General features: G+C 65.0%; 60 protein-coding genes and 1 pseudogene (1 of these 61 cut by a window edge). 26 read left to right on the top strand and 35 right to left on the bottom strand.

The window, feature by feature from the left end; all coding sequences use genetic code 11:
* Positions 1 to 18 precede the first annotated feature (18 nt).
* Positions 19 to 1,056 carry a Holliday junction branch migration DNA helicase RuvB gene (gene ruvB / locus JI59_RS09740; protein WP_007012912.1) on the bottom strand — a complete coding sequence of 346 codons (1,038 nt, stop codon included), beginning with the start codon at positions 1,054 to 1,056 and terminating at the stop codon, positions 19 to 21.
* Positions 1,057 to 1,126: 70 nt separating this feature from the next.
* The gene (gene ruvA, locus JI59_RS09745) at positions 1,127 to 1,735 is read right to left on the bottom strand and encodes a Holliday junction branch migration protein RuvA (RefSeq protein ID WP_007012911.1); all 609 of its coding nucleotides are present in this window, start codon (positions 1,733 to 1,735) and stop codon (positions 1,127 to 1,129) included.
* A 169-nt stretch (positions 1,736 to 1,904) separates the two neighbouring features.
* Between ruvA and JI59_RS09750 the strand changes: the two genes are divergently transcribed.
* Positions 1,905 to 3,356 (top strand): glycosyltransferase family protein, encoded by a 1,452-nt coding sequence (locus JI59_RS09750; RefSeq protein WP_238532513.1) that lies wholly within the window; start codon positions 1,905 to 1,907, stop codon positions 3,354 to 3,356.
* Positions 3,357 to 3,377: 21 nt separating this feature from the next.
* On the opposite strand, the gene ruvC is transcribed toward JI59_RS09750, so the two are convergent.
* The 5 genes from ruvC to JI59_RS09775 form a co-directional block, all read right to left on the bottom strand.
* Positions 3,378 to 3,854, bottom strand: a complete 477-nt coding sequence (gene ruvC, locus JI59_RS09755) for a crossover junction endodeoxyribonuclease RuvC (protein WP_007012909.1) — start codon at positions 3,852 to 3,854, stop codon at positions 3,378 to 3,380.
* Between the two features lie 61 nt (positions 3,855 to 3,915).
* Positions 3,916 to 4,659 (bottom strand): YebC/PmpR family DNA-binding transcriptional regulator, encoded by a 744-nt coding sequence (locus JI59_RS09760; RefSeq protein WP_007012908.1) that lies wholly within the window; start codon positions 4,657 to 4,659, stop codon positions 3,916 to 3,918.
* A 107-nt stretch (positions 4,660 to 4,766) separates the two neighbouring features.
* Positions 4,767 to 5,084 carry a heavy metal-binding domain-containing protein gene (locus tag JI59_RS09765; RefSeq protein WP_007012907.1) on the bottom strand — a complete coding sequence of 106 codons (318 nt, stop codon included), beginning with the start codon at positions 5,082 to 5,084 and terminating at the stop codon, positions 4,767 to 4,769.
* Between the two features lie 110 nt (positions 5,085 to 5,194).
* Positions 5,195 to 5,431 (bottom strand): DUF2312 domain-containing protein, encoded by a 237-nt coding sequence (locus tag JI59_RS09770; RefSeq protein ID WP_007012906.1) that lies wholly within the window; start codon positions 5,429 to 5,431, stop codon positions 5,195 to 5,197.
* A 148-nt stretch (positions 5,432 to 5,579) separates the two neighbouring features.
* Positions 5,580 to 5,891, bottom strand: a complete 312-nt coding sequence (locus JI59_RS09775; RefSeq protein WP_007012905.1) for a DUF1244 domain-containing protein — start codon at positions 5,889 to 5,891, stop codon at positions 5,580 to 5,582.
* Between the two features lie 77 nt (positions 5,892 to 5,968).
* Here JI59_RS09775 and pyk point away from each other — a divergent pair, with 77 nt between their 5' ends.
* Both pyk and JI59_RS09785 read left to right on the top strand, forming a co-directional pair.
* A complete protein-coding gene (pyk, locus tag JI59_RS09780) occupies positions 5,969 to 7,450 on the top strand; it encodes a pyruvate kinase (protein WP_007012903.1) in 1,482 nt (493 codons plus the stop codon).
* A 13-nt stretch (positions 7,451 to 7,463) separates the two neighbouring features.
* On the top strand, positions 7,464 to 8,093 hold the full coding sequence (locus tag JI59_RS09785) for a LysE family translocator (protein ID WP_007012902.1): 630 nt from the start codon (positions 7,464 to 7,466) through the stop codon (positions 8,091 to 8,093).
* Between the two features lie 38 nt (positions 8,094 to 8,131).
* On the opposite strand, the gene JI59_RS09790 is transcribed toward JI59_RS09785, so the two are convergent.
* On the bottom strand, positions 8,132 to 8,797 hold the full coding sequence (locus JI59_RS09790) for a YggS family pyridoxal phosphate-dependent enzyme (RefSeq protein WP_007012901.1): 666 nt from the start codon (positions 8,795 to 8,797) through the stop codon (positions 8,132 to 8,134).
* Positions 8,798 to 8,846: 49 nt separating this feature from the next.
* Here JI59_RS09790 and JI59_RS09795 point away from each other — a divergent pair, with 49 nt between their 5' ends.
* The 3 genes from JI59_RS09795 (at position 8,847) to JI59_RS09805 (ending at position 13,893) form a co-directional block, all read left to right on the top strand.
* Positions 8,847 to 9,401 (top strand): thiamine phosphate synthase, encoded by a 555-nt coding sequence (locus tag JI59_RS09795; RefSeq protein WP_007012900.1) that lies wholly within the window; start codon positions 8,847 to 8,849, stop codon positions 9,399 to 9,401.
* Positions 9,402 to 9,454: 53 nt separating this feature from the next.
* Positions 9,455 to 11,848, top strand: a complete 2,394-nt coding sequence (locus JI59_RS09800) for an FtsK/SpoIIIE family DNA translocase (RefSeq protein ID WP_038575933.1) — start codon at positions 9,455 to 9,457, stop codon at positions 11,846 to 11,848.
* Positions 11,849 to 12,138: 290 nt separating this feature from the next.
* Positions 12,139 to 13,893 carry a cation:proton antiporter domain-containing protein gene (locus JI59_RS09805; RefSeq protein WP_007012897.1) on the top strand — a complete coding sequence of 585 codons (1,755 nt, stop codon included), beginning with the start codon at positions 12,139 to 12,141 and terminating at the stop codon, positions 13,891 to 13,893.
* Between the two features lie 31 nt (positions 13,894 to 13,924).
* On the opposite strand, the gene JI59_RS09810 is transcribed toward JI59_RS09805, so the two are convergent.
* Positions 13,925 to 14,386: an Lrp/AsnC family transcriptional regulator gene (locus JI59_RS09810; RefSeq protein WP_007012896.1), complete on the bottom strand. Its 462-nt coding sequence runs from the start codon at positions 14,384 to 14,386 to the stop codon at positions 13,925 to 13,927.
* Between the two features lie 138 nt (positions 14,387 to 14,524).
* Here JI59_RS09810 and ald point away from each other — a divergent pair, with 138 nt between their 5' ends.
* Together ald and JI59_RS09820 are read left to right on the top strand one after the other, a co-directional pair.
* Entirely contained in the window at positions 14,525 to 15,640 is a 1,116-nt protein-coding gene (ald, locus tag JI59_RS09815) for an alanine dehydrogenase (protein WP_007012895.1), read from the top strand.
* Between the two features lie 81 nt (positions 15,641 to 15,721).
* Positions 15,722 to 17,401, top strand: a complete 1,680-nt coding sequence (locus JI59_RS09820; RefSeq protein ID WP_238532512.1) for a sensor domain-containing diguanylate cyclase — start codon at positions 15,722 to 15,724, stop codon at positions 17,399 to 17,401.
* Here JI59_RS09820 and JI59_RS09825 read toward each other — a convergent pair.
* Together JI59_RS09825 and JI59_RS09830 are read right to left on the bottom strand one after the other, a co-directional pair.
* Positions 17,388 to 17,786: an acyl-CoA thioesterase gene (locus tag JI59_RS09825; RefSeq protein WP_007012892.1), complete on the bottom strand. Its 399-nt coding sequence runs from the start codon at positions 17,784 to 17,786 to the stop codon at positions 17,388 to 17,390. The genes JI59_RS09820 and JI59_RS09825 overlap by 14 nt on opposite strands.
* Positions 17,783 to 19,861, bottom strand: coding sequence for a S9 family peptidase (locus tag JI59_RS09830; RefSeq protein WP_007012890.1), 2,079 nt, complete (start codon positions 19,859 to 19,861; stop codon positions 17,783 to 17,785). The genes JI59_RS09825 and JI59_RS09830 overlap by 4 nt, the downstream gene beginning before the upstream one ends.
* Positions 19,862 to 19,903: 42 nt before the next feature.
* Between JI59_RS09830 and JI59_RS09835 the strand changes: the two genes are divergently transcribed.
* The 5 genes from JI59_RS09835 (at position 19,904) to JI59_RS09855 (ending at position 25,218) form a co-directional block, all read left to right on the top strand.
* Positions 19,904 to 21,724 carry an aminopeptidase P family protein gene (locus JI59_RS09835; RefSeq protein WP_174888128.1) on the top strand — a complete coding sequence of 607 codons (1,821 nt, stop codon included), beginning with the start codon at positions 19,904 to 19,906 and terminating at the stop codon, positions 21,722 to 21,724.
* Between the two features lie 92 nt (positions 21,725 to 21,816).
* Positions 21,817 to 22,215: a cupin domain-containing protein gene (locus JI59_RS09840; protein WP_007012889.1), complete on the top strand. Its 399-nt coding sequence runs from the start codon at positions 21,817 to 21,819 to the stop codon at positions 22,213 to 22,215.
* A gap of 191 nt (positions 22,216 to 22,406) precedes the next feature.
* Positions 22,407 to 23,036 (top strand): EF-hand domain-containing protein, encoded by a 630-nt coding sequence (locus JI59_RS09845; RefSeq protein WP_007012888.1) that lies wholly within the window; start codon positions 22,407 to 22,409, stop codon positions 23,034 to 23,036.
* 26 nt (positions 23,037 to 23,062) lie between these two features.
* Positions 23,063 to 23,797, top strand: coding sequence for a response regulator (locus JI59_RS09850; protein WP_007012887.1), 735 nt, complete (start codon positions 23,063 to 23,065; stop codon positions 23,795 to 23,797).
* A complete protein-coding gene (locus tag JI59_RS09855) occupies positions 23,794 to 25,218 on the top strand; it encodes an ATP-binding protein (RefSeq protein ID WP_007012886.1) in 1,425 nt (474 codons plus the stop codon). The genes JI59_RS09850 and JI59_RS09855 overlap by 4 nt, the downstream gene beginning before the upstream one ends.
* A gap of 43 nt (positions 25,219 to 25,261) precedes the next feature.
* Here JI59_RS09855 and JI59_RS09860 read toward each other — a convergent pair whose 3' ends face one another.
* Positions 25,262 to 26,860, bottom strand: coding sequence for a helicase HerA-like domain-containing protein (locus tag JI59_RS09860; protein ID WP_007012885.1), 1,599 nt, complete (start codon positions 26,858 to 26,860; stop codon positions 25,262 to 25,264).
* 124 nt (positions 26,861 to 26,984) lie between these two features.
* Here JI59_RS09860 and pabB point away from each other — a divergent pair, with 124 nt between their 5' ends.
* From pabB to arfB, 4 genes are read left to right on the top strand one after another with little or no spacing between them, the layout of a single operon-like run.
* Complete coding sequence (gene pabB / locus JI59_RS09865) at positions 26,985 to 28,805, top strand: aminodeoxychorismate synthase component I (protein ID WP_007012884.1); 1,821 nt, start codon at positions 26,985 to 26,987, stop codon at positions 28,803 to 28,805.
* A complete protein-coding gene (locus JI59_RS09870; RefSeq protein WP_038575937.1) occupies positions 28,805 to 29,971 on the top strand; it encodes a pyridoxal phosphate-dependent aminotransferase in 1,167 nt (388 codons plus the stop codon). The genes pabB and JI59_RS09870 overlap by 1 nt, the downstream gene beginning before the upstream one ends.
* Before the next feature lie 13 nt (positions 29,972 to 29,984).
* Positions 29,985 to 30,683: an RluA family pseudouridine synthase gene (locus tag JI59_RS09875; RefSeq protein ID WP_007012882.1), complete on the top strand. Its 699-nt coding sequence runs from the start codon at positions 29,985 to 29,987 to the stop codon at positions 30,681 to 30,683.
* Positions 30,676 to 31,086 carry an alternative ribosome rescue aminoacyl-tRNA hydrolase ArfB gene (arfB, locus tag JI59_RS09880; protein ID WP_007012881.1) on the top strand — a complete coding sequence of 137 codons (411 nt, stop codon included), beginning with the start codon at positions 30,676 to 30,678 and terminating at the stop codon, positions 31,084 to 31,086. Before JI59_RS09875 ends, arfB begins: the two co-directional genes overlap by 8 nt.
* Before the next feature lie 15 nt (positions 31,087 to 31,101).
* Here the strand turns inward: arfB and JI59_RS09885 are convergent, their stop codons facing one another.
* From JI59_RS09885 to dksA, 5 genes are all read right to left on the bottom strand, one after another.
* On the bottom strand, positions 31,102 to 31,314 hold the full coding sequence (locus tag JI59_RS09885; RefSeq protein ID WP_038575943.1) for a hypothetical protein: 213 nt from the start codon (positions 31,312 to 31,314) through the stop codon (positions 31,102 to 31,104).
* Positions 31,315 to 31,322: 8 nt separating this feature from the next.
* Positions 31,323 to 31,706, bottom strand: coding sequence for a DUF4112 domain-containing protein (locus JI59_RS09890; RefSeq protein ID WP_013834407.1), 384 nt, complete (start codon positions 31,704 to 31,706; stop codon positions 31,323 to 31,325).
* A 74-nt stretch (positions 31,707 to 31,780) separates the two neighbouring features.
* On the bottom strand, positions 31,781 to 33,319 hold the full coding sequence (locus JI59_RS09895; RefSeq protein ID WP_007012878.1) for an ABC transporter substrate-binding protein: 1,539 nt from the start codon (positions 33,317 to 33,319) through the stop codon (positions 31,781 to 31,783).
* Between the two features lie 116 nt (positions 33,320 to 33,435).
* On the bottom strand, positions 33,436 to 33,801 hold the full coding sequence (locus JI59_RS09900; RefSeq protein WP_007012877.1) for a PilZ domain-containing protein: 366 nt from the start codon (positions 33,799 to 33,801) through the stop codon (positions 33,436 to 33,438).
* 148 nt (positions 33,802 to 33,949) lie between these two features.
* Positions 33,950 to 34,408, bottom strand: coding sequence for an RNA polymerase-binding protein DksA (dksA, locus tag JI59_RS09905; protein WP_007012876.1), 459 nt, complete (start codon positions 34,406 to 34,408; stop codon positions 33,950 to 33,952).
* A 296-nt stretch (positions 34,409 to 34,704) separates the two neighbouring features.
* Here dksA and JI59_RS09910 point away from each other — a divergent pair, with 296 nt between their 5' ends.
* On the top strand, positions 34,705 to 35,043 hold the full coding sequence (locus JI59_RS09910) for an SEL1-like repeat protein (RefSeq protein ID WP_007012875.1): 339 nt from the start codon (positions 34,705 to 34,707) through the stop codon (positions 35,041 to 35,043).
* Between the two features lie 34 nt (positions 35,044 to 35,077).
* On the opposite strand, the gene JI59_RS09915 is transcribed toward JI59_RS09910, so the two are convergent.
* The 5 genes from JI59_RS09915 to JI59_RS09935 are packed head-to-tail and all read right to left on the bottom strand — an operon-like array spanning position 35,078 to position 38,339.
* A complete protein-coding gene (locus JI59_RS09915; protein WP_007012874.1) occupies positions 35,078 to 36,214 on the bottom strand; it encodes a GNAT family N-acetyltransferase in 1,137 nt (378 codons plus the stop codon).
* Positions 36,211 to 37,008, bottom strand: a complete 798-nt coding sequence (locus tag JI59_RS09920) for a glycerophosphodiester phosphodiesterase family protein (protein ID WP_007012873.1) — start codon at positions 37,006 to 37,008, stop codon at positions 36,211 to 36,213. The genes JI59_RS09915 and JI59_RS09920 overlap by 4 nt, the downstream gene beginning before the upstream one ends.
* Positions 36,980 to 37,444, bottom strand: coding sequence for a RidA family protein (locus JI59_RS09925; protein ID WP_007012872.1), 465 nt, complete (start codon positions 37,442 to 37,444; stop codon positions 36,980 to 36,982). Before JI59_RS09925 ends, JI59_RS09920 begins: the two co-directional genes overlap by 29 nt.
* Positions 37,441 to 38,115, bottom strand: a complete 675-nt coding sequence (locus JI59_RS09930; protein ID WP_007012871.1) for a hypothetical protein — start codon at positions 38,113 to 38,115, stop codon at positions 37,441 to 37,443. Before JI59_RS09930 ends, JI59_RS09925 begins: the two co-directional genes overlap by 4 nt.
* On the bottom strand, positions 38,112 to 38,339 hold the full coding sequence (locus tag JI59_RS09935; protein WP_007012870.1) for a DUF3572 domain-containing protein: 228 nt from the start codon (positions 38,337 to 38,339) through the stop codon (positions 38,112 to 38,114). The genes JI59_RS09930 and JI59_RS09935 overlap by 4 nt, the downstream gene beginning before the upstream one ends.
* A 113-nt stretch (positions 38,340 to 38,452) precedes the next feature.
* On the opposite strand from JI59_RS09935, the gene JI59_RS09940 reads away from it, so the two are divergent.
* From JI59_RS09940 to spt, 3 genes are all read left to right on the top strand, one after another.
* The gene (locus JI59_RS09940; protein WP_007012869.1) at positions 38,453 to 38,815 is read left to right on the top strand and encodes a response regulator; all 363 of its coding nucleotides are present in this window, start codon (positions 38,453 to 38,455) and stop codon (positions 38,813 to 38,815) included.
* 113 nt (positions 38,816 to 38,928) lie between these two features.
* Positions 38,929 to 39,168, top strand: a complete 240-nt coding sequence (locus tag JI59_RS09945; protein WP_007012868.1) for an acyl carrier protein — start codon at positions 38,929 to 38,931, stop codon at positions 39,166 to 39,168.
* A gap of 23 nt (positions 39,169 to 39,191) precedes the next feature.
* Positions 39,192 to 40,427, top strand: coding sequence for a serine palmitoyltransferase (gene spt, locus JI59_RS09950; RefSeq protein ID WP_007012867.1), 1,236 nt, complete (start codon positions 39,192 to 39,194; stop codon positions 40,425 to 40,427).
* A 60-nt stretch (positions 40,428 to 40,487) separates the two neighbouring features.
* Here the strand turns inward: spt and JI59_RS09955 are convergent, their stop codons facing one another.
* The 3 genes from JI59_RS09955 to JI59_RS09965 all read right to left on the bottom strand — a co-directional run bounded on the left by JI59_RS09955 (position 40,488) and on the right by JI59_RS09965 (position 42,186).
* Positions 40,488 to 41,045, bottom strand: coding sequence for an NADPH-dependent FMN reductase (locus JI59_RS09955; protein WP_038577433.1), 558 nt, complete (start codon positions 41,043 to 41,045; stop codon positions 40,488 to 40,490).
* Between the two features lie 78 nt (positions 41,046 to 41,123).
* Positions 41,124 to 41,399 (bottom strand): usg protein, encoded by a 276-nt coding sequence (locus tag JI59_RS09960; protein WP_007012865.1) that lies wholly within the window; start codon positions 41,397 to 41,399, stop codon positions 41,124 to 41,126.
* A gap of 148 nt (positions 41,400 to 41,547) precedes the next feature.
* Positions 41,548 to 42,186, bottom strand: a complete 639-nt coding sequence (locus JI59_RS09965) for a YqaA family protein (RefSeq protein WP_007012864.1) — start codon at positions 42,184 to 42,186, stop codon at positions 41,548 to 41,550.
* Between the two features lie 186 nt (positions 42,187 to 42,372).
* On the opposite strand from JI59_RS09965, the gene JI59_RS09970 reads away from it, so the two are divergent.
* The 4 genes and pseudogenes from JI59_RS09970 to JI59_RS09980 all read left to right on the top strand — a co-directional run bounded on the left by JI59_RS09970 (position 42,373) and on the right by JI59_RS09980 (position 44,963).
* Positions 42,373 to 42,873 carry a hypothetical protein gene (locus tag JI59_RS09970; RefSeq protein ID WP_007012863.1) on the top strand — a complete coding sequence of 167 codons (501 nt, stop codon included), beginning with the start codon at positions 42,373 to 42,375 and terminating at the stop codon, positions 42,871 to 42,873.
* Positions 42,860 to 43,318: pseudogene (locus tag JI59_RS26180) on the top strand (terminase large subunit domain-containing protein); the annotation flags it as partial. The gene JI59_RS09970 and the pseudogene JI59_RS26180, both read left to right, overlap by 14 nt.
* Positions 43,311 to 43,715 carry a DUF2793 domain-containing protein gene (locus JI59_RS27630; protein ID WP_052117876.1) on the top strand — a complete coding sequence of 135 codons (405 nt, stop codon included), beginning with the start codon at positions 43,311 to 43,313 and terminating at the stop codon, positions 43,713 to 43,715. The pseudogene JI59_RS26180 and the gene JI59_RS27630, both read left to right, overlap by 8 nt.
* Before the next feature lie 192 nt (positions 43,716 to 43,907).
* Entirely contained in the window at positions 43,908 to 44,963 is a 1,056-nt protein-coding gene (locus tag JI59_RS09980) for an OmpA family protein (RefSeq protein WP_038575953.1), read from the top strand.
* A 162-nt stretch (positions 44,964 to 45,125) separates the two neighbouring features.
* Here JI59_RS09980 and queC read toward each other — a convergent pair whose 3' ends face one another.
* The 6 genes from queC to JI59_RS27990 form a co-directional block, all read right to left on the bottom strand.
* Positions 45,126 to 45,821: a 7-cyano-7-deazaguanine synthase QueC gene (gene queC / locus JI59_RS09985; protein ID WP_007012859.1), complete on the bottom strand. Its 696-nt coding sequence runs from the start codon at positions 45,819 to 45,821 to the stop codon at positions 45,126 to 45,128.
* Between the two features lie 39 nt (positions 45,822 to 45,860).
* Entirely contained in the window at positions 45,861 to 46,262 is a 402-nt protein-coding gene (locus JI59_RS09990) for a DUF3617 domain-containing protein (RefSeq protein ID WP_038575955.1), read from the bottom strand.
* A gap of 115 nt (positions 46,263 to 46,377) precedes the next feature.
* Positions 46,378 to 47,289, bottom strand: coding sequence for an Hsp33 family molecular chaperone HslO (hslO, locus tag JI59_RS09995; RefSeq protein ID WP_007012857.1), 912 nt, complete (start codon positions 47,287 to 47,289; stop codon positions 46,378 to 46,380).
* Complete coding sequence (gene argF / locus JI59_RS10000) at positions 47,286 to 48,212, bottom strand: ornithine carbamoyltransferase (RefSeq protein WP_007012856.1); 927 nt, start codon at positions 48,210 to 48,212, stop codon at positions 47,286 to 47,288. Before argF ends, hslO begins: the two co-directional genes overlap by 4 nt.
* Positions 48,212 to 49,402, bottom strand: coding sequence for an aspartate aminotransferase family protein (locus JI59_RS10005; RefSeq protein ID WP_007012855.1), 1,191 nt, complete (start codon positions 49,400 to 49,402; stop codon positions 48,212 to 48,214). The genes argF and JI59_RS10005 overlap by 1 nt, the downstream gene beginning before the upstream one ends.
* 140 nt (positions 49,403 to 49,542) lie before the next feature.
* Positions 49,543 to 50,310 (bottom strand): cold-shock protein, encoded by a 768-nt coding sequence (locus JI59_RS27990; protein ID WP_038577437.1) that lies wholly within the window; start codon positions 50,308 to 50,310, stop codon positions 49,543 to 49,545.
* A 300-nt stretch (positions 50,311 to 50,610) separates the two neighbouring features.
* Here JI59_RS27990 and JI59_RS10015 point away from each other — a divergent pair, with 300 nt between their 5' ends.
* Positions 50,611 to 51,039: a protein tyrosine phosphatase family protein gene (locus tag JI59_RS10015; RefSeq protein ID WP_007012851.1), complete on the top strand. Its 429-nt coding sequence runs from the start codon at positions 50,611 to 50,613 to the stop codon at positions 51,037 to 51,039.
* A 21-nt stretch (positions 51,040 to 51,060) separates the two neighbouring features.
* Here the strand turns inward: JI59_RS10015 and JI59_RS10020 are convergent, their stop codons facing one another.
* From JI59_RS10020 to JI59_RS10035, 4 genes are all read right to left on the bottom strand, one after another.
* A complete protein-coding gene (locus JI59_RS10020; protein ID WP_007012850.1) occupies positions 51,061 to 51,399 on the bottom strand; it encodes a P-II family nitrogen regulator in 339 nt (112 codons plus the stop codon).
* Between the two features lie 223 nt (positions 51,400 to 51,622).
* Positions 51,623 to 52,945 (bottom strand): ammonium transporter, encoded by a 1,323-nt coding sequence (locus JI59_RS10025; protein WP_007012849.1) that lies wholly within the window; start codon positions 52,943 to 52,945, stop codon positions 51,623 to 51,625.
* A gap of 29 nt (positions 52,946 to 52,974) precedes the next feature.
* The gene (locus JI59_RS10030; RefSeq protein ID WP_007012848.1) at positions 52,975 to 53,313 is read right to left on the bottom strand and encodes a P-II family nitrogen regulator; all 339 of its coding nucleotides are present in this window, start codon (positions 53,311 to 53,313) and stop codon (positions 52,975 to 52,977) included.
* A 151-nt stretch (positions 53,314 to 53,464) separates the two neighbouring features.
* Positions 53,465 to 53,978: the 3' portion of an endonuclease/exonuclease/phosphatase family protein gene (locus tag JI59_RS10035; protein ID WP_007012847.1), read on the bottom strand. 191 nt of this gene lie beyond the right edge of the window; only the last 514 of its 705 coding nucleotides appear in the window; the start codon falls outside the window, past its right edge; it ends in the stop codon at positions 53,465 to 53,467.

Below are 53,978 nucleotides of genomic sequence, written 5' to 3' on the forward strand. Positions count from 1 at the left end.
TCCGACGCTTTTTCGAAGCTAGTCAGTCGATTGCTCCGAATCGAAAAGCCCGCCCTGCGGCCCTGCGGGCGGCGTCAATCCCAGATGCTTCCAGCCCAGATCGTTGAGGCAACGCCCGCGCGCTGTGCGCGCGACGAGGCCGAGCTGGATCAGATAGGGCTCGATCACCTCCTCGATCGTGTCGCGCGGCTCCGAGAGGCCCGCGGCCAGCGTCTCGACGCCAACCGGACCGCCCTTGTAGATGTCGGCGATCATGTGGAGGTAGCGCCGGTCCTGCGCATCGAGGCCGATCGAATCGACTTCGAGCCGGGTGAGCGCATCGTCGGCAATGGCGCGGGTAATGACATCGCTTCCCGCGACATGTGCGAAGTCGCGCACCCGGCGCATCAGCCGCCCGGCCACGCGCGGCGTTCCCCGCGAACGGCGGGCGATCTCGGTCGCCCCGCCCTTGTCCATGCCGATGCCCAGCAGTCCCGCGCCGCGCGTGACGACATGTTCAAGCTCGGGCACGGTGTAGAACTGCAGGCGCACGGGGATGCCGAAACGGTCGCGCAAGGGCGTCTGCAGCAGCCCCTGCCGGGTCGTCGCGCCGATCAGGGTGAAAGGCGGCAGGTCGATTCGCACCGAGCGCGCGGAAGGCCCCTCGCCGATGATGAGATCGAGGGCACGGTCCTCCATCGCCGGATAGAGCACTTCCTCTACCACCGGGTTTAGCCGGTGAATCTCGTCGATGAACAGGACGTCCCCCTGTTCCAGATTGGTCAGCAGCGCGGCGAGGTCGCCCGCTTTCGCGATCACCGGGCCGGAGGTGGCACGAAAGCCCACGCCCAGTTCGCGCGCGACGATCTGCGCCAGCGTGGTCTTGCCCAGCCCCGGAGGGCCGAAGAAGAGCACGTGATCCATCGCCTCGCGCCGCGACTTGGCAGACTCGATGAAGATGCGCAGGTTGTCCTTGGCGCCCGCCTGTCCGACGAACTCCTCAAGCGTCTTGGGACGCAGCGCCGCGTCGGCATCCTCGGGCTGACGGGACGAAGTGAGGATGGGGTTATCGGTCATGACCTGGCCGCTTGGGGTGGAATGGACCCTGAAACAAGTTCAGGGTGAGGTGCCGGGGTAATTCCTGAAGTCACCCCGCAGCCCTCTTGAGGGCCACGCGAACGATGGCGTTGAGGTCGGCGTCATCGCCCAGTTCGCCCATCGCATGAGCCACTGCGGCGCTGGCGATGGCGGGCTTGAAGCCGAGGTTCTGCAGCGCGGAGACCGCATCGGCGCTGACCGAACCTGCGGGCGCTGCTGACGTCGCCACACCCGGGGAGCCCGGCGCGGTCGGCATGCCGCCGGCCTTTTCCTTCAGCTCGTTGACGATCCGGCTTGCCAGTTTCGGCCCGACGCCATTGGCCCGAGCGACCATCGCGGCGTCACCGCCGGCGCAAGCGCGCTGCAGTTCCTCGGTGTTGAGGGCCGAGAGGATCGCAAGCGCCACCTTTGAACCGACGCCCTGCACGGCCGTCAGCAGGCGGAACCAGTTGCGCTCTGCCGCGCTGGCAAAGCCGATGAGGCGCTGGTCGGTTTCGGACACCTGCATTTCGGTATGGACGACCACCCTGTCGCCGCGAATGCCAAGATGCTCGAGCGTGCGGGCCGAGCAATGGACGAGGTATCCCACCCCGTTGACGTCGATGATCGCCCAGTCCGGGCCGGTATCGTCGAGCAGACCTGTAAGCTTGGCGATCATGGTTTGTTCCTATGGCACAAGGGCGAGTCGCGCCGCAAGCGCAAAGGCGGAAGAGCCGTGGATCACCCCCGACGCAATGCGGTGACAAGCCCGCCGGCGAGGACTAAGCATGGGTGCGATGGGGCAAGATCGGGCTGACCGGACATCGGGGCAGGAACGGGGGGAACGCGTGTCCCCGGGCTGGAAGCTGCTCGTCGTCCTCACCCTGATCGCAGCGCTGGCCCTGCGGGTGCGGGCGTTCTCGCTTTACGACATCGCCTACTCGGACGAACTGCTCCAGTATCTCGAGCAGGCCAACCGGTTCGTGACCGGTCATGGCGTAGTCCCCTGGGAATGGCGCGTGGGCCTGCGCAATGCGCTGATCCCGCAAGTGCTTGCCCTGCCCGTCTGGCTCGGCCACGCGCTTGGCCCCGGCACCATGCTGCCCGTCGCCATCGCCCGCGCGGCATTCCTGGCACTGAACCTGCTGGTCCTGCCCGCGGCCTATCGTCTTGGCGCCCTCCACTCGCGCGCCGCCGCACTGGTTGCGCTCTTCGCAGCGTCGGTCTGGTGGGAAAGCGTGCTTTTCAGCGAGTTGATGCTGGCCGAAAGTCTGGGCGCCGCGCTCATGCTGCCGGGCGCGGCCTTGCTCCTCGATCGGCGCACCTCGCGGCGCGCGCTCGTGCTGAGCGGGCTGCTGCTGGGCCTCGCCGTGCTGGTGCGCATGCAATACGCGGTTTTTGCCGGCGTTCTGGCGCTGGCCGCCCTGCGCGTGGACCGTGGGCGCTGGGTGCCTGTCATGCTCGGCGGACTGGCCGCGCTACTGGTCGGCGCGGCAAGTGACCTCGCCGCCGGATTGCCGCCGTTCGGCTGGGTCGTGGTCGGCATATCCAAGAACATCGGCGAAGGCATCGCCGCGCGCTTCGGCACTTCACCGCCGCTTGCCTACCTCGGGATGCTCCAGCAGCATCTCTGGCCGGTCTTCGCCCCGGCGCTGGTGGGAGCGGTGCTGGCCGGACGGCGCTATCGACCGCTCATGCTGGCAACACTGGCCAACCTGATCGTGCACAGCCTGATCGGCCACAAGGAATACCGCTTCGTCTGGCTGACGACGCTGACCATCGTCATCCTGTCCGCCATCGCCCTCGTGCGCCTTGCCGACTGGCTGACGAATCGGCGCGGACAGGAACCCGGGAGCTTGCGCAGCGCCGCCATTCTTTGCGGCGCCATCGCCCTGCTGTCCGCCTTTTCCGCCACCATGACCGGCGGAGCGAGTGCCTGGCGCGGCGGCGGCGCGATTCCCCGCCTGGCCGGATTGGCGGCACAGGACCCCAAGGTCTGCGGCATCGCCATCGCCTACGAGTTCAAGAGCCACGTTGTGCCTGCGCTGCTGCCCCGCCGCGTACCGCTGATGCTGGCGCCCGAAGGTGTCCTGTCCGGCAACCGGCCGCTCTCTCCGGGCCTTGCTGCGGCGGCCGACGCGCTGGTTCTCAACGCGGACACGCCGGTGCCGCAGCAATACGAGCGCCGCGCCTGCCTGCCGCTTGCAGGGGACAGTCCTTGCCTATTCGTGCGCCCGGGCACCTGCACCCAAGATACTCGCGACAGCTATCAGCAGGCGATTGCCCGAAACGGCATGTAGGAACCGGCCCGCCGCCAGCGCTCAGCGGTGGCTGCCGAGCATATTGGCGTGGGTGATCGCCACGGCGAGAGCGTCGGAGGCGTCTTCGCCGGCCAGCTTAACGCCGGGCAGCAGCACCTTGAGCATGGCCTGGATCTGCGCCTTCTCAGCCCCGCCAGTGCCGACGAGCGCCTTCTTGACGACCTTGGTCGAATATTCGGCGACGGGCATCCCGGCGCGCGCCAGCGAGAGCATGGCAACGCCGCGCGCCTGACCGAGCTTGAGCGTGGACTGCGGGTTCACGTTGACGAAGACTTCCTCCACCGCGCCCGCATCCGGCCGGTGGTGGAGAATCACATCGGTCAGGGCCGCGTCGAGTTCGACAAGGCGGTCGGCCATCGCCGCCTTGGCATCGGTGCGGATCTGCCCGTTGGCAACGTGGCTGAGCCTGCTGCCCGACTTGGCGACGATGCCCCAGCCAGTGCAGGTCAGGCCCGGATCGAGGCCGATGATGATCATGACGGCGGTGCGCCCGGGACCGGGCTTTCGGGCAGGACGCGATTATCCGCCCGGTGCCGGATCAACCCAGTTGTTCCATGACCTCGTCTGAGATCTCGTAGTTGCCCCAGACGGTCTGGACATCGTCGTCATCGTCCAGCGTGTCGACCAGCTTGAGCAGGGTCGAAGCGGTATCGGCGTCGACGTCGACCTTGATGTTGGGCTTCCACGCCAGCTTGACGCCTTCGGCCTCGCCCAGCGCCTTTTCCAGTTCGCGGGCGACTTCGTGCAGGTCCTCCACCGCAGTCCAGACCGAGTGACTTTCCTCGTCGCTTTCGACGTCCTGCGCACCGGCCTCGATCGCGGCTTCGAGGACCTTGTCCTCATCGCCCACCGAACCGGGGTACTCGATCAGGCCGAGACGTTCGAAGCCGTGGGAAACCGCGCCGCTGGCACCGAGGTTGCCGCCGTTCTTGGAGAAGGCGGTGCGTACGTTGGTGGCCGTGCGGTTGCGATTGTCGGTCAGCGCCTCGACGATGAGGGCGACGCCGCCGGGGCCGTAACCTTCGTAGCGCACTTCCTCGTAGTTCTCGCCATCGTTCTTGCTGGCCTTGTCGATCGCGCGCTGGATGTTGTCCTTGGGCATCGACTGCGCCTTGGCCGCGTTGACGGCGGCGCGAAGGCGCGGATTCATGTCCGGATCGGGCATGCCCATCTTGGCTGCGACGGTGATTTCGCGCGAAAGCTTGGAGAACATCGCCGAGCGCTTTTTGTCCTGCGCCCCCTTGCGATGCATGATGTTCTTAAACTTGGAATGGCCTGCCATGGGTCCGCCCGTTATTTCGTTATGGATCGCCGGAACCGGTTCCCGGCGGGAAAGATCGCGCGCCCTTACAACAGGCGCATGGCCAAGGGCAACCGCCCCCGATGCCCTCAGACGACGACGGCCGTGCCCGAGCAGCTGACCATCAGCATCGATCCGCTTTGCCCGATCACCTCGTAGTCGAGGTCGACGCCGACCACGGCATTGCCGCCCAGCTTCACGGCCTCCGCTTCCATTTCCGCCAGCGCTTCCTTGCGGGCGCGCTGCAGCACCTGCTCGTACTTGCCCGAGCGGCCGCCGACGATGTCGGTGATCGAGGCGAAGAGATCGCGGAAGATGTTCGCGCCGACGATGACCTCGCCGGTGACGATGCCCAGGTAGTGCTGGACGGGACGGCCTTCGACGGCAGGCGTGGTCGTGACGATCATTCGGCTCTCTCCTCGGCCTTGGGCTTGTTGCGCATGCCTAGCGCAAGCCGGGGCCGAGGTCAGCCTCGATCGTCACTTTCCCGCTGCGCGGCAGCTGCCGCGCAGGCCGATCAGTCGATGCCGAGCGCGGCCTTGTAGGTATCGAGAATCATGTCCATCTCGCGGCGGTCGTCGGGCTTCATCTTCCGCAGGCGCACGATCTGGCGCATGATCTTGACGTCGTAACCCACGGCCTTCGCCTCGTTGTAGACGTCGCGGATATCGTCCGAGATGCCCTTCTTTTCCTCTTCGAGGCGCTCGACGCGCTCGATCAGCAGGCGCAGGCGATCGTCGGTGGTTTCGGCCATTGGGTGTCAGCTCCGGAAACTGGGATGGTGAATCGATTGGTCGGGGCTGATAGCCGCAGCCGGAGATTCGGGCAAAGCCGGACCTGTGGAAATTGCAGGCGCCGAGTAAAGCCCGCGCGCGAGCGGCCTGCCGCCCGCGCACCAGCGTTCAGTGCGATCCGCCGTTCTTCTTCAGGCTTTCCTCCATCCGGGCGAGCTGTTCGGGCGTCGCCTCGGTCTGGTACTTGTCCTTCCATTCGGCGAAGGGCATGCCGTGGATCAGCGCACGCGCCTCGGCCTTGTCGCCTGCGAATCCCGCATCGCGGATCCAGTCGGCAAGGCAATTGCGGCAAAAGCCCGCAAGCCCCATCAAATCGATGTTTTGCGCATCGTGACGCTGCTGCAGATGGCGCACCAGACGGCGGAACGCTGCCGCCGCGATTGCGTCGTCAAGGTCTGCGATTTCGTATTCTTGGGTCATATCCCTACCATTCGTCCTTGGTTTGTAACCTGCCCTTTGCCATATGACCGGGCAACTTCGAAAGAGGCAGAAACGACTTGGCCAACCTCCCCAACCGTCGATCCCCGCATCACCGCGGCATCAAACGCGCACGCAAGGTCAAGATCCTGGCGACGCTCGGCCCCGCCAGCCGCGACAAGGAGACCATCGCCAAGCTGCTGAAAGCCGGGGCCGACGCCTTCCGCGTCAACATGAGCCACGGCGATCACGAAACCCACCGCGAGACCATCGCCAACATCCGCGCGGTCGAAAAGGACCTGATGCGCCCGGTCGCGGTCCTGTGCGACCTGCAGGGACCGAAACTGCGCGTCGGCCAGTTCGAGGGCGGCAAGGCCTTCATCCGCCACGGCGCGCACTTCACCCTCGATCGCAATCCCGAACCGGGCAACGACGAACGCGTCTGCCTGCCGCATCCCGAACTGTTCGGCCTGCTCGAAAAGGGCCAGCGCCTGCTGATCGACGACGGCAAGCTGCGCCTTGTCGTCCTGCGCGCCGAACCGGACGCGATCCTGTGCAGCGCCGAAGTCGGCGGGCAGATCTCGGACCGCAAGGGCGTGAACATTCCCGATGCCATCGTCCCGGTCCCGGCACTGACCGAGAAGGACCGGCGCGACCTCGCCTTCGCAGTCAAGGAAGGCGCCGACTGGATCGGCCTCTCCTTCGTCCAGCGCCCCGAAGACGTCGCCGAAGCGCGGCGCCTGATGGGCGGCCACGGCGCGCTGATGGCCAAGATCGAAAAGCCCGCCGCGGTGGAGAGCCTGAACGAGATCATCGAGCTGTCCGACGGCATCATGGTCGCGCGCGGCGATCTGGGCGTCGAACTCAATCCCGAGGAAGTGCCGCCGATCCAGAAGCGCATCATCGAAATCACGCGCGGTCACGGCAAGCCTGTCGTCGTCGCCACGCAGATGCTGGAATCGATGATCACCAGCCCCTCGCCGACCCGCGCGGAAGTTTCCGACGTTGCCAACGCGGTCTACGACGGCGCCGACGCGGTCATGCTCTCGGCAGAGACGGCAGCAGGCCAGTGGCCGGTAGAGGCAGTGACGATCATGGACCGCATCGCATCGCAGGTCGAAGGCGATTCGACCTACAACGCGCGCGTCCATCTTGCGCAGACGCCGCCCGATGCCACGACCGCCGACGCGCTTTCGGCTTCGTGCGCGACCATCGCCGACACGCTGCCGATCGAGGGAATCATCGTCTTCACCGGTTCGGGCGGCTCGGCCCGCCGCGTGGCCCGCGAACGCCCCGCCGCGCCGATGCTGGTGCTCACCCCCTCGCAGAAGACGGCCCGCCGCCTCGCCCTGCTGTGGGGGGCGCACACCGTCTCGACCCGGGACATCGGCAGCTTCGAGGAGATGATCGCCAAGGGCAAGCGCATGGCCCTGCGCCATGGCTTCGGCGCCGGCGGATCGCGCCTCGTCACCCTGGCGGGCGTACCTTTCGGCGTTCCCGGCTCGACCAACCTGCTGCATGTCGTGACCCTGACCGGCAACGAACTCGACACGCCCAAGTAAGCCTGACCCACACATGGCATTGCATACATTGTGGATCTACGCGGTCGCGGTCTTCCTGCTGAGCGCGACCCCGGGACCGAACATGCTCCACGTCCTCTCGCGCAGCGTCGAGCTGGGCATTAAGCGTACCGTGGCGACGATGGCCGGCTGCCTGCTCGGACTCGTCACCCTGCTGGCCGCTTCTGCGGTCGGCCTGGGCGCGCTGCTCCATGCGCTGCCGGGCGCCTTCACCACGCTTCGCGTCGCGGGCGCGGCTTACCTGCTGTTCCTGGCGGTCAAGGCATGGCGCGCGCCGGTTCGCGAGGACGAAACCGAAACCCAGGACCTGCGGCCCGAAGTTTCATGGCAGGCCCTGTTCCGTGGCGGCTACGCGATCTCGATCAGCAATCCCAAGGCGATCGTCTTTGCCGCCGCCTTCCTGCCGCAGTTCATCGACCCGGCCCTTGCGCAAGTGCCGCAGTTCGCGATTCTCGTCGGCGTCTTCGCGGTGATCGAGGCGTTCTGGTATTCGGTCTATGCGGGAAGCGGCCGCGCGCTCTCGCGCCACCTCAACCGCGCCGGCGTGAAGCGCGCGTTCAACCGGCTGACCGGCGGGCTGTTCGCCGGCTTCGGCCTGTCGCTGCTGGCCTTCCGCGCAACCTGAATCTGGTCCTCCCCCGCGAGGGGGAAGGCTTCACCGGTTCAGCCGCGCGCACCGAACAGGGCGCTGCCCACGCGTACGTGCGTTGCGCCGAGCATAACCGCGGTCTCAAAATCGTCGCTCATGCCCATGCTGAGCTGGTCCAGTCCATTCTCGGCGGCGATCTTGGCGAGCAGCGCGAAGAACGGCGCCGCCTCGATACCCAGCGGCGGCACGCACATCAGGCCGACGACCGGGATCTGCGCTTCGCGCGCGGAGGCCAGCAGCGCCGGCACTTCGGCAATCGCGCACCCGCCTTTCTGCTCCTCCTCGCCGATGTTCACCTGCACGAAGCACGGCACCTGCCGGCCCAGCTTGTCCATCGCCTTGCCGAGCGCCGACACCAGCGAGGGACGATCGAGCGAATGGATGCAGTCGAACAGCTGCACGGCGTCTTCCGCCTTGTTCGACTGCAGCTGCCCGACGAGGTGGAGCTGCACCCCTTCGTAGCGTTCGCGCAGCTCGGGCCACTTGGCCTGCGCTTCCTGCACCTTGTTCTCGCCGAAGACGCGCTGGCCTTCCTCGATCAGCGGAACGATCCGCTCGGCCGGGTGGGTCTTGGAAATGGCGATGAGCTCGACGGCCCCGGGCTTGCGGTGCGCAATCGTCGCGGCATGGGCGATCCTGGCCCGGACGGTCTGCAGGGGAGTAAGGTCTGGTTGATCCATGGGCCGCTGCTATAGCGATTGCGTGCCGATCCGCTACCCGCCTCTTTCCGTGAACCTGCCCGACATATGGCTAATCAGCGACGAGCGCATCGACGCGCAGCTACCTCAAGCTCTTTCACGGCTGCCGCGCGGGTCCGGCTTCGTCTTTCGCCATTACCACCTGCCGCCCGCCCACCGCCGCACCCGCTTCGAGGAGCTGGCGCGCATCGCCCGGCGGTACGGGCATGTCGTCGTGCTTTCCGGCACACCGCGCGAAGCCGGGCGATGGCAGGCCCACGGAGCCTACGGTGCGCCGCGAAGGCTTGCGGGCGGCCCCGCCACCTTGCGCCTCGCCACAGTCCATTCGCTGCGCGAACTGGCGCAGGCAAGCCGCACGCGCGCCGATGCCGTGCTGCTTTCGCCGGTCTTCCCGACCCGCTCGCATCCAGGCGCGAGCCACCTCGGGCAGGTGCGTTTTCACCTCATGGCTGCCCGCTCAGGCGTGCCGGTCATTGCCTTGGGCGGAATGAACGCCCATCGGGCACGCTCTGCCCGGATCGGGAAATGGGCCGCGATTCAGGGACTTGCAAAATCGCCCACAAAGTCGTTCCCGATCCATTCTTGACGGCGAGTCCCGCCGAAGCGCATTATCACGACCTGTAATCAGGGGAATTCCGAATGGCCACACGGCCCATGGCGCCCGGACGGCGCATCGCCAAGCCGGACTGGCGCGCAGTCTTGAGGCGCAGCCTGCGCCGCGCATCCGAACTGAGCGGTGCGGTGGTCCTGTTCGCGGCCATGGCGTTCCTCGCGCTGGCGCTGCTGAGCTATCACCAGACCGACCCATCCGCCTCGACCGCCGCGGGCGGCGACGTGCAGAACTGGATGGGGGCCGCCGGCGCATGGGTGGCCGAGCGCGCGCTGTTCTTCTTCGGGCCGGTTTCGGCGCTGTTCGTGCCCCTGCTCTATGTCTTCGCCCGCAAGCTGTGGCTGCTGGTCGAGGAAGACGACAACGAAATCGAGCATTCCAACCAGCGCTGGTGGCGGCCCGTGGGGATGCTCGCCTTCGCCATGATCCTGGTGGCAACGGTGCTCTCGCTGTGGATCGACGAGCCGGGCGGCACCCTGCCCGCATCCTGGGGCGGGATCACCGGCCTGCTCGGAGCCAAGGCGATCACGGCCATTGCCGGATTCGCGCCCGATGCCGTGGACGGATGGATCAAGCTGGCACTGGCGCTGGTCTTCCTGGCCTGCGGCATCGCGCTGATCGGCAAGGTCTTCGCGATCGACTGGGTGCGCCTGCTCACCCTGCCCGGCCGCATCGGCCAGGTTCGCGATGCCCTGCCCAAGCCTGCGAAGCGCACCGCCGCGCGTGAGGCGACTGGCGAAGCCGACGCGGAAGTCGAGACGGCCAAGCCCGAAGCGCCCGCCCCGCGCGCTGCCGCCCCGGCGCCGCTCAACGAACCGGCCCGCAAGGCTCCCCAGATCGTCGATCCGACGACACCCGCGCGCCCGGCGCAGCTGGGCACCGGCAGCCAGCAGAAGGACTTGTTCGACCAGTACCAGCTGCCACCGCTCGACATCCTCGCCGATCCACCGGCCAATGCCGGCCCGAAGATCGACAAGCTCAGCCTCGAGCGCAACGCGCGCCTGCTGGAAACCGTGCTCGACGACTTCAACGTCAAGGGCGAGATTACCGCCGTGCGCACCGGCCCGGTCGTCACCATGTACGAACTGGAACCGGCCCCGGGCATCAAGGCCAGCCGCGTGATCGGCCTGGCCGACGACATCGCCCGCAACATGTCGGCGATCTCCGCGCGCGTCTCCTCGATCCCGGGCCGCACGGTGATGGGCATCGAGCTTCCCAACGCCGACCGCCAGATGGTGTCCTTCAAGGAAATGGTCGGCTCGGAGAACTTCGCCCACCACAAGGGCATGCTGCCGATCATCCTGGGCAAGGACATCGCCGGCGAACCCGTCGTCGCCGATCTTGCCACGATGCCCCACCTGCTCGTTGCCGGCACCACCGGCTCGGGCAAGTCGGTCGGCCTCAACTGTATCCTGCTCTCGCTGCTCTACCGGATGACCCCGGCGCAATGCCGCCTGATCCTCGTCGACCCCAAGGTCCTCGAACTCAAGAGCTACGACGACATTCCGCACCTGCTCTCGCCGGTGGTCACCGAACCGCCCAAGGCGGTGCGTGCGCTCAAGTGGGCAGTCGAGGAAATGGAGCGCCGCTATCGCCAGATGAGCGAGATCTCGGTGCGCAATCTCGCCAGCTTCAACGAGAAGGTCCGCGCCGCCGCGGCCAAGGGCAAGCCGCTGGGCCGCCGCGTCCAGATCGGTTTCGACCCGGAAACCGGCGAGGAACTCTACGAGGAAAACCAGCTCGACTACGAAGTGCTGCCGCAGATCGTCCTGATCGTCGACGAGCTGGCCGACCTCATGGTCACCGTCGGCAAGGAAATCGAAGTGCTGATCCAGCGCCTCTCGCAAAAGAGCCGCGCGGCGGGCATTCACCTGATCATGGCCACGCAGCGTCCCTCGGTCGACGTCATCACCGGCGTCATCAAGGCCAACCTGCCCACGCGTATTTCCTTTGCCGTGACCAGCCGCATCGACAGCCGCACGATCCTGGGCGAACAGGGCGCCGAACAGCTGCTGGGCAAGGGCGACATGCTCTACAAGCCCAACACCGACCCGATCAAACGCGTCCACGGCCCCTTCGTCTCGGACGAGGAAGTCGAACATGTCGCCGACTTCTGGCGCACGCAGGGCAAGCCGGAATACATCGACGCCGTCACCGAAGAGCCCGAAGAAGGCAGCTTCGGCTTCGACGATCTCAACGCCACCGCCTCGGACAATCCCGAGGAGCGCAAGTACCTGCAGGTCTGCCAGCTCGTGTTCGAGAACCAGAAGGTTTCGGTCTCGTGGCTCCAGCGCCAGATGGGCGTAGGATACAACACCGCGGCCAAGTGGGTGGAGCGCATGGAGAACGACGGTTACGTCGGCCCGGCCAATCACGTCGGCCGCCGCGACATCTATCGCGACGAGAACGGCAACCCGCTGTAACTGCGAAGCGGGTCGGCCGCGGGGGTCTTGCCCCCTCGACAGGCCGGTTTGAGCGGGGCAGCTCAAGGCAGGCGGGGTGTGGTGACCGGGTGCCGCGCTGTAAAGCGTTCCGCCCGGGGCCCGCTCATCCCGCGCTTATGGAACCATACACCCCGGCACTCCGATCGGCCTTCCACCCGCGACAAACCACGCCTACCGCACGCCGAACGGCAAGTCGGCGCTAGATTCCCGGGCGCCGGCCACTACATAGACCCCAACCAGTTCTCACCCAACCTGCCGGAAAGACCCAGATGGAACAACATGCGCAGGACTTCCTGCTGAGGGACGGCTTCCTGCTGCTCGGCACTGCGCTGGTCTTCGTCCTGCTGTTCCGGCGGCTGGGCCTGGGCGCGACCCTGGGTTACCTGCTCGCCGGAGCGATCCTCGGGCCTTACGAGCTCGACCTGATCGGCGACCCCGAAAGCAAGATCGGCATTGCCGAGCTGGGCATCACCCTGCTGCTCTTCGTCGTCGGCCTCGAACTGGCACCCCGGCGACTGTGGCGCATGCGGCACGAAATCTTCGGGCTGGGCCTGCTGCAAGTCGCACTGTGCGGGCTTGCGGTTTCGGCGGTGATCCATGTCTTTGCCGGCTTCACCATCGAGGCCTCGCTGGCGCTGGGCCTGCCGCTCGGACTGTCATCGACGGCGCAGGTCCTGCCGATGCTGCAAAGCGCGGGCCGCCTGCACACCCCGTTCGGCGAGCGCGCCTTTGCAGTGCTGCTCTTCCAGGATCTCTCGATCATCCCGCTGATCACGATCATCGCGGCGATGAACCGCAATCCCAACCTGCCGGAAGGCCCTCCGGGCTGGCAGCTGGCGCTGCTGACGGTTGCCGCCATCGTCGGGCTGATCGCGGCGGGGCGTTTCGTCATCCGTCCGCTGTTCCGCCTGATCGGCAACCTCGGCGAGCGCGAGATGTTCGTCTTCGCCGCGCTGTTCACGGTGATTGCCTCGGCCGCGCTGATGCAGTGGCTTGGCCTTTCGACCGCACTGGGCGCCTTCATCGCCGGTGTCATGCTGGCCGACTCGCCCTATCGCCACGAACTGGAAGCGGACGTCGAGCCGTTCCGCTCGATCCTGCTGGGTCTGTTCTTCATGTCGGTTGGCATGATGCTCGACCTTTCCGCCATCGCCGAGCGGCCGCTGTTCGTCGCGGCCATGGCAACGGCGCTGATCGCGGTAAAGGCGACGATCATCTTCGCGCTGGGACTGGCTTTCCGGATGAACTGGCGCAGTGCGCTGGCCCTTGGCCTGTTGCTCAGCCAGGGGGGCGAATTCGGCTTCGTCCTGTTCGCGCAGGCGCAGAATGCGTGGCTGATCGAACCGCAGGCAGCCAGCCTGTTCAGCGCCATCGTCACCCTGTCGATGATCACCACCCCGTTCCTGATGATGGCAACGCGGCCCTTTCGCGAAACTCCGGCGGGCCGGAAGGAGCGCGAGGCCCCGCAAGAGGACGGTGCCAGCGCATTGGTGGTCGGTTACGGACGCTTCGGCCAGACCGTAGCGCAAATCCTGATCGCCGCCGAAATCCAGGTAACGCTCATCGACAACGATATCGAAATGATCGACCGGGCAGGCTCCTTCGGGGCCAAGGTCTACTTCGGCGATGGCACGCGGCTCGACCTGCTGCGACAGGCAGGCGCGGCCAATGCGCAGATGATCCTCTTCTGCATCGATGGCGACCAGTTGACCGACACCTTCCTGCATGCCGTTCATGCCGCCTTCCCCGAAGCGCAGATCCATGCCCGCGTCTTCGATCGCCGCACGCTGCTGCGGCTCAAGGACACTCCAGTGAAGTTCATGGCCCGCGAGGTGATCGAATCGGCCGTCGTCCTCGCCCGCTCCGCGCTCGACGGACTGGGTGTCTCGCTCGAGGACATCGACAAGGCCGAAGGCGACTATCGCCGGAATGACAAGGAAAGGCTTTCCCTCCAGCGCGAAGCCGGAGACCTGCGCGTCGCGCACGACCGGATTTTCACCCAGCCGACGCGCGACAGGTCCTGAACGCACCGGTGCCCTGAACCTGCGCGGTCGGTCAGGCGCCGGGTACCGCGTATCCCTCGAAGCGCTTGATCCGCCGCAGCGAGAAGCTGGTGCGCATCGACGAGACGCCGGGAAGACGCGCGAGGCAATCGCGGTGGATCCGGTCATAGTGGTCGAGGTCGACCGCAGCCACGCGCAGCTGATAGTCGGCCGCGCCCGACATGAGGTGGCATTCGAGGATCTCGTCGAAGTCGCACACGGCGCGCTCGAACCGGTCCATCGCCTCACGGCTCTGGCTGTTGAGGGTGATTTCGACGAAGACTTCCACCGACAGGCCGAGTCGCCGGGCGTCGACGCGGGCAGCATAACCAAGGATCAGTCCCTGCTCTTCCAGCGACCGGATGCGCCGGTGGCAGGCAGAGGACGACAGGTTCACGCGTTCGGCCAGATCGGCAAGCGAACGCGACGAATCCGCCTGTAGCGCGGCAAGCAAGGCGCGATCGGCCCTGTCCATGGGATATTTTCCCTACTTCTGTTCAAAGATGGAATATTATCCCACCTATCCACATCCGCAAGGGCAATTTTGGTGAAACATTGCTGCTGTTCGGGTGTATTTTCCCATGCAGGAAATCATCGATGCTGGAGACGAACCATGCGCGTCGGAACTGTCCGGGAAATCAAGAATCACGAATACCGCGTCGGCCTCACCCCCGAATCTGCATGCGAACTTGTTGCGCATGGTCACGAGGTCTGGGTCGAGAAATCCGCAGGACTGGGCATCGGCGCCGCCGATAGCGCCTATGCCGCTGCGGGCGCCAGGATCATCGACACCGCGGCCGAGGTCTTCGCCGGCTGCGAAATGATCGTGAAGGTGAAGGAACCCCAGGCCGTCGAGCGCGCTATGCTGCGCGAGGGTCAGATCCTTTACACGTACCTCCACCTCGCTCCCGACCCGGAGCAGACCGCCGATCTGGTGAAGTCGGGCGTCACCGCCATCGCCTACGAGACGGTCACGGGCCCGGGTAACTCGCTTCCCCTGCTCAAGCCGATGAGCCAGGTCGCGGGCCGCATGTCGGTGCAGGCCGGCGCCACCGCGCTGGAGAAAGCCCATGGCGGCCGCGGCGTCCTGCTCGGCGGCGTTCCGGGCGTGATGCCGGGCAAGGTCGCGGTCATCGGTGGCGGCGTGGTCGGTTTCAATGCGGCGCAGATGGCCGTGGGCCTTGGTGCCGATGTCACCATCCTCGACCGCAACCCCGACGTTCTCGAGCGTCTCGGCATCTATTTCGAGGCCCGCGCCAAGACCCGCTTCTCGAGCACCGCGAATCTGGCCGAGACCATTGCCGAAGCCGACCTCGTGATTGGCGCCGTCCTGATCCCCGGCGCGGCTGCCCCCAAGCTCGTCACCCGCGACATGCTCTCCACGATGAAGACCGGCGCCGTGCTCGTCGATGTCGCCATCGACCAGGGCGGTTGCTTCGAGACCAGCCACCCCACTACGCACGACGACCCGACCTTCACGGTCGACGGCATTGTCCACTACTGCGTCGCCAACATGCCGGGCGCCGTTGCGCGCACCAGCACTTACGCGCTCAACAACGTGACCCTGCCCCACGCCCTGGCCATCGCCAACCTGGGCTGGAAGCAGGCCCTTGCCGACGATCCGCATCTGGCCAACGGGCTCAACGTCCATGCCGGCCAGATCACCTACGAGGCGGTCGCCAGCGAACTGGGCTACGACTACACCTCGCCGCAAACCGTCCTGGGTTAAGAAAAATCACTAGAAATTAACCGTATTTTCAGTGAGCTCCGGCATTCCTTACGAATGATCCGGAGCCGCTGGAAATTGCTGTTGAGCCTGCTCCTGCTCGCATGGGCAGGACTGGCATCGGCTGCGCCTGTCGGACACGAATTTCCCATCGGTTCGACCTGTTTCGCATCCGGAACGCTGCAAACGAGCTACCGCGAGATCGCGCAGGACCGCTCGCGCTGGACTTGCCAGCCCGGCGGCGCCTCCATCGTCGGCCAGCGATCCTTCGTCCGCTTCGACATGCACGGGCGCAAGGCCATCGAAAACCCGGTGCTGACCACACGCCTGACGCTGTTTTCGGCCATGCGCGTCACTGCCATCGGCACCAGCGGTGAAATCCGCAGCCTCGCTTTCGGCCGCGATGACATGGCTTTCGCGACCGATGACTGGCTCATGCGCGTGGCCCTGCCCCGCCTGTCGCAGCCGGTCGCCTCCTATGTCGCCGAGTTCGACCTGCCCCGCCACGTGGGAGTCCTGACCGCCGCGAGCGTCGGCCCTGCCCCCAGGGCCATGGATGTCGGACGCTCGGAGCTGGTCATCGCCTGGCTGTGCGGCCTGCTGTGCGTTCCCCTCGTCCTGAACTTCGCGTTCTTCCGCGTCCTGCGCCAGCGCTTCGTGCTCTGGCATGCGGCGGCAGTGCTGTTCATGCTCATCCAGACCGTCGTCAGCAGCGGCCTCATCAACCGCTTCGTCTCGCTATCGATGATGGAACTGAGCGTCCTGTCGGCGGGCAGTTGGGGCATGGCGATAACCACCGCATCGCTGTTCATCAGCGACCTGATCGAACCGGGCAAGCTCGACCGTATCCAGGTTACCATGCTGCGCTGGCTGGGCCCCTGGGTCATCGCCTGGAGCTACATCTATCTCTTCGCGGCCGATCCGATCCGGCCGCTCTCGGCCCAGGGGTATCTGGCGAGCTACGTCCCTGTGATACTGGTCTTCGCATGGGCCTTCATGACCGCGGCCAGCCGCGGCAGCCGGGCGATCCTGTTCCAGATCGTCGCCTGGGCGCCGATGATGCTGACCGGCGCCCTGCGCATCCTTTCCGCCCTCGGCCTGTTCGAAGTGCCGATCGAACTGATGCTCGAGCAGCACATCTCGATCGGCTTCGAAGTCGTGGTCACCTCGATCGGCGTGGCCGACCGCTTCATGGCGATCAAGCGTCAGCGCGACCATGCACTGGCCCATACCAAGATCCTCGAAGGTCTGGCTGCGCGCGATCCGCTGACCGGCCTCTATAACCGGCGCGGAATCGAGGAACGCTTCGACGACCTGACTGAAGAGGGCTTTGCCACGATGGCCCTGCTCGACCTCGATCACTTCAAGGTGATCAACGACACCATGGGCCATGCCACCGGCGATGCCGTGCTGCAGGCGGTCGCCGTCGCGCTCGGGGCTGACGAGGACACCCTGGCGGTGCGCATCGGCGGCGAGGAATTCCTCCTTCTCCTGCGCGGCAAGGACGGTCCCGAACGCGCGGAACGCCGCCGCAAGTCGATCCCGGCCCGCATCGCCGCCGAGATACCCGGCCTCGACCGCCTGGTAACCGCGAGCATGGGCATGGTGACCTGCACTTCGCCGGTGCGGTTCTCTGAACTCTACAGCCGCTGCGACCACCTGCTTTACGAGGCCAAGGCGGCAGGCCGGAACCGGACCGAACGCGAGGTCCTGACCCCGCAGCCCCTGCGCGAGACCGGCGCGACCGTGGTCAACTTGCGCTGAAGCAGTCGACCACTTCAGCCGGAACCCGCATGATCCGGCCGCTGGCAATATCGATCATCGCCCATGTCGTGCGCGCCGATACGATCACCTTGCCCTTGGCATTGCGAAAGTCGACGCAGCGGTCGAAACGCGCGCCGCTCGGCCCATCGGGAATGAAAGTCTCCGCGGTCACGCTTTCGCCTTCGCGGATATTGCCGCGATAGTCGATCTCGTGGCGGGTCACGACCCAGGCATAACGCTCCTGGTGTTCGGGCAGTGCATCGGCCTCCCAGTGGGCGGTCGCAATCGCTTCCATCCACTGCACCCAGACCGCGTTGTTGACGTGGCCCATCACGTCGATGTGTTCGGCCTCGGCGGTAAAGGTGCAGGTAAACCGGTCGCTCAAACCTCCACTCCGAGCTGCCACAGGATAAAGGCGAATTCCTCCGCTGTTTCCTTCAGGCTTTCGAACCGGCCCGACTTGCCGCCGTGCCCGGCACCCATGTTGGTCTTGAGGATCAGTTCGTTGCCGTCGGTCTTCAACTCGCGCAGCCGCGCGACCCACTTGGCCGGCTCCCAGTAAGTCACGCGCGGGTCGTTGAGACCGGCGGTGACCATGATCGGCGGATAGGCCTGCGGCTTGACCTGGTCATAGGGGGAATAGCTCAGGATCAGTTCGAAGGCGGCCCGGTCCTCGATCGGATTGCCCCATTCCGGCCATTCGCCCGGCGTAAGCGGCAGGCTCTCGTCGAGCATGGTGTTGAGCACGTCGACGAAAGGCACGTGGGCGACGACCGCCCCGAACAGGTCGGGATCGGAATTGACCACCGCGCCCATCAGCTCGCCGCCGGCCGAACCGCCCGAGATCGAGATCTTGCCCGGCGCCGTGAAGCCGCGCTCCACCAGACCCCTGGCGACGTCGACGAAGTCGTTGAAGGTGTTGGTCCGCCGCTCCAGCTTGCCCGCCTTGTACCAGGCACGGCCGAGATCGTCGCCGCCGCGGATATGGGCGATGGCGAAGGCGAAGCCGCGATCGACAAGGCTGAGACGCGAGGTCGAGAACCCTGGCTCGATGGCGATGCCATATGCGCCGTAGCCGTAGAGGTGGAGCGGCCCCGCCCCGGTCCGGTCACGGCGATAGACCAGGCTGACGGGAACCGCGGTCCCGTCGCGCGCGGTGATTTCCAGCCGCTCGGTCGCATAGAGCGAAGCGTCGTAGCCCGAGGGAATTTCCTGCACCTTGAGCGTCTCGAGCGTGCGCCCTGCCACGTCGTAGTCATAGACCGTTGCCGGGCTGACCATCGATTCGTAACTCAGCCGCAGCGTATCCATGTGCCATTCGGGATTGTTCGAAAGGCCCGCCGAATAGCTCGCTTCGGGAAAAACGATCGGCTCCACGCGCGCTGGGTCGTCGTAATAGCGGACCTCGATCTGGTCGAGGCCGGCGCGGCGCCCCTCGATCACGTAGAAGTCGCGGAACAGATCGACGCCGGTCAGGTAGAAGTCGTCCGACCCCTCGATCAGCGTCGTCCACTCGCCCGGATTGTCCAGCGGCGCCGTGGCGAGGCGGAAGTTCTCGTGCGTATCGTTGGCATGGATGTAGAGCACGCCCTCGCGTTCATCGACATCGTACTCCACGCCCTTGCTGCGCGGCTTGACGAGGATCTGCTCGCCGAGCGGATCCGCGGTCCGCACCAGCCGCGCCTCGCTCGTCTCGTGATCGCTGGTGCCGATGATCAGCCAGTCCTCGTTCGACGAAAGCGAGGAGCCGACGCGGAAGCCGTCGTCGCTCTCGTGATAGAGCTCCACGTCCTTGTCGAGCGGATCGCCCAGCCAGTGCAGGCGGGCATTGTCGGTGCGCCACTGTTCGTTGGCGAGCGAATAGACGAGGCCCCTGTCATCGCCGACCCAGACCAGCGAAGACAACGTACCGGGGATCTCGTCAGGCAGCAGTTCCCCGGTCTCGAGGTTCTTGATCCGCGCGGTGAAGCGCTCCGATCCGCTGTCATCGAACGAATAGGCCAGCAACCTGCCGCCCTTGCTGACCGAGATCGCGCCGAGACTGAAGTATTCCTTGCCCTCGGCCAGCGAGACTTCGTCGAGGATCAACTGGTCCTCGCCGCCGCCCACGGGCCTGCGCCACCACTTCTTGTACTCCGCGCCTTCCTCGAACTCGATCCAGTAGTGCCAGTCGCCGTCCTTCTGCGGTACCGACTTGTCGGCTTCCTTGATCCGCGCGCGCATTTCCTTGAACAATGTGTCGATTGCGCCCTTGCGATCGGCCATTCGCGCCTCGAACCAGCGGTTCTCCGCTTCCAGGTGCGCCAGCACTTCCTTGTCGGTGACCTGCGGATAACCGGGGTCGCGCAGCCAGGCGTAGTCGTCGGAGACGCTCAGCCCGTGGTACGTGAAGGAATGCGGCTTCTTTGCCGCCTGGGGAGGACCTGCAACGGTCTGGGTGGAATCTGCCATGTCTCGCATCTATGTTGGCGCAATGCCCCCCGCAAGTCGGATACCGAAACCATGTTGATGAATACCCATGAAGCGCGCCTCGATGCGCTGCGCAAGGAACTCAAGTCGCGCGGCCTCGATGGCTTCGTCATCCCGATCTCCGACGAACACATGAGCGAGTACGTCGGCGCCTATGCCCAGCGCCTCGCCTGGCTGACCGGCTTCGGCGGCTCGGCCGGAACCGCAGTCGTGCTGACCGATCCCTCGCTGGAACCGGCGGCGGCCATGTTCGTGGACGGCCGCTATACCCTGCAGGTGCGCGACCAGGTCGACGGGCGCCTATACGCTTATGAGAGCGTGCCCCAGACCAGCATCGCCAAGTGGCTGGAAACCCACGCCCCGCATGGCGCGAACATCGGCTACGACGCCTGGCTGCACGGCCAGCGCTGGGTCGATGCGGTCGACAAGGCGCTCGCGGCCAAGGGCGGCAAGGTCACTCCGGTCGAAACCAATCCGATCGATTCCATCTGGGAAGACCAGCCCGCACCATCGCCCGCCCCTGCGCTCGTCCATCCCGACGCGTTCACCGGCCAGGCGAGCGAAGCCAAGCGCGGCGCGGTTTCCGAATGGCTCGGCGAACGCCATATCGATGCAGCGGTGATCACCGCGCTCGATTCGATTGCCTGGCTGCTCAACATTCGCGGTACCGACGTCGAGCGCACGCCGGTGGCGCTGTCCTATGTGATCGCCCATGCCGACGGCACCGCGGACCTGTTCATCGCCGAGGAGAAGGTGACGCCCGAGCTGCGCCAGCACCTTGGCAACGCCGTGCGCATCCGGCCGCGCGACCGGTTCGTCGCGGGGCTGGAAAGCCTGTCCGGCAAGCGCGTCGCCGTCGACCCCGAGCGCGCCGTCAGCGCAATCTTCGAGACGCTGCGCCTCGGCGGCGCCGAAGTGGTCGAGGAACGCGATCCCACCGTCCTGCCCAAGGCGATAAAGAACCCGGTCGAACAGCAGGGCCACCGCGACGCTCAGGCCCGCGACGGCGCCGCCGTATCGCAGTTCCTGCACTGGCTATCGCTCGAAGCCCCCAAGGGCACGGTCAGCGAAATGACGGCGGCCGACCGGTTGCAGGCCTTCCGCCAGTCCTGCGGCGACTTGCGCGACCTATCGTTCGACACGATTTCCGGGGCCGGCCCCAACGGCGCAGTGGTGCATTACCGCGTCTCGGAAGAGACCAACCGTACGCTCGAGCCGAATAGCGTCTATCTCGTCGATTCCGGCGGCCAGTACCCGGACGGCACGACCGACATTACCCGCACCGTCTGGGTCGGCCCCGGCGAGCCCCCGGCAGAGGTCAAGGACCGCTTCACCCGCGTCCTCAAGGGCCACATCGCGCTGGCCCGCGCGGTTTTCCCGCAAGGCACCGCCGGAAGCCAGCTCGACGTGCTGGCGCGCCAGTTCCTCTGGACCGCCGGGCTCGACTATGCCCACGGCACCGGCCACGGCGTCGGCTCGTTCCTCTCGGTCCACGAAGGGCCGCAGCGCATCGCCAAGTCGGCGGGAGGCCAGGGCGGAACCGACCAGTCGCTGATGCCCGGCATGATCATATCGAACGAGCCGGGCTACTACAAGACCGGCGAATATGGCATCCGCATCGAGAACCTCGTGCTGGTCGAACCGCGCGCAATCGACGGCGCGGAAGGCCAATTCTACGGCTTCGAGACGCTCACCCTGGTCCCGATCGAGCGCCGCCTGGTCGATAGGGCCCTTTTCACACGCGACGACGTGGCCTGGTGGAACGCCTACCATGCCCGCGTTCTCGAAGTGGTCGGGCCGCAGCTTGAAGGCAGCGCCAAGGCCTGGCTCGAAGAACAATGCGCGCCGCTTTGAGGATTTGACGGCTTGCCATGGCGGCGGCCGCTTGCTTCACTCCCCCGGTCCTGCAACCCACCCCAAGGAAGGCAGGGCCGGGAGAATGACCGATGTCTCAAGCGCATGACCTGCGCACCAACCCGATCCATCTCGGGCTCGGTGCCCGGGCACAAGCCCAACCCGTCTTTACCGGCCTCGAATGGTACGAGGCCTATGCAGCGCGCACCCATGCGGACGGCGCCGAGGGGCGGCTGGTCGCCCTTAGCGATTTCACCGGCGACTGGACTTCGTGGGAGGTCCACCCCGAAGGCGACGAAGTCGTCGTGTGCACGGCCGGTGAAATGACCCTGATCCAGGAGCGCGAGGACGGCTCGACCAGCGCACAGGTTCTTGCCGCTGGCGAATATGCGATCAATCCCGCCGGCACCTGGCACACCGCCGACATTGCCGAGGCCGCAACCGCGCTGTTCATCACCTGCGGTCTCGGCACCCTCCACCGGCCCCGCTGAAATCTTGCCTGGCTATGAATGGGCAAGGCGAACTGAGACAATTGGCGACAATAATGGCCTGTCCCGGCATAACTGCGCGACAAGCCCTATCTAGAAGGAACACAAGAAAGTCGCGGGGCACGATCTTCCCCCTCCCTTCCCCCCGCCCCGTGACTTTCGCCCCATTTTCGGGAGCAGCGAGGAGAAAATTGATGACCAGGTTCGGAAAAGTGTCGCTTGCGATATCCGCCGCCACACTCGCCATCGGCGGCGTTGCCTATGCGCAGATGCCCCAAGGCGATCCCATGATGGACACCGACGGTGACGGCACCGTAACCCGGTCCGAGTCGCAGGCCATGGCGGCCGCGATGTTCGCCCGCATGGACGTCAACAAGGATGGCAAGCTCGACCGGACCGATCGCGAGGAGCGCCGCACCGAAATGAAGAACCGCATGTTCGAGATGCTGGATGCCAACAAGGACGGCAGCATCTCGAAGCAGGAATTCATGGATGCCAGGCACCCCGGCCATGACGGCATGCGCGGCCCCGGTGGCCCGGGCATGGACGATGCAGGCATGGATGGAATGGACGGCCATCACGGCAAGCGCGGCGACAAGCGTGGCTGGCACCGCGGCGGCATGGCGATGATGAAGATGGCCGACACCGATAACGACGGCGCGATCTCGCAGGCCGAGTTCGAGGCCGCAGCCGCCAGGCACTTCGACATGATGGACGCCAACAAGGACGGCACTGTCACCAAGGAAGAACGCAAGGCTGCGCGTGACAAGATGAAGGCGCAATGGCAGGCGAAGAAGGCGCAGAAGACGAGCGCCGCCAACTGAACTGACGGCGCGGAAGAAGGATTGCAATGAACGATACCGCGCCACCCAGGCTGCTTCTCGTCGACGACGAGGCAGCCCTGCGAGAGCCCCTGGCCGAGTACCTCTCGCGCCAGGGCTTCGCGGTGAGCCAGGCGGTCAGCGCCGCAGAAGCGCGCAGCCGCCTGCGTGAGGAAAAGCCCGAGCTGGTCCTGCTGGACATCATGATGCCGGGAGAAGACGGCCTCTCACTGTGCCGCCACCTCGTCGAATCGCAGGATCTGCCGGTCATCTTCCTGACCGCGCGCGGCGAAGCGACCGACCGCATCGTCGGGCTGGAGATCGGCGCCGACGACTATGTCGTGAAGCCCTTCGAGCCCCGCGAACTGGTAGCGCGCATTCGCAGCGTCCTTCGCCGTTCCTCGCGCGTGCCTGCGGCCCCGGATGATAACGAAGCGCTCGTCTTCGAGGGCTGGCACCTCGATCCGCTCAAGCGCCGCCTGACCGATCCCGAAGGCGCCGTCGTGGCGATCTCCTCGGTCGAGTTCCGCCTCCTGATGGCCTTCCTCGAGCATCCGCGCCAGGTCCTCAACCGCGATCGCCTGCTCGACATGGTGCAGGGCCGCGAGGCGCACCTGTTCGACCGCGCGGTGGACAACCAGGTCAGCCGCCTGCGCCGCAAGATCGAGGTCGACAGCCGCAATCCGCAAATGATCCAGACGGTCTGGGGCGGTGGCTACATGCTTGCCACCGACGTCAAGCGCGTACCGCTCGACCCTCAATGAAGTTCCTCCAGCCCCGAAGCCTGATGGGCCAGATGCTGCTGGCCGTCGCCGTAGCCCTGCTGCTCGTCCAGGGCCTTGGTGCCGTGCTCGTCTATCGTGCCCAGCGCGAAGGCTACGAGACCGGCATGCTCAACGCCGCCGCCTTCCGCCTCATCGCCGAAACCCGCGGCCCGCAATGGGTCGCCCGCAAATTGCGAAAGCAGGACGATGCGCCCTTCGCCGGCCCTGCGCCGCGCGGCTTTCCCCTCGAGTTCTCGACCCGGCTGCCTATCGGCGCAGGCGAGGTTCGCGACGAGCGCGCGCAGAGCCGCCTGAGCGACATCCTGCGTGATCAGGACTTTCCCGATTCCGACGTCATCGTCGTCCACCGCGCGGTCGGAGAGGACCCGGTCGCGCGGCTTGGCATGGTGATGCGTGGCCGCGCGCATCACCTGGAGCCGGAAGAAATCGCCGAGTCCATGGACGACCACCTGCTGGTCGTCGCGGTCAGGCCCAAGCAGCGCGACAACTGGATGATCGCAAGGGTGCGCACGCCTCGCGCCATGAACATCCTGCTCATGCCGATCGTTCTGCAGACCCTGTTCATCTACGTGGTGCTGGTCGGTGCCGTGGCGCTGATCCTGCGCCGGATCACCCGCCCGCTGGCGGCCCTTACCAACCGGGTCGAGCGCTTTTCCATGACCCAGGACGCCGATGGCCAGTTGGAGCCGTCGGGCCCCGAGGACATGCGCAGGCTGATCGTCGCCCACAACGCCATGGAAGCGCGCATTGCCGCCATGCTCGATGAAAAGGACGTCATGCTCGGCGCCATCGGGCACGACCTCAAGACCCCGCTGGCCGCCCTGCGCGTCCGCATCGAATCGGTGCAGGACGAAGCCGAACGCTCCCGCATGGCGATGACCATCGAGGATATCGTGCGCACGCTGGACGATATCCTCTCGCTCGCCCGCGTCGGCAGGCCCAGCGATCCGCGCGAACGCACCGAACTTTCCGCACTGGTCGCCTCGGTGGTCGAGGAATACGAAGACCTCGGCAACCCGGTCGAACTGGGCGACAGCGAGCGGATTGTCCTGGAACTGCGCCCCACGTGGCTGCGCCGCGCCATGCGCAACCTGATCGACAATGCCCTGCGCTACGGAAAGAACGCGAATGTCTCGCTCAAGCGCGAAGGGAATCTCGCCGTCATCCGGATCGAGGACGTGGGGCCGGGCATTCCCGAAGACACCATCGATGCGATGATGGACCCGTTCACGCGCGGCGATCCCTCACGCAATTCGCTGACCGGCGGCGCCGGCCTGGGCCTCGCGCTGGCCCGCGCCGTCGCCGAGCAGCATGGCGGCGCCCTCAGCCTGTCCAACCGCCACGCGGCCGACGGCCAGGTCGAAGGCCTGACCGCTCGAATCGCCATTCCCATCGGCTGAGCGCCGGAACGGTGCGGAACAACCGCCCCCTCCCCACGCCGCGCTAGCGCATCAGGCCACCGATCAGGTTGCGCGCAAAGCGTCCGATGCCCGGGATGCCGATGGCTTTCTCGATCGTGCTTCCGATCGTGCCCGCAGCCGCGCTGGCGGCGGACGCCTTGGGGTTGGCGCGGCTCTTCTTGCCCTGCAGGGTCTGGGCGAGGATCGATCCGGCGCTGGCGGCGGCCGCACCGGCAGCGGCCTTGGCGACCTTGCCGCCCAGACCGTCCCACAGGCTCGGGCTGCGCCTTTCGCGCTTGCGCACTTCAGCTTCGCCCTGCTCGGCCACTTCCTCGGCCGTGGCCGCGGCATCGGCGGCTTTTGCGGCGAGCACTTCTTCGGCGCTCTCACGATCCACGCGGGTATCGTACTTGCCCTCGCACGGGCTGATCGACTGGATGATTGCCCGCTCCTTCTCCGACACCGGACCCAGCCGCGAGCGGGGCGGAGCGATGAGCGTACGCTGGACGACGGTAGGCGCGCCTTCCTCGTCGAGCGTCGAGACCAGCGCTTCACCGACCTTGAGTTCGGTAATCGCAGCCTCGACGTCCAGTTCGGGATTGATCCGGAAAGTCTCGGCAGCCGCCTTGATCGCCTTCTTGTCCCGCGGGGTGAAGGCCCGCAGCGCGTGCTGGACGCGGTTGCCCAGCTGGCCGGCGATATCCTCGGGAATGTCGATCGGGTTCTGCGTCACGAAATAGACGCCCACGCCCTTCGAGCGGATCAGGCGCACGACCTGCTCGACGGTATCCTGCAGGGCCTTGGGGGCATCGTCGAACAGCAGGTGCGCCTCGTCGAAGAAGAAGACCAGCTTGGGTTTCTCCGGATCGCCGACTTCGGGCATCGCCTCGAACAGTTCGGACAGCAGCCAGAGCAGGAACGTCGCGTAGAGCTTTGGGCTGCGCATGAGCCGGTCGGCGGCCAGCACGTTGATGTAGCCGCGGCCCTGATCGTCGCAGCGGATGAAGTCCTGGATCTCCAGCGCCGGTTCGCCGAAGAACTGCGCCGCCCCCTGGCTGTCCAGCGCCAGCAGCTGGCGTTGGATCGCGCCGACGCTGGCCCTGGTCACATTGCCGTACTTCGCCGAGAGGTCCGCCGCGTTCTCGGCCGTATAGGCCAGCATCGACTGCAGGTCCTCAAGGTCGAGCAGCAGCAGCCCCTGTTCGTCGGCATAGCGAAAGACGATGTTGAGCACGCCTTCCTGCGTATCGTTGAGATCCATCAGCCGCGCGAGCAGCAAGGGCCCCATTTCGGAAATCGTGGTGCGGACCGGATGGCCCTGCTCGCCGTAGATGTCCCAGAAAACCGCCGGATTGTCGGAATAGGCATAGTCGGCAAGACCGATTTCCTTCGCCCGGCTCTCCAGCTTGTCGGCATGCTTGAAGGTCGGACTGCCGGGCATCGAAATTCCCGAAAGGTCGCCTTTCACGTCGGCCATGAACACCGGCACGCCTTGCGCGGAAAACTGCTCGGCAATGGTCTGGAGCGTCACCGTCTTGCCGGTGCCCGTCGCGCCGGCGATCAGCCCATGGCGATTGGCACGGCCCAGCCGCAGCGCCTGTCGGTTTCCATCGGCGCCAAGCCCCAGAAAGATATCGCTCATTGCCGGTCCCGGGCTCCCTTGTTTCGCCAGTCTTGTCCCAGTGATAAGGCTGCATTTCCCTGAGTGCGAGAGGGTTTTTGCCAGCCGGCGATTGCGCGGCTAAAGGCGGGGCGAAACACGCACCATGACCAGTCCATTCGTCCTTCTCGATGACGCCCGCACCCTGGGCGCAGCCGGAGCCCGGCTCTACCGCGAACCGCTCGCAATCGTCGAGGCGCGGCGGGCGCAAGACGTTGCGCCGGCGCTGGAACGCCTGGAAGCCCTGCAGCGCGAAGGCCGCCACCTGGCCGGATACATGGCCTACGAGGCCGGCCTTGCGCTGGAGCCGCGGCTGGCCGGGCTGCTTGCCGAGCGCACCGGCGCTGTCGGCCCGCTCGTGTGGTTCGGCGTCTTCGCGGGCTACGAGACCATCCCGGCTGCCGACGTGCCGACCTGGCTGGCCTCCTGCGCGCCCGACGATGCCGCGGCGATCGGCCCACTCGACCCGCAAGTCCCGATCGGGGACTACGAGCACGCCTTCGACACGCTGCACCGCGCGATCGGCGACGGCGACATCTATCAGGCCAACCTGACGATGCCTTTGGAAGGGCCATGGCGGGGCGATCCCTTCGCGCTCTACGCAGCCATCCGACCCGCCGCCGGCGCCGGCTACGGCGGGCTGATCCATGACGGCAGCCACTGGATCCTGAGCTTCTCGCCCGAACTGTTCTTCTCGCTCAAGGACCGGTCGGTGCGGGTCAAGCCGATGAAGGGCACGCGCCCGCGCGGACGCGACGAGGCTGAGGACGAGCGCCTGCGCGAGGAACTGGCGGCTTCCGACAAGGATCGCGCCGAGAACCTGATGATCCTCGATCTCATGCGCAACGACCTTTCGCGCGTGGCCGAAGCGGGGTCTGTCCGGGTCGAGGATCCCTTCACGATCGAGACTTACCCGACCGTCCACCAGATGGTGTCCTCGGTCGGCGCGACGCTTGCCCCGGGCAAGGGCGCGGTGGACGTGCTGCGCGCGCTGTTTCCCTGCGGCTCGATCACCGGTGCGCCCAAGATCCGGGCAATGGAACTGATCGCGCAGGTCGAACGCCACTTACGGGGGCCCTATTGCGGCTCTATCGGGCGGATCGAACCCTCTGGCGATGCCGCGTTTAATGTGGCAATCCGCACCTTGCGGCTCACTCCCGGCGAGAATGGCGGGGGCAAAGCGGTGCTAGGGGTCGGATCGGCCATCGTTGCCGATTCGCAAGCGCTTCCCGAATGGCGGGAATGCCTGATCAAAGGGGGTTTCGTGAGAGAGTCGGAAGCGCGTCATACGGGTGGCACGGCCTCGCCCGCGAGCTTCGATCTGATCGAGACCATGCGCTTTACGCCGGAAGACGGCATTCCGCTGCTCGAACTGCATCTGGAACGGATCAAGGCCAGCGCCGCCGCGCTCGGTTTCACTTTCGATCGCCACGCCGTGCGCAATGCGATCCAGGCGCTGTGCTTCGATGCCGAAGGCCCTGCCAAGCTGCGCCTCGTCGCCGCGCGCAGCGGGGCCTACGCGCTCGAACTGGCGGACGTGACCGAAAGCCTGCCCGAACCGGCGACGGTTGCGGTGCTGCGCATGCCGGTCGACAGCGGCGACTGGCGCCTGCGTCACAAGACCAGCGACCGCGGCTTCTACGAGGCTGGCCTCGTCGCGGCAAAAGAAGCCGGGGCGCACGAAGCGATCTTCCTGCGCGACGACGGTCTCGTCACCGAAGGCTGCTTTACCAACCTGTTCGTCGAACGCGACGGCAAGCTGCTTACCCCTCCTGCCGATCTCGGCCTGCTGCCCGGCGTCCTGCGCCGCTCGCTGCTCGACGAGGGCCGCGCCGCCGAAGCCGCGCTGACGCTCGACGATCTTGCCGGCGGGTTCTTCATCGGCAACGCCCTGCGCGGCCTCGTTCCGGCCAGACTGCTCACCTGATGCACACGTCCCATGCCCTCTCCCGCATCGCCCCGTCCCAGACGACGGCGATGACAGACCGCGCCATCCAGCTTCGCGAACAAGGCGTCGACATCATCTCGCTGTCGGTTGGCGAACCCGATTTCGCCACCCCGCCCCACGTGATCGAGGCCGCCAAGGCCGCGCTCGACGCAGGCGACACCAAGTATACCGCGGTCGGCGGCACTTCGCGGCTCAAGCAGGCCGCCGCGCTGCACTTCGCGCGCGACCTCGGCATTGAAGTCTCCGCCTCGCAGATCACGGTCAGCGCAGGGGGCAAGCAGGCGATCTTCCACGCCCTGCTCGCCACGATCAGCGAGGGCGAGGAAGTGATCGTACCCTGCCCCTGGTGGGTCAGCTATCCGGAGATCATCCGCTTCGCTGGCGGCAGCGTCGTGCCGCTGATGACCTCGGCGCGTGACAACTTCCGCTTTACCGCTGCCGACCTCGAAGCGCAGATCGGGCCGCGCACGCAATGGCTGCTGCTCAACAGCCCGGGCAATCCGACCGGCGCCTACTACCCGGCCGACATGCTGCGCAGCATCGGCGAAGTCCTGCGCCGCCATCCGCGCATCATGGTCCTCTCGGACGACATCTACGCGCCGATCAACTACACCGGTGAGCCGCACGCGACCCTGGCGAACCTGTGCCCGGACCTTGCCGACCGCATCCTGACCATCTCGGGCGTATCCAAGAGCCATGCGATGACCGGCTTTCGCATCGGCGTGGCCGCCGGGCCGGAATGGCTGATCAGGGCCATGGAAAAGCTGCAGTCGCATTCATCGGGCAATCCCTGTTCGATCAGCCAGGCGGCTGCCGTGGCCGCCTTCGAAGGCCCGCAGGATTTCCTGGCCGAGTGGTGCGAGCGCTTCCGCGCGCGCCGCGACATGGTGGTCTCGGCGATCAACGCCATTCCCGGTCTCTCGACCCCGACGCCCGACGGCGCCTTCTACTGCATGGTCGATGCCGCCCCGCTGATGCAGCGTTTCGGCGACGATACCGGCCTTGCGCTCCACCTTCTCGAAAACGGCGTCGCGATCGTTCCGGCATCGGGTTTCGGCGGCCGCAACGGCTTCCGAATCAGCTTCGCCGCCGACGAGGCCAAACTTACCGAGGCATTGCGCCGCATTGCGAAGGCCCTTGCCTGATGAAAGTCACTTGATGGAACTGGAAATTCTCTTCGAAGACGGCGAAGCGCTCGTCATCGACAAGCCCGCAGGCCTGCCGCTCGACCGCCCCCGGGCCGGCGGGGTGAGCCTTGACGACTATATCGACACGCTCAAGCTGGGCTTCCAGCGTGAGCCCGCGCCCGTTCACCGCCTCGACCGCGACACCTCCGGCTGCCTGCTGCTGGCCCGCAATCCCAAGGCGCTCAAGCGCTTTGCCGCGGCGTTCGAGGAGCGCCTCGTCGAAAAGCGCTATCTCGGCATCGTGACCGGTGTTCCGGCCGATGACGAAGGCACGATCGCCCTGTCGCTGTCCAAGGTGAGCACGGCCAAGGACGGCTGGCGCATGATCCCGGCGCGCAAGGGCAAGCCCGCGGTGACGCACTGGCGCAAGCTCGACACGCGCGACGGCCTGACGCTTATCGAATTCCGCCCCGAAACCGGCCGGACCCACCAGATCCGCGTGCATGCCGCATCAGGCCTCGGCATGCCGCTGCTCGGCGATCCGGTCTATGGGACGAAGAAGGCCGGGGCACGGACCATGCTTCATGCTGCCGCCCTCACCGTTCCGCGCGGCGAGAAAGCCCCCATCGTCGCCATCGCCCCGCTTCCCGCAGACTTCGCCGCCCTCGGTTTCGTCGACCCCGGCTATGAAGACCTCGGCTCCGAAGACCTCAGCCCTGCCGATGAGTGAAGCGGTCGTCGAGCGCGCCAACGCCCTCGCGACCGAGTCTTTCATCGCCTCGGCCGGTCCGGGCGGCCAGAACGTCAACAAGGTGGCAACGGCGGTGCAGCTGCGCCTCGACGTCTATGCCCTGCGCTTGACCCCGCCGGTCTTCGCAAGGCTCAAGCAGCTCGCCGGAAGCCGCATGACCGGCAAGGGCGAACTGGTGCTCACCGCACGCACGTTCCGCACCCAGGAAGCCAATCGCGCCGATGCGCGCGAGCGCATGGCCGAACTGCTGCGCGAGGCGCACAAGCTGCCCGAGAAGCGCGCCAAGAGCCGCCTCAATCGCGTTGGCAAGACCCAGCGCCTGAAGGGCAAGAAAATCCGCGGCGCCGTGAAGGCCGGACGCGGCAAGGTGAGCTTCGACTGAGGTATTACGTCAGGCCTATTGGCTGCTGAGCGCTCCGGTGGCCGATTCTGCGGGAGCGTCGGTCGAATAGAGTGCCTCATCAGGCGGTCGGCGATCGTCGAGCATTTCCGCTGCCTGATCGAGCGCGCGGGCCTCGCCGACGGTCACGCCGCCCGGACCGGGGTCATTCTCGCCCTTGCCGCATGCAGCAAGAAACAGCACGGCGGCCAGCGGGACAAATCTGCGCATCGATTTGCTCAACCCTCGATGATCCGGGTTTCGGGATGATGCTTGTCGAGGTGCTTGCGGATGATCCTGAGATTGCGACTGTTCGAGCGGAACACGAAGTCGAAGGCATCGCCCACCAGCGGGACTGCGCCAAGCGCGGTGTCAACGCCGACATTGGCGGTCATGCGCGCAAGTTGCCACTTCGACATGCCCAGGTTGCGGGCTTCCCAGACGAGGTACATGCCCAGCGCCGCACCGATCAGGTCGCCGGCGATGGGGACCAGGCCGACGATGGCGTCAAGACCGACCTTGTAGCGGATGCCGGGCACTTCGAAGGCCCGCTCGAGGACCAGTTCCAGCGCCTCGATGCGGCGGCGGATCGACATCGGATCGGTGCCAATCGGCAGTTCCATGTTCATGCGCCGCGCGGAATTCTCTCCGATCGCCAAGGCTCGGCTACTCCTTCTGGTTGCCTTTGCTCAACCTCTTATCTGGGGAGCCATGCCAGGGGCATCAAGGGATGCCACCCCCAGCTGTTGGTGGCAAAGCCATCGACGCTGCCGCGCACCAGCGACCAGCGGATCGGCGAACCGAAGGGAATATAGACGTTTTCCGCAGTCAGTTCCGCCTCGGCCTCGGTCATCAGGGCGGCGCGTTCTTCCGGCGTCGTCGCTGCAAGGGCCTCGCTGACACGCGCATCCGCCTCCTGCGAGCACAGCCCGAATTTCGCACGGCAGGACAAGTGGTTGAGGTACCAGACCGCCCGGGGATAGCGCGCGACGTCGTCGACGAGCGCCAGGTCTGCCGTATCGCCACTCTCCGCCTTTTCGAGGCGCAGCCCGATCGCCGCGAAATCGCTGCCGAGCTTCTCGAGAAGAATGTCGGACCCCTCACCTTGCGGAAGCCAGATGCTGATCTGCGGCCCGGCCGCCGCTCCGTCACCCGAGCCGGTCTCTGCCCTGCCCGCCTTCTTTTCCTTGTCGCCGTCCTTCTTTGCGGACGCCTGCCAGATGCGAACGCGCGCGGCGGCTACGGCACGCCGCTCTTCCAATGACTGTTCGCTCCAGCGCTCGCCGATAGTGCCGAGATCGCCGTCGAGACTGGGCGTGACGATCCGGGTCGTGGGCTTCCAGCCGCCGAGGCGGAACTGCTCGATCAACGCATCCCTGTCGATTGCCATCGCCAGCGCCTCGCGATTGGCCGGATCGGCAAGGAAGCCCTTGTCATTCATGACCTGAAGCCCGAACAACCCGACCACCGGATCGAGCTGGATCGTCCCGCGCAGGATGCCAACCGAACGGGTCAGCGGAAAGTCCTCGATCCGTCCGCCGAGGACAAGGTCCGCCTTGCCGTCGTTAAAGCGCTGGACCGCTTCGGGCCCGCTGAGCGAAAGCAGGTCGATGTTGCGGGTGCGCTTGTCCCAGTTCTGGATTTCGGGCAGGCCCAGCGTCGATGGATCGATCGGCGTCAGGCGCGCGACGTCGCCGATCTTCTTCATGCGCATCGGACCATTGCCCTCCTTGTCCTCGTAGAGGCCGAGTTCAGGCTGAGCGAGAAGCTGAAGCAGGTAGGGCATCGGACGCTGGAGACGGATCTCGATGACGCGACCGGCCATGACGCGCACTTCGTCGATCCCATCCAGATCGAGCGAGAAGGTCGTGCGCCGCAGGGATTTCAGGGCAGTATCGAGGGCCTTCTTCGCCGATTCCGCCGAGATCGGATCGCCCGAGGCCCAATCCCCGTCGCGCAGGCGGAAGATGTAGCTCTGGCCGTCGTCGGTCACGATCCAGCGGTCGGCCAGCGCGGGGATCACCCGCCCCTTTTCGTCGAATGCGACAAGGCCTTCTACCGTCGCGGCGCGGATCAACTGGCCGGATGCCGTCACTTCCTTGCCGGACTGGAACGGATCGTCGGCCTCCCCAATCACCGCCACATTCAGTGTCGAATTGTCGAAGCCGCTGCAGCCGCCCATCGTCAGCGCGACCAGGGGGGCAAGGGCCCGGAAGGCTTTGCGCGTGGGGAGCATGCTTGCCGGACTAATCGATTTCCGCCGCGCCGCAAATGCGCAAGCGACGATTTCGCACGAAAGTCTCGATCTTGTGGGAAAAACGCCTCTGCCCTGCGATGGCTGGCGGACAGGAATCAGATCTTGCGCAGCCCCTTCACGCCCGTAACCGGCGGCTGGTGATTGCGCACGAAACGCGGCGAGGGATCTTCGCCGATGCTGACCGGCGCACGCGCCAGTTTCGGATCGATGTCATCCTGAAAGGCGACGCCGAAGCGATTTTCCTGCACCCAGGCAACTGTCCCGTCGACCCAGCCGACATTGCGGATGCTGACCGAGACCTTCGATCCGCGCACCACGCGGACCGTGCCTTCGCCCATCATCCCGCCAGCGGAGAGGTTGCGCACCTTGATGCGGAATTCGCCGTCGAGGCCATCGACACGCAGATCGGCCAGCAGAAACAGGCTGTCGCGCGCGATCTGCCGATTTTCGCCTTTGATCATAAGCTCCATCCAGTGCCGGTAATGCCAGTACAAACAGATACTTGCACGAGCAGACACGTTACCTGACGAAGGTTAGTCCCGAGTGACGAAAAAAGAGTTAACGGCACGGTAATCCCTCAGGCGAGATGAACTACCGTGCCAGAATGGGTCAGTCGTCGCGGGAGATCTTTTCGCGGCGCTCGTGCGCTTCCTGCGCCTCGACGGTCATGGTCGCGATCGGACGTGCCTCGAGTCGGCCGAGGCCGATCGGTTCGCCGGTCACTTCGCAGAAGCCATATTCGCCTTCCTCGATCCGGCGCAGGGCGGAATCGATCTTGGCGATCAGCTTGCGCTGACGGTCGCGGGTGCGCAGTTCGATACCCCAGTCGGTCTCGCTCGACGCGCGATCGTTGAGGTCCGGCTCGCGAATCGGACCGTCCTGCAACTGCTGCAGGGTGCCTGCAGAAGCGTCGAGGATCAGCCGTTTCCAGGCCATGAGCAGCCGGCGGAAATAATCCTGCTGCGCTTCGCACATGTAGGGTTCGTCAGGTTCGGCGACATAAGAGCCGCCAAGGACGCGCCTTGCTTTCGAAAGCACATCAATTTCATCAGACAGGGCCGTTGCCATCCAGAGAATCTCCGCACGTATGCCCCGAACCTTCATCGCCCTGCGGCCCCGGTTTTTCCGGTAACCTCTCGAAGATCCGCGGTTGGTCGCGCCTATAAATGCGCGGTATGCGCGGCACAAGGGCAGATGCACCCCCTTCCACAAAAAACGTGAATCCAGCTTCGAAACGGCGCGGGTTCGCGAGGGCATGCGCAAAGTTCCACAAACAACGTTAACGGTTTGTTGACCATCACTGGTCCAGCCTAGCCGTGTCGAACTGCCAAAACGGGCTTTGTTGGACAGGGGGGTATCGGAAGATGCAAACTGTTTGGATCAAGAACGACGCATTCACCAGCGCTTCGGCCGCGGATATCGAAGCTGAAGACCTGCTGGTCGCCAATTGCCTTGCGGCTGCGTCGCAAGGAGACGTTTCCGCCTATTTCGATCTCGGAGTCGCATATTCAACGGGCAGCCACGGCGCCGCCTGCGACCTGATCGAAGCGCACAAGTGGTTCAACCTCGCCGCCGTAGCCGGTCACGAGGAAGCCGCTACCTGCCGCGCGGAAGTCGCCGACGAAATGACGGCGCGCGAAATCGCCGAAGCCCAGCGCCGCGCGCGCGAATGGCTCTCGGCCTCGATGCGCCGCGCCGCATAGAGTACGGCGCGACGGACCGGAACTGCCTTCCGGTTCAGGCCTTGCGGTAGGGCGCTCTCTCGCCCAGCCACAGCTGGTCCTGGGCAATCCCGGCGCGTTCCCGCTCAAGGTACTCGGCAATCGCCTCGCGCAGGCCGTCGTGGACGATGTAGTGCGCCGAAACCGTGCGCACCGGCTCATAGCCACGCGCCAGCTTGTGCCCGCCCTGGGCCCCGGCCTCTACGCGAGAGAGGCCCAGCGCGATCGCCGCATCGATCGCCTGATAGTAGCATAGCTCGAAGTGCAGGAACGGCTTGTCGATCCGCGCGCCCCAGTAGCGACCGTAGAGCGCCTCGTCGCCGATGAAGTTCAGCGCACCGGCCACCGGCTCGCCGTCCATGAAGGCCAGTACCAGCAGAATGCGGTCCGCCATCGTCTTGCCCATGAGCGTGAAGGCCGATCGCGTCAGGTAAGGCCGCCCCCACTTGCGGGCGCCGGTGTCCTGATAGAACTCCCAGAACGCGTCCCAGTGCTCCTCGCGGATGTTCTCGCCGCGCAGGGTGCGAATCTCGACGCCCTCCTGCGCCTTCGCGCGCTCCTTGCGGATATCCTTGCGCTTGCGCGACGACAGCGCGGCCAGGAATTCCTCGAAGTCCGCATACTCGCGGTTTTCCCAGTGGAACTGGATATCCTCGCGCAGGAGCCAACCGGCCTTCTCGAAGTGCGGGACCTGCGCAGGCTCGATGAAAGTGGCATGGGCGGAGGAAAAACCGTTGTCCCGGCACAGCGTTTCCGCCGCGCGCAGCAGTGGCAATGTCAGTTCGGGATGCGGCGTCAGCAGGCGCGGGCCGGTTGCCGGGGTGAAGGGCACGGCGATCTGCAGCTTGGGATAGTACTCGCCCCCGGCCCGGTGCCAGGCATCGGCCCAGGCATGGTCGAAGACATATTCGCCCTGGCTGTGCTGCTTGAGATAGGACGGCAAGGCTGCGGCAAGGCTTCCGTTCGGCCCTTCGATAGTGATCGGGACCGGTTGCCAGCCGCTGCGCCCGCCGACACTGCCCGATTCCTCGAGCGCGCTGAGAAAGGCGTGGGAAACGAAGGGGTTGCCGCCCCCGGCAAGGGCATCCCACTCACCAGCGGGAAGCGCCCCGATGGCGGAATGGATTCTCGCAGTGAATTCGCCTTCGCTCACGCTGCCGCGCCCGCTCCTTTCTCTGCCACCACGACGCCTTCGAAGATCGGGGCATCGGCGTGGACCGCCGCACGATCGCGATGTTCGGCCGAACGCACCGTCCAGGTGGCGACCGGAATGCCCCGCCGCCGCTGGCTCGCAGCGAACCTGCTGGGCAGATCGCGGATGTCGTAGGCCAGAAAATCGGGTCTGGCGTGCCAGAGTGCAAGATGCCTGCGGATCCTCCCCGGAAGGGCGCGATCTTCCCCCTCGGTCACGACAAGGCCGCGCACGGTGTGCGGCGAGTGCCTGCGAAACCAGCCCGCGACGCGCGGATCGAAGCTCATCACTCCGTGCGCGCCGGTGTAGCCTTCCAGCACGCGGCGCACGGCCAGGCAGGTCGCGGCCACGCGTTGCTCCCGGCTCGACTTCACCTCGATCAGAATCGGCACCTGCCCGTCGACGAGCTTGAGGACCTGCCGCAGGGTCGGGATCGTTTGCGCCGTTCCCGACAGCTGCATGGCGCCGAGCTGGGCCGCGCTGCGCCGGGCCACCGGCCCGCTCTCCTGCGTCAGTCTATCGAGGTCGAAGTCATGAAAGACGACCGGTTGGCCGTCCCCCGAACGCTGCACGTCGCACTCGATCCCGTAACCGCCGGCAATCGCATGTTCGATGGCAGCGCAGGAATTCTCGGGCACGCCCGGCGCATGAAGCCCGCGATGGGCGTAGCTATGCGCGCCGACCCACGCGACCTTGCGCGGTTCGGGAGCCGGCGCAAACCAGCGATCAAGCAGGGCGAAGGGCAACAACGGCATCCACTTCGACGGCGGCGCCGAGCGGAAGTACCGGCACGCCGACCGCGCTTCGCGCATGCTGCCCGGCTTCGCCGAAGACGGCAGCCATCAGCTCCGACGCGCCATTGGCGACCTTGGGCTGATCGGTGAAGTCGCCGGTGGAATTAACGAAGGCCCCGAGCTTCACCACGCGCTCGACCCGGTCGAGCGATCCGATCGCGGCCTTGAGCTGGGCGAGGATCATCACCCCGCAGGCCTGCGCGGCCTCGATGCCCTGCTCGAGCGAGACATCCTCGCCGAGGCGGCCGGTCACCAGCTTGCCCTCGACGAAAGGCAACTGGCCCGAGACATAAGCCACGTCGCCGGAAACGACGACGGGGACATAGGCGGCAACGGGTGCCGCCGGTTGAGGCAGGACGAGGCCAAGCTGTTCAAGGCGGGCGTCGATTTCACTCATTTGTCTTCACTGTCCTTCGAAGTTTCGGCGGCCTGGGGAGCAGCCTCCGTGGGATTGACGAGGCGGTCGAGCAACCAGGGCAGTGCGCTGTCCCAATCGTCGATGCGGACATGCGCGTCCCCGGCCTTGTGGGCGCAGGGAATATGCGAGGCGATGCTCGGCTCCGCGCACAAGTGCAGCCGGCCGATGTCTGGGGCGACGTCGCGAACCGAGCCATGATGCACGGCCAGATCGTCGATAAATACCGCCTGGCTCGGCGCATACTCATCGAGAATTGCCTTCAGCGCAGGCCCCTTCGGTCCCTGGTTGGTATAGACGCGCAGGTCGATGCCGTGGTCGGCAAGTTGCCGGGTGCGCGCTTCCTTGCGAAAATCCATGAGATTGGTGAGAACGAGGACGTCGGCATGTTCGGAGATGGTCCCGATCGCCGCAATCGCGCCCTCAACCGGGGTCTGCCGGTGCATCTGGCCGTCGAAGAACTTGTTGAGTAGACGCCAGGCGTCCTGTTCAGAAAGCGGCTCGTCGCTGTCGGCACGGCGCATCGACCGGTAGAAGTCGCTGCGGGCGAGATCGAAGGTCACGCCTTCATCCTCGGCCAGCCAGTCGCGAAAGTGCGTGACCATGTAGAGCAGCACTTCATCGCAGTCGGTAATAAGCAGGGGCTTTTTCATCGTGCCAGCCTTTCACGCGCCGCGACCAGCGTTCCCGGAGCAATGCCCAGTGCCTCGGAAGCGGCAACAAGGTCGGCCTCGTGCGCGCACAGGAACTCGATGACCGCCGCCAGCGTCGCCGGTTCGCCCAGCGAAGCGCGCAGCGAATCGGGCGTCAGTCCGGTCAGGGCGAGGAAACGGGTCGCGCGATCGTCGTCGCCCAGCACCCAGCCCAGGGCATTCAAGGCCAGGGCCTGTGGATCGTCGTTGGCTGGGGATGGCTTGTCTCTGAGAATTGTCAGCCTCGCTTGCGTAACATAGAGCGGTAGGGAACCCCTAGATGGTGTCCAGGCGTCGAATGGCAAAGCGAATCCTCGTTGTCGAGGACAACGACCTCAATCGGAAGCTCTTTTGCGACGTGCTCAAGAGCCAGGGCTTCGCCGTGGAGCCGGTTGCCGACGGCCTCGATGCGCTCGACCGCGCGCGCGATTTCGTGCCCAACCTCGTCATCATGGACATCCAGTTGCCCAATGTCTCCGGCCTGGACCTGATCGAGGCCGCCAAGAAGGACCCAATCCTGCGCACGATCCCGGTCCTGGCGGTCACTGCCTATGCCGGGAAGGGCGACGAGGAGCGGATTCGCGAGGCAGGCGCCGAAGGCTATCTGGCCAAGCCGGTCTCGATCGGCCCCTTCATGCAGGCGGTGAAGGCCCTTATCTAGGGCGTTTATGATCCGGCCGCCTGCGAGTAAGCTTGACTTTGCCGCGCAGCGCCGCTTTTGCGCCGCATTTCCCGGCCAGAGAGCCGCCGGACCCTATCGGAGTTGAAAAGACCATGGACCGCGAAGAAACCTCGGCCCGGATCGCCGCACTGATCGAACCCTTCAACAAGAAGGGCATCGAGATCACCGACTCGACCCGCTTTACCGACGACCTTGAGTTCGACAGCCTCACCGTCATGGATTTCGTCGCGGCGATCGAAGACGAATTCGACATCATCATCTCGATGAACCAGCAGGCCGAGATCGAGAATTACGGCCAGCTCGTCGACGCCGTGGTCAAGCTCCAGGGCTGACGGAACTCCCAAGGAAACGGCCCATGACCGACATGCTCAGCGACAATGTAACCGAAACCCACGCGGACCTGTTCAGCAAGTTCGACCCGCTGATCCAGATGCGCGAGAACCTGCTCGCCTCCGGCGTCACGGATCCCTTCGGCCTCGTGATGGAGCGCGTGCTTTCACCGACCGTGGCAATGTGCAACGGCCGCGAGACGATCCTGCTCGGCACCTACAACTACATGGGCATGACCTTCGATCCCGACGTGATCGAGGCGGGCAAGCAGGCGCTCGACGATTTCGGTTCGGGCACCACAGGCAGCCGCGTGCTCAACGGCACCTACGCCGGGCACAAGGCCGTCGAGGAAGCGCTTTGCGAATTCTACGGCATGGATCACGCCATGGTCTTCTCGACCGGGTATCAGGCCAACCTCGGCATTATCTCGACCATCGCCGGCAAGGGCGACTACATCGTCCTCGATATCGACAGCCACGCCTCGATCTGGGACGGCTGCAAGATGGGCGACGCCGAAGTCGTGCCCTTCAAGCACAATGACATCGAGGCGATGGAAAAGCGCCTGCGCCGCATTCCCGAAGGCGCCGGCAAGCTCGTCATTCTCGAAGGCGTCTACTCCATGCTGGGCGACATCGCCCCGCTCAAGGAAATGATCGCCGTCGCCAAGAAGTACGGCGCAATGGTGCTGGTCGACGAGGCGCATTCGATGGGCTTCATCGGCCCCAACGGCCGCGGCGTCGCCGAAGACCAGGACTGTCTCGAAGATGTCGATTTCGTGATCGGCACCTTCTCCAAGTCGGTCGGCACGGTCGGCGGGTTCTGCGTCTCGAACCATCCCAAGTTCGAGATCATGCGCCTCGTGTGCCGCCCCTACGTGTTCACCGCAAGCCTTCCGCCGAGCGTGGTCGCCACCGCCTGCACCTCGATCCGCAAGCTGATGAATGCCGGCGACAAGCGGGCGCACCTCTGGGAAAACTCGCGCACGCTGCACAAGGGCCTGCGCGAAGCCGGGTTCGAACTGGGCACGAACGAGCCGCAAAGCGCGATCATCTCGGTTATCATGCCCGACCTCGAGCGAGGCGCGGCGATGTGGGAAGCGCTGCTGCACGAGGGCCTCTACGTGAACCTCGCAAGGCCGCCGGCAACCCCCGCCAACATGACCCTGCTGCGCTGCTCGCTATGCGCCGAACATTCGGCCGAGCAGGTCGAGCAGATCATCGGCATGTTCACGCGCGCCGGCAAGACTGTGGGCATCATCTGACACGACGCGATCGGCAGGCGTCAGCGTGCGCCTGCCGATCATTGCACCTCGCCCGTGCGCTCAGCCCTTGCCGGAATGCAGGGCGACGTAGCCAAGAAACGCCGTCATCCATTTCCCCGCAAAGCCGACCGTGCCTTCGGCGAACTGGCCCTGCGCGGTCAGCAGGTCGTCGCTCCATTGCAGATAGGCCTCCGGCAAGCCCAGGGTGGGCATGTCGAGGACGGCCAGAACATTGCGCAAGTGCTGCTGCGCGGCCGCGGTGCCCAGCTTCCCCGGCGAAGTGCCGATCACGCCCGCCGGCTTGCCTTTCCAGCAGCTATGCCCCGGGGGACGCGATCCATGATCGATCGCGTTCTTGAGAACGCCGGGGATCGAACGGTTATATTCCGGCGTTGCGAAGATCACCCCGTCGGACTCGGTTACAAGCGCCTTCAGGTCCCTGACGGCCTGCGGCTGATCGGCGTCCTGATCCTGATTGTAGAGCGGCAGCGCACCGATATCGGCAAAGGTGAAGCCATGGCCCTGCGCTTCGGGCAGGGCCACCATGGCCTTGGCCAGCCTACGATTGAACGATTCGTCGCGCAAACTGCCGACGATGACGGCTATCTTGAGGGGCATGGCGTTCTCCTGTTCCCGGTTCCGGCAAGAACCCGCATCGGCCCCTGCCGTTCCCTTCACGCCTTGTGCCTCAAGTCGTCAGTGGATGGAAATGATCCCGTCCACGGCCTGCCATTCCTGCGGACCGATCAGGTGATTGTGCGCAATCCGGACCGAATGCAGCGGTCCTTCGATTTCGCGGCTCCAGTAGTCGAGAAAACCGCGAAGTACCGGGAAGCGCGGCGCCACATCGTATTGCTGAAATGCGAAGAGCTGAAGCAGCTTCGGATGGTCCGGCAGGAAATAGTGGATCTCTATGGTCGAAAGCCCGTAGCCTTCGAGCTGCTTCATGAAATCCTGACTTGCTCCATCCATCCGAACAGCCATAGCCCTCCTTCCGGCACTGCCCACATATTGCAGTGCAGCAAGGAGAGAATGCCACAAGTCGCATTCCAGTCAAGTATCTCCGCAACCGCGAAGAATCCCTGACCCGAAGTTTACGATTGCGCGCGCTTCCGCAGGATCACGCCGGTTGCGTCACCGCAACTGCTTCGCACTTCTCGTTGGTCTGCTCCGCGCCGCCGCCGAGGAAGGCAATGGCAAGGAAACCGGCTACCACGAGCACAGCGAAAGCGGCGGTGACCTTGCCCAGATGCTTGTCGATCACCGCCTTGATCGGCGCGCCGAAGAGTCGGAACAGCACGCCGACGATCATGAAGCTGATCGAACGGGAAACGATCGATGCCCCTATGAACACCGCGAGGTTCATGCCGATGAAGCCGGCCGTGATCGTCAGCAGCTTGAAAGGGATCGGCGTCGCCCCCTTCACGACGATGATTTCCGCCCCGTATTCGCGCAAGTAGCAGGCCGCCTTGGGGAAACTTTCCGCCAGGCCCAGCGCGCGCAGCAGCGTTTCGCCGAAGGCCTCGTAGGCAAAATGGCCGATCGCGTAGCCGAGCAGGCCGCCGGCTACCGAAGCAAGGGTGGCGATGATCGCAAAGCGAATCGCCTTCTTCGGTTCGGCCAGGCACATCAGGCCCAGCAAGGGATGCGGCGGCACCGGGAAGAAGCTGGCCTCCACGAAGGCGAAGGCAGCCAGCCACCATTCGGCATGCCGATGCGCGGCCTTGGCCATGGTCCAATCGTAAAGGCGACGCAGCATCGAATTCTCCGGAGGATTCAGTAGGCGCGTGCTTAGAGGCAGGCGGGTTTCCCGACAAGCAATAACCTATTTGGTTATTAATACTTGACATCGTCACGCTCTTTCGGTACACAGCAGGAACATCGCGATAAACCGGGTCGCCCAAGGGCCTCGGTTCGCGAGCATTCCTCTCATCATGGATCGAACATGGCGGACACACTTTCGTCCGGCCGCGTCGCGTGTCCCGTTCCGGCGGAACCCGCGTCGTCGGCCGAGCATGACTGGCGCGCGCGCTTCCTTTCCGAACTGGCGGCAAGTTCGAACGTCGCTGCCTCTGCCCGCAAGGCCGGCATTGCCCCTGCGCTGGCCTACGAAGCCCGGCGCCAAGACCCCGAATTCTGTCGCGCTTGGCACGAGGCGCTTTGCGAGGGCTACGACCACCTCGAGATGAACCTGCTGCATCGGCTGCGCGAAGGGGAAGTGAAGCCCGCGGCCGGTTCCCGGCGCGGCGCGCGCCTCTTCGACAACGCCACTGCCCTGCGCCTGCTCACACTCCACCGCGAAGCAGTCTCCAGGCAGCGAGCACAGCGCGAAAGCCGCGATGCCGGGGCCATCCTCGATGCCATCGACGCCAAGCTGGACCGTATGCGCGCCCGCAGCAGTGCTGCCATCTCGGATGCGGACAGGGCTGCCGATGAGACGCAGTGAACGCCTGGCCTGGCTGCTCTCGCTGCCGCTGCGCGAGAGACGCAGGCGGGTGCGCGAACTCAGCGAGGCCGAACAGGCCGAATTCCTCACCCATTGGCGGCTCTGGGCACGCCCCGGGCAGCTTCCCCCTGCGGGCGACTGGCGGACATGGCTGGTCATGGCCGGCCGCGGTTTCGGCAAGACCCGCGCAGGTGCCGAATGGGTTCGTTCGATTGCAGAGTCTGATCCCGCGGCGCGCATTGCGCTGGTGGGGGCGACCCTGCCCGAAGTACGCGCGGTCATGGTCGAGGGCGAAAGCGGATTGCTCGCAATCTCTCCGCCGTGCCGCGCGCCGGGTTTCGAGCCGTCTTTGCGCCGGCTGATCTGGCCCAGCGGCGCGCAGGCCCTGCTCTATTCGGCCGGCGAACCGGAATCGCTGCGCGGTCCGCAGCACAGCCATGTATTCCGGACAGGCCGGGAAAGAGATCCTCGTCAACGAGGCCTTTGCGCGGATCGATGCCGCTGTGCACTGTACTATTCTAGGGGAAAACCCGGAGCCGCCCGAAAATCCTGCCGAAGGAGACAGCTGGCTGGTCAGCGCCGATTCCCAAGGCGAATGGGCAGGACACGAACACGAGATTGCCTCAATGCAGGGAGGTAATTGGATCTTTCTCCAACCGCGCGACGGCATGCGGATCTTCGATCGGTCCAGCGGGCAGGAACGGCTCTTTTTTGCTTTTTGGAGAAAAGGTTCCATTCTTGAGGAACCAGTTGGAGGCTCGACCGTTGATGTGGAGGCTCGGGCCTCGATCAATGAGATAATCGCGGTCCTGCAAGCCTTGGGTATCTCTCCCTCGGCGTAACCGGAAACGATGAACAGGGGTTCAGCAGGTGATTTTCAACGCTCAATACAGCGTCGTCGCACAGCGCCAACCCCCCGAAAACGCGACATTTCTGCAACAGTCGCCGTCATTGTGCGCTTGCACCCGGTTTGTTGAAGGGTTAGACACTCCACCCACTCGGTGGCTCCAAATCTCTATTAGTAGGGGAAACGTATGAGGAAACTCGTCATTGGACTGGCGCTGGCTTCTACAGCTATCGCCACGCCCGCGTTCGCGCGCGATGACAGCTGGTATCTGGAACTCGACTTCGGCGGCATGATCGTCGAAGACGCGGACTTCGATATTGACGGCGTCAACAACGCTGCATCTCTTGACACGCATACCGGTTATGACGGCGGTGCGGCGATCGGTTACGACTTCGGTGGCTTCCGCCTCGAAACCGAAGCCAGCTATCGTCGTGCAGAAAACGACACCGTGAGCGACATTGACCTGGGTACGTTCAGCGACCGCGGTCACAGCTCGATGCTGTCGTTCATGCTCAACGGCCTGCTCGACTTCGGACCCGATGACGGCATCCAGGGCTTTGTCGGCGGTGGCGTCGGCGTTGGTCGCGTCGACTATCGCTTCGAAGGCGTCGGCAGCGACTCCGACACCGGCTTCGCATGGCAGGCACTCGCAGGCGTTCGCGCTCCGATCACCAAGCATTGGGACGCCGGCCTCAAGTACCGCTTCATGAACGTCGACAACGTCGATGTGGTCCTGGGCGGAAGCGACGCAAGCACCCGCTGGCGTTCGCACTCGCTGATGGCGACCCTGGGCTACAACTTCGGTGGCGAAGAAGCGGCACCGCCGCCCCCGCCGCCGCCGCCGCCGCCCCCGCCTCCGCCGCCGCCCCCGCCGCCCCCGCCGCCGGTGGTCTGCAACAAGGGCCCGTACATCGTGTTCTTCGACTGGGATAAGTCGGACATCACGCCGGAAGCCGCGACCATTCTCGACAGCGCCGTCAGTGCCTATGGCAACTGCGACAACGTGCCGATCATGCTCGCCGGTTACACCGACCGTTCGGGTACCGTGACGTACAACATGGGCCTCTCCGAGCGTCGTAACGCTTCGGTCCGTTCGTACCTCACCAGCCACGGCATCCCCGACGGTGCGATCTCGAGCGAAGCGTTCGGTGAAGCCAACCCGCGCGTTCCCACCGCAGACGGTGTGCGCGAGCTGCAGAACCGCCGCGTCGAGATCACTTACGGTCCGGGCTCGGGCATGTAAGCGAACCGGCAACGGTAAAAAGATCGGGGGGACGGAGCGATCCGTCCCCCTTTTCTTTTGCCCTCGAAATGCCAGAGAATGGCCGATCCCGGACGCGCAAACGCATCCGGGGCGACCTTGCGATCACACCCGCAGGCTTGCCGGCAATGAAGTCAGTCGGCGCTAGGCCGCGTAGTCGGTGGGATCCACAAGGCCAGCCTGCTCAAAACCCGCCTTGCGCAGGCGGCAGCTATCGCACAGGCCACATGCCCGGCCATCGGGCTGCGGATCGTAGCAGGACCAGCTCATCCCCGCATCGAGGCCCAGACGATGCGCCTCGCTCGCGATTTCCGCCTTGCTCATGTACTGAAGCGGTGCGTGAATGGAGAAGGCGTTGCCCTCGGCGCCGACCTTGGTGGCCAGGGTCGCGATATTTTCAAAAGCAGAGATGAACTCGGGCCGGCAATCGGGATAGCCCGAGTAATCGAGCGCGTTCACGCCGATGAAGATGTCCTTTGCCCCGACCGTCTCGGCCCAGGCCAGCGTCAACGACAGGAAGACGAGATTGCGGGCGGGAACATAAGTGACCGGAATGTCCGCTCCGACGCCGCCCTTGGGAACGTCAATGTCATCGGTCAGCGCCGAGCCGCCGAACCGGCGCAGATCGAGCGGCAGGACGACATGGCGCTGCGCACCGAGTTCCTCGGCGATCGTGCGCGCCGCGTCGATCTCGCGCCGGTGGCGTTGGTTATAGTCGATGGTCAGGGCATTGACGGCAAAGCCGGCCTCCTTGGCCAGAGCTGCCGAGACCATGGAATCGAGACCACCGGAAAGCAGGACGACCGCTTGCCGGGACTGGTTGGAAAGATGATCCTGCATGACGCCCGCGCTAAGCCCGCATTGCGGCGTTGACAACCGTCAGCTGCGGCAATTGCCGACGCGCCGTCCTTCCGCCGCATAAACGAAGGGACGACCGTCCACGATACCCTGGCTGTCGATCTGGATCAGGCCATCGGTCTCTCGCCGGATATGTGTGCGGCCATAGCCCTGACCGCGGCACGTATACTGAACCGTTACCTCGTTCGGCGTGTCCTCGACGATGACGGTGCTGCAGTTGAGGCCCTGATGGCGCAGCTGGATCAGCTTGCGACCATTGTCGAGACAGATGTTGCTCTGCCCGGCACCGTCCCTCTGGCGCAGCTCCCAGTCGCCGCTGTCGAGATGATCGAGCATCGACAGGGAGTTCCGCTCCCCGTAGGCCGGCAAGGCCACGGCAAGCGAGGCACCGCCAAACAGCATTGCCAACGCAAATTTGCTCATCTTTCCAGTCGTCACCCTTGAGGCATGACTACAAGAGTCTTCGCCAATTCAGTCATTCAGTGCCAATATCGGCAATCCGGACATGAAAAACAAGGACCCGGCAGCCAAGCCGCTGTTAAACCGGGATTTGCAATACTTTCGAACAGAAAGCACAGTCGACCGGAATCGTCCCGTCGTCATCGCGCATCTCCGCCAGTTCTTTTTCCTCGAAGCGGGAAAGAATCGACTGGTAATGTTCCACCGTACAACGGCAACCGCGTCGAAGATGTCCGAGTTGCTCGACGCGAACTTCGCTTTCCTCATGGAACAGGCGCCAGACTAGCTGCTCGAGATTGAGGACGGGATCGACCAGCTCTTCGGGCCTGGTGCTGCCTGCCATGATCGAAACATGGGCCCAATCGGGATGGTCTTCCTGCGCGTGGAGCCGCTCCTTGCCCTCTTCGCCTTCGGGCAGGTGCTGGACCAGCAGGCCGCCGGCCACGCAGCGCGGGTCGTTGGAGCGGACCGCCACGCGGATCAGCGTGGGCACCTGCTCGGATTGCGCGAAGTAGGATTCGCAGGCCTGAGCTAGCGATTCCCCTTCCAGCGGTACCACGCCCTGGTAACGCTCCTTGGTCACCGCTAGGTCGAACGTGATCGCGAAGTATCCCTTGCCGAAGAGCGCTTCCAGCGAAGTCTCGTCTTCGCCGAGCTTGGCCAGGAGCGCTTCGTCGTGACGGACGTAGCCGCGGATCTCGCCGTCGCGGTAATCACATACCATCAAGTCGACTGGACCGCCCTCCGCCTGCGCCTGCACCGTCAGCTGCGAACCGTTCTCCTTGAGGAGCGAGCCCATGAGAGCCGTCAACACCAGGGCCTCGGCAAGCAGGTGCTTGACCTTCACGGGATAGTCATGCGCCGACAGGACGGTCTCGAGCGCAGGCCCCAGCCGCACGACCCGCCCGCGGGCATGGCGATCGGGAACCGTGAACGCGAGGACCCGGTCGAAGCCGGTTTCCTCGCTCACGATCAGATAGTCCTCGCTCACAGCTTGCCCAGTGCCCACAACAGGACGGACTTCTGCGAATGGAGGCGGTTCTCCGCCTCATCCCAGACGGCAGACTGCGGTCCGTCGATCACTTCGTTGGTCACTTCCTCCTCGCGGTGCGCGGGCAGGCAGTGCAGGAACATCGCACGGGGATCGGCCTGCGCCATGAGCGCCGCATTGACCTGATAGGGCTGCATCGCCGCGACGTGCTTTTCCCCGCCCGGCTGGCCCATCGACACCCAGGTATCGGTTACGACGACTTGCGCCCCCTTGACCGCTTCGGCCGGATCCTGGGTAAGGATCACCTCGGCCCCGGCAGCGCGCGCCTGCTCGATGAAGCCGGCGTTCGGCTCATAGCCGGCAGGCCCGCCGATACGCACGGTGAACTTCATCTGCCCCGCCGCCTCGATCAGCGAATTGGCGACATTGTTGCCGTCCCCGAGCCACGCGACCTGAAGACCGGGCAGCGCGAACCCGCGTTCGACGACGGTCAGCAGGTCCGCGACGATCTGGCACGGGTGCGACAGGTCGGTCAGGCCGTTGATCACCGGAACTTCGGCATAATGCGCCAGCTCCTCGATCTTGGCGTGATCATCGGTACGGATCATGATCGCGTCGACCATGCGGCTGAGCACGCGTGCGGTGTCGGCCACGGTCTCGCCGCGGCCGAGTTGCGTGCTTCCCGCCTCCATGATGAGCGCGCTGCCTCCCAGCTGGCGCATCGCCATGTCGAAGGATACGCGGGTGCGGGTCGAATTCTTCTCGAAGATCATCGCCAGAACGTGGCCCGCCAGGGGCGCGTCCGCATCGGGACGAGCCTTGGGCCAATCCTTGCGCGCCGCCTTGCGATCGATCGCATCGTTCAGCATCGCGGCGATCGTGTCACCGCCTGCGTCAGACAGGCTGAGGAAATGCCGGGTCATCAGGATACCTCTTCGGGCTTGTAGCTGGCCGCTGCGGCTGACAGCTTTTCCATGAATTCGTCGATGTGGCTGTCATCGATCACGAGCGGCGGCAACACGCGTACCACGTTGTCGCCGGCCGAAACCGCGAGAACCTGGTGATTGTCGCGCATGTGCGCCACGAAGGGACGTGGCTCGACCTTCATCTTCAGCCCGATGAACAGGCCGCGACCACGGACCAGTTCGAAGAGATCCGGGTAGTTGCCGATGAACTGTTCGAGACGCGCCTTCAGCCGCTCACCCGTCGCGCGTACGCCTTCAAGGAACTCATCGTCGGCGATCACGTCGAGCACTGCGCCGATCGCGGCCATTGCGAAAGGGTTGCCGCCGTAGGTCGAACCGTGTGTTCCTGCGACCATGCCGCGGGCAGCCTTTTCGGTGGCAAGGCAGGCGCCAACCGGGAAGCCGCCGCCGATGCCCTTGGCCGTCGCCATGATGTCCGGCTCGATACCGTACTGTTCGTAGGCATAGAGCGTGCCCGAACGACCCACACCGCTCTGCACTTCGTCGAGTACGAGCATCAGGTCATGTTCGTCGCAAAGCTGACGCAGGCCATGCAGGAAAGCCTCGTCGGCGATGCGGATGCCGCCTTCGCCCTGTATCGGCTCTACCAGGAACCCGGCAGTGTTGGGCCCGATCGCCGCCCTGGCGGCTTCGAGATCGTTGAAATCGACGTACTTGAAGCCGGGCAGCAGGGGCAGGAAGCCCTTGTGCATCTTTTCCTGGCTGGACGCGCTGATCGTCGCCATCGTGCGGCCGTGGAAGGCATTGTTGAAGGTGATGAGTTCATATTTCTCATCGTTGCCGACCGACTGGTGATAGGCACGCGCCGTCTTGATCGCGCATTCGACCGCCTCGGCGCCCGAATTGGTAAAGAACACCGTATCGGCGAAGGTCAGGTCCACCAGCCGCTGGGCGATGGCTTCGCCCTGCGGGCTGCCATAGAGGTTCGAGACATGCATCAGGGTCTCGGCCTGCTTCTGCAGCGCGCCGATCAACCCCTTGTGCGAGTGGCCCAGCGCATTGACCGCAATGCCACTGGCGAAATCGAGGAAGCGGCGGCCGTCTTCGCTGATCAGATGGCAGTGCTCGCCGCGAACGGGCCGAACTCCGCACCGGGGGTATACGGGCATCAGCGGGGTGATCGACATGTCGGTAATCCTCGAAACGAATCAATGAGACGAAATGGTAAATCGCAAACGACAAATGGCGGCCCTATCCGGACCGCCATCTGCGCGCTTTTATGCTGTTGCAATGCCCCGGTCAAACGACCGGGATCAAAGCAGGCTGATCAACCCTGAAGCGGCGACAGGTTGACCGCCGAGTACTTGCCTCGTCGATCGACCTCGATGTCGAATTCCACGCGATCGCCTTCGTTCAGGGCGCTGAGGCCGGAACGCTCGACTGCGCTGATGTGAACGAAGGCATCGGGCTGCCCATCGTCACGGGTGATGAAGCCAAAGCCCTTCATCGAATTGAAGAACTTCACCGTGCCGGTGGCCTTTTCGCCGGTCAGCTGGCGCTGCGGTGCAGCCTCGCGCTTCTGCACGGGGATCACGTCGCCGACGACCACGAGGTCGGTCGCCGAAACCTTGCCGCCGCGATCGACGAGCTGGAATTCAAGCTGCTGACCCTCGGCCAGGCCTTCGAGACCGGCACGCTCGACCGAGCTGATGTGCACGAACACATCGTCACCGCCTTCATCGCGCTGGATGAAGCCGAAGCCCTTTGCCGAATTGAAAAACTTTACGACGCCACGGCCCTGACCGACGACCTGGGCCGGCATACCGCCGCCACGCGGACCGCCGCCGCCACCGCCGCCGAAGCCGCGACCACCACCGCCGCCGCCGCCGAAGCCGCCGCCGCGCGGGCCACCGCCACCGCGGTCGTCACCACCGCCGCCGAAGCGATCACCGCCTCCGCCAAAACGGTCGCCACCGCCGAAGCGATCGCCGCCTCCAAATCGATCCTGCCCGGCGAAGAACGGATCGAAATCGTCCTCTCCAAACCGATCCCGCTTATCGCGTCCCCTTCCGCGACGACCTCTATCAAAACCCATCTTTACGAACGTACCTTCGATGCGCCCCACAAGCATTCACTCGGTCGCGTGGACGATCCGCGCCGAACGTCAGAAAATTTGCCACGCAAAGGCATGGATCTTTTCTGCGGTCATGGTTCATACACTAGTCTCAAGCCCATGGCGAACACAATTACGTGCCTTTTTCGTTGAACCGCACGGGATTGGACCATGCGGTTCGTAGATTTGGCTTGCAGGTTGCTTAAAGAGCGCCTCTTGATCGCGCCGCCCTGAAGGTGCCATGCGTCTTCGCAAAGGCCGCCAATTCGGAGAACCACGATCATGTTCCGCCAGATTACCGACACCGTTTTCGCCAGCCCGCAGATCGGCCAGGACGCCATTGCGGCCGCGAAAGACATGGGAATCGTGCGGATTATCAACAATCGTCCCGAAGGTGAAAGCGACGATCAGACCTCGGGAGCGGAAATCGAAGCGGCTGCGAAAGCCGCCGGAATGGACTATGTCGCAATCCCGGTAACGCACGCGGGTTTCAGCGAAGCCCAGGTCGACGCGATGTACGATGCGCTGGAAAATGCTGGCGGCCCGGTGCTGGCCTATTGCCGTTCGGGGACCCGTTCGACCCTGCTCTGGGCCCTCGCGCGGGCAAAGGCAGGCGACAATCCGACCGTGATCGCCTCCAAGGCGGCCGCCGCAGGCTATGACGTATCCCCGATTCGCCAGCTGATTGAAATGCTCGCTGCGCGGAGCTGAACCGGCCGACCGGGCGCGCGATCAGAGCGCCAGTTCGCCCTGCTCTCCAGTCCGGATGCGCCGGGCATCGGCAAGCTCGTAAACGAAGATCTTGCCGTCGCCGATCTCGTCATTGCACGCGGTGCGGCGAATGACTTCCACGATCGATTCGGCAAGGCCGTCCGGAACCGCGATCTCGAGCTTGATCTTGGGCAGCATGGCCGAGGTATATTCCGCGCCGCGGTAAACCTCGGTCTGCCCTCTCTGGCGTCCGAAACCGCTGACCTCGGAAACCGTCATGCCGGAAATCCCGGCCGATCCGAGTGCGTCCTTCACTTCCGTGAACTTGAAGGGTTTGATGATAGCCGTGATGTATTTCATCGCGCACCCCGCCCGCTAGCGCGTTTGTTCCGGCCCGTGCCGAAACCGCGATGCAGCATCCCACATTGCAGCCGCGAAACATAGGAAAATGGCGAGAGCATGAAAAATGGGCCGGAGCGGCTGGCTCCGGCCCTTACAGTTTGTGTTCGCAGGAGGAACACCGTTAGGCGGCGACGGATGGGAGGAGAGGAGGAAGTACCCGCCGCCGCCAAACTCTAGGAACTTAGTTGTAGGCGCGCTCGCCGTGCTCGCCGATGTCGAGGCCTTCCTGCTCGACTTCGGGAGTGACGCGCAGGCCGGTGATCAGCTTGGCGATGAAGATCGCGATGACGGTGCCGACGGCGGCCCATGCGATCGAGACGAGAACCGCCTGGATCTGGATCCACACCTGGGCGCCCATCGCGGTCGAACCGTCGCCCGGTCCGCCAAGGCCCGGCTGATAGACAAAGCCGGTGCCGATGGCGCCGACGATGCCGCCGATGCCGTGGACGCCGAAAGCGTCGAGCGAGTCATCGTAGCCGAGGGCCGGCTTCACCTTCGAAACCATGATGAAGCAGATGATCGAAGCGATGGCGCCAAGCACGATCGCGCCGAACGGGCCCGAGTTGCCAGCTGCCGGGGTGACGGCGACGAGGCCGGCGACGATGCCCGAGCAGAAGCCCAGTGCCGAACCCTTGTGGCCCGAGAAACGCTCGGCAAGCATCCAGAACAGGCCGGCCGAAGCGGTGGCGACGAAAGTGTTGATCATGGCGAGGCCGGCGGTGCCGTCAGCCTCGAGTTCGGAACCGGCGTTGAAGCCGAACCAACCCACCCACAGCAGGCCGGTGCCGACCATGGTCAGCGTCATGGAGTGCGGCGGCATCGGTTCGCTCGGGTAGCCCTTGCGCTTGCCGAGGATCAGCGCGGCAACGAGAGCCGAGACACCGGCGTTGATGTGAACGACCGTACCACCGGCGAAGTCGAGAGCGCCCATCTCGAAGAGAAGGCCGCCGCCCGCCCACACCATGTGCGCGATCGGGAAATAGACGATGGTGAGCCACACAGCGGTGAAAGCCATCACTGCCGAGAACTTCATGCGCTCGACCGTCGCGCCCAGGACGAGGGCGGCGGTGATCGCGGCGAAGGTCATCTGGAAGCAGATGAAGACGTATTCGCTGATGACTTCGTCAGAGAACGTGGCGGCCGTGCTGTCCGGCGTGGTGTTCGCCAGGAACGCGTTGCCCCAGCTGAAGAAGGCGTTGCCTTCGGGGCCGAAAGCGGTCGAGTAACCATAGACCACCCAGATGATCATGGCGAGCGCAGCCGCCGCGCCGATCTGGGTCATGGTCGAAAGCATGTTCTTCGAGCGGGTCAGGCCGCCGTAGAACAGGGCAAGGCCGGGCAGGATCATGAGCAGGACCAGGACGGTCGAGGTCATCATCCAGGCATTGTTACCGGGGTTGGGCACCGGAGCGGCCGCAGCGGCGGCTTCCTGGGCCCAGGCGGGCATGGCGGCGAACATGGACGCACCGAGTACGCCAGCGCCGCAAATCATCTTGCGGATCATCGTGGATTCCCTCCTGTCGGAAGCGCCTGTCAAAGCGCGGTGTCGCCGGATTCGCCGGTGCGGATACGCACAGCCGCAGCAAGGTCGAGGACAAAGATCTTGCCGTCGCCGATTGCTTCGGTGCTTGCTACCTGCTGGATCGTTTCCACGATCTTGGCGGCCAGATCGTCGGTCGCGGCGACCTCGATCTTCACCTTCGGCAGCATGTTGGTCGAATACTCGGCCCCACGATAGATTTCCGTCTGGCCCTTCTGGCGCCCGAATCCCTTCACCTCGGACACGGTCATGCCTGCGACACCGATCGCACCCAGCGCTTCTCGAACTTCGTCGAGCTTGAAGGGCTTGATGATGGCTATGATGAACTTCATGCCTATCCCCTGTTTGTCACCGGCCCAGCGCCGGCTGCAGACTGGATAAGCAAGCAGCGTGCCAATTTACGGAATGGCAAGATTCAAGGCGGACTCGAACGCGTCTGCCTCAACTCAGGCACAGGTCAACGCCTGATTCCTGAGCAGTTGCCTATTTTTTAGGCAACACCAGCGAGGCATGGACGGGCAGGTGGTCCGATCCGACCGCCGATAGCGGACTATGGTGGACCTTCGCTTCGAGCACTTCCCATTGACGCGACACGATAATGCGATCCAGCCGGGCAATCGGCCTGCGCGCAGGGAAACTCTGCCCTGGCGCAAGGATCTGCCAACTGGCGTCGAATTCACGAAAACAGCCACCGTGGACGGCCCATTCGTTGAGATCGCCCATCAGCACCGTGGGGCAATCGTGATCGCACTCGGCAACATGGGTAAGGACGCTGCGGATCTGGTGGCGTCGGCGAAGGCCCGACAGGTCGAGGTGCATGCCCACCACACGGAAACGATGGCCTTCCACCATGAGATCGGCCCGCACCGCCCCGCGCGGCTCCAGGACCGGCAAGGGTACGGGCGCCGCTTCGACAATGTCTATGCCCTTGCGCACGAGGATCGCGTTCCCGTGCCAGCCCAGACTGTCGGGTTTCATCGACATCGGGACCGGACGG

This window comes from Novosphingobium pentaromativorans US6-1 (assembly GCF_000767465.1).
Taxonomy (GTDB): Bacteria; Pseudomonadota; Alphaproteobacteria; order Sphingomonadales; family Sphingomonadaceae; genus Novosphingobium; species Novosphingobium pentaromativorans.

Excerpts from the sequence above, each read along its gene's own strand:
- ruvB (WP_007012912.1), bottom strand. The coding sequence starts at position 1,056 with ATGACCGATAACCCCATCCTCACTTCGTCCCGTCAGCCCGAGGATGCC.
- ruvA (WP_007012911.1), bottom strand. The coding sequence starts at position 1,735 with ATGATCGCCAAGCTTACAGGTCTGCTCGACGATACCGGCCCGGACTGG.
- ruvC (WP_007012909.1), bottom strand. The coding sequence starts at position 3,854 with ATGATCATCATCGGCCTCGATCCGGGCCTGACCTGCACTGGCTGGGGC.
- JI59_RS09760 (WP_007012908.1), bottom strand. The coding sequence starts at position 4,659 with ATGGCAGGCCATTCCAAGTTTAAGAACATCATGCATCGCAAGGGGGCG.
- JI59_RS09765 (WP_007012907.1), bottom strand. The coding sequence starts at position 5,084 with ATGATCGTCACGACCACGCCTGCCGTCGAAGGCCGTCCCGTCCAGCAC.
- JI59_RS09770 (WP_007012906.1), bottom strand. The coding sequence starts at position 5,431 with ATGGCCGAAACCACCGACGATCGCCTGCGCCTGCTGATCGAGCGCGTC.
- JI59_RS09775 (WP_007012905.1), bottom strand. The coding sequence starts at position 5,891 with ATGACCCAAGAATACGAAATCGCAGACCTTGACGACGCAATCGCGGCG.
- JI59_RS09785 (WP_007012902.1), top strand. The coding sequence starts at position 7,464 with ATGGCATTGCATACATTGTGGATCTACGCGGTCGCGGTCTTCCTGCTG.
- JI59_RS09790 (WP_007012901.1), bottom strand. The coding sequence starts at position 8,797 with ATGGATCAACCAGACCTTACTCCCCTGCAGACCGTCCGGGCCAGGATC.
- JI59_RS09800 (WP_038575933.1), top strand. The coding sequence starts at position 9,455 with ATGGCCACACGGCCCATGGCGCCCGGACGGCGCATCGCCAAGCCGGAC.
- JI59_RS09805 (WP_007012897.1), top strand. The coding sequence starts at position 12,139 with ATGGAACAACATGCGCAGGACTTCCTGCTGAGGGACGGCTTCCTGCTG.
- JI59_RS09810 (WP_007012896.1), bottom strand. The coding sequence starts at position 14,386 with ATGGACAGGGCCGATCGCGCCTTGCTTGCCGCGCTACAGGCGGATTCG.
- ald (WP_007012895.1), top strand. The coding sequence starts at position 14,525 with ATGCGCGTCGGAACTGTCCGGGAAATCAAGAATCACGAATACCGCGTC.
- JI59_RS09830 (WP_007012890.1), bottom strand. The coding sequence starts at position 19,861 with ATGCGAGACATGGCAGATTCCACCCAGACCGTTGCAGGTCCTCCCCAG.
- JI59_RS09835 (WP_174888128.1), top strand. The coding sequence starts at position 19,904 with ATGTTGATGAATACCCATGAAGCGCGCCTCGATGCGCTGCGCAAGGAA.
- JI59_RS09840 (WP_007012889.1), top strand. The coding sequence starts at position 21,817 with ATGTCTCAAGCGCATGACCTGCGCACCAACCCGATCCATCTCGGGCTC.
- JI59_RS09845 (WP_007012888.1), top strand. The coding sequence starts at position 22,407 with ATGACCAGGTTCGGAAAAGTGTCGCTTGCGATATCCGCCGCCACACTC.
- JI59_RS09850 (WP_007012887.1), top strand. The coding sequence starts at position 23,063 with ATGAACGATACCGCGCCACCCAGGCTGCTTCTCGTCGACGACGAGGCA.
- JI59_RS09855 (WP_007012886.1), top strand. The coding sequence starts at position 23,794 with ATGAAGTTCCTCCAGCCCCGAAGCCTGATGGGCCAGATGCTGCTGGCC.
- JI59_RS09860 (WP_007012885.1), bottom strand. The coding sequence starts at position 26,860 with ATGAGCGATATCTTTCTGGGGCTTGGCGCCGATGGAAACCGACAGGCG.
- pabB (WP_007012884.1), top strand. The coding sequence starts at position 26,985 with ATGACCAGTCCATTCGTCCTTCTCGATGACGCCCGCACCCTGGGCGCA.
- JI59_RS09870 (WP_038575937.1), top strand. The coding sequence starts at position 28,805 with ATGCACACGTCCCATGCCCTCTCCCGCATCGCCCCGTCCCAGACGACG.
- JI59_RS09875 (WP_007012882.1), top strand. The coding sequence starts at position 29,985 with ATGGAACTGGAAATTCTCTTCGAAGACGGCGAAGCGCTCGTCATCGAC.
- arfB (WP_007012881.1), top strand. The coding sequence starts at position 30,676 with ATGAGTGAAGCGGTCGTCGAGCGCGCCAACGCCCTCGCGACCGAGTCT.
- JI59_RS09885 (WP_038575943.1), bottom strand. The coding sequence starts at position 31,314 with ATGCGCAGATTTGTCCCGCTGGCCGCCGTGCTGTTTCTTGCTGCATGC.
- JI59_RS09890 (WP_013834407.1), bottom strand. The coding sequence starts at position 31,706 with ATGGAACTGCCGATTGGCACCGATCCGATGTCGATCCGCCGCCGCATC.
- JI59_RS09895 (WP_007012878.1), bottom strand. The coding sequence starts at position 33,319 with ATGCTCCCCACGCGCAAAGCCTTCCGGGCCCTTGCCCCCCTGGTCGCG.
- JI59_RS09900 (WP_007012877.1), bottom strand. The coding sequence starts at position 33,801 with ATGATCAAAGGCGAAAATCGGCAGATCGCGCGCGACAGCCTGTTTCTG.
- dksA (WP_007012876.1), bottom strand. The coding sequence starts at position 34,408 with ATGGCAACGGCCCTGTCTGATGAAATTGATGTGCTTTCGAAAGCAAGG.
- JI59_RS09910 (WP_007012875.1), top strand. The coding sequence starts at position 34,705 with ATGCAAACTGTTTGGATCAAGAACGACGCATTCACCAGCGCTTCGGCC.
- JI59_RS09920 (WP_007012873.1), bottom strand. The coding sequence starts at position 37,008 with ATGCCGTTGTTGCCCTTCGCCCTGCTTGATCGCTGGTTTGCGCCGGCT.
- JI59_RS09925 (WP_007012872.1), bottom strand. The coding sequence starts at position 37,444 with ATGAGTGAAATCGACGCCCGCCTTGAACAGCTTGGCCTCGTCCTGCCT.
- JI59_RS09930 (WP_007012871.1), bottom strand. The coding sequence starts at position 38,115 with ATGAAAAAGCCCCTGCTTATTACCGACTGCGATGAAGTGCTGCTCTAC.
- JI59_RS09940 (WP_007012869.1), top strand. The coding sequence starts at position 38,453 with ATGGCAAAGCGAATCCTCGTTGTCGAGGACAACGACCTCAATCGGAAG.
- JI59_RS09945 (WP_007012868.1), top strand. The coding sequence starts at position 38,929 with ATGGACCGCGAAGAAACCTCGGCCCGGATCGCCGCACTGATCGAACCC.
- spt (WP_007012867.1), top strand. The coding sequence starts at position 39,192 with ATGACCGACATGCTCAGCGACAATGTAACCGAAACCCACGCGGACCTG.
- JI59_RS09955 (WP_038577433.1), bottom strand. The coding sequence starts at position 41,045 with ATGCCCCTCAAGATAGCCGTCATCGTCGGCAGTTTGCGCGACGAATCG.
- JI59_RS09960 (WP_007012865.1), bottom strand. The coding sequence starts at position 41,399 with ATGGATGGAGCAAGTCAGGATTTCATGAAGCAGCTCGAAGGCTACGGG.
- JI59_RS09965 (WP_007012864.1), bottom strand. The coding sequence starts at position 42,186 with ATGCTGCGTCGCCTTTACGATTGGACCATGGCCAAGGCCGCGCATCGG.
- JI59_RS09970 (WP_007012863.1), top strand. The coding sequence starts at position 42,373 with ATGGCGGACACACTTTCGTCCGGCCGCGTCGCGTGTCCCGTTCCGGCG.
- JI59_RS27630 (WP_052117876.1), top strand. The coding sequence starts at position 43,311 with ATGTATTCCGGACAGGCCGGGAAAGAGATCCTCGTCAACGAGGCCTTT.
- JI59_RS09980 (WP_038575953.1), top strand. The coding sequence starts at position 43,908 with ATGAGGAAACTCGTCATTGGACTGGCGCTGGCTTCTACAGCTATCGCC.
- queC (WP_007012859.1), bottom strand. The coding sequence starts at position 45,821 with ATGCAGGATCATCTTTCCAACCAGTCCCGGCAAGCGGTCGTCCTGCTT.
- JI59_RS09990 (WP_038575955.1), bottom strand. The coding sequence starts at position 46,262 with ATGAGCAAATTTGCGTTGGCAATGCTGTTTGGCGGTGCCTCGCTTGCC.
- argF (WP_007012856.1), bottom strand. The coding sequence starts at position 48,212 with ATGACCCGGCATTTCCTCAGCCTGTCTGACGCAGGCGGTGACACGATC.
- JI59_RS10005 (WP_007012855.1), bottom strand. The coding sequence starts at position 49,402 with ATGTCGATCACCCCGCTGATGCCCGTATACCCCCGGTGCGGAGTTCGG.
- JI59_RS27990 (WP_038577437.1), bottom strand. The coding sequence starts at position 50,310 with ATGGGTTTTGATAGAGGTCGTCGCGGAAGGGGACGCGATAAGCGGGAT.
- JI59_RS10015 (WP_007012851.1), top strand. The coding sequence starts at position 50,611 with ATGTTCCGCCAGATTACCGACACCGTTTTCGCCAGCCCGCAGATCGGC.
- JI59_RS10020 (WP_007012850.1), bottom strand. The coding sequence starts at position 51,399 with ATGAAATACATCACGGCTATCATCAAACCCTTCAAGTTCACGGAAGTG.
- JI59_RS10025 (WP_007012849.1), bottom strand. The coding sequence starts at position 52,945 with ATGATCCGCAAGATGATTTGCGGCGCTGGCGTACTCGGTGCGTCCATG.
- JI59_RS10030 (WP_007012848.1), bottom strand. The coding sequence starts at position 53,313 with ATGAAGTTCATCATAGCCATCATCAAGCCCTTCAAGCTCGACGAAGTT.